The following is a 57,671-nucleotide window of genomic DNA, read 5'->3' on the forward strand; positions in this document are numbered from 1 at the left end:
ACTGCCGCAGGCGATACCTTGACGTTCTGGCCAATCACGATGGTGCCGGTGCGCGAATTGATGATCACCTTGGCCACCGCCTGCCCTACGTCGACATCGAGGTTCTCGAGGATCGACAGGTAGTCCACGCGCTGGCTGGGGTCGACCGGAGCAGTGACGCGCACCGAGCCCCCGTCAATAGCCTGTGCAACTCCCGGGCCAAGAAGCTCGTTGATCTTGTCGACGATGTGCTTGGCGGTCGTGAAGTCCGAGCGGTTGAGGTTCAGCGTCAGGCTGTTGCCCTGATTGAAGCCACTGGGCACGGCACGCTCGACGCTGGCACCGCCAGGAATCCGTCCTGCCGACGGCACATTGACGGTGATTTTCGACCCGTCGCGGCCTTCGGCGTCAAAACCACCGACGACCAGGTTGCCTTGGGCGATGGCATAGACGTTGCCATCGATACCCTTGAGCGGGGTCATCAACAGGCTGCCACCGCGCAGGCTTTTCGAGTTGCCGATGGACGACACGGTGATATCGACCACCTGTCCCGGCTTGGCGAACGCCGGCAGGTCGGCATGGATCGACACGGCGGCGACGTTCTTGAGCTGCACGTTGCCCGAGCCCGGCGGCACCTTGATGCCGAACTGGGAGAGCATGTTGTTGAAGGTCTGCAGGGTGAATGGCGTCTGCGTGGTCTGGTCGCCGGTGCCATTGAGGCCCACGACCAGGCCATAGCCGATCAGCTGGTTGGTGCGCACGCCGGAAATGCTGGCGATGTCCTTGAGGCGCTCGGCCTGAACGCCGAACGCGGCGGACAACAGCAGGGCAGCGGCGATCAGGTGTTTGAAGTTGAGCATGGACGGGCGCACTCAGAAAGGAAACAGTGGACTGGCAAAGAACCGGTCGAACCAACCCGGCTGACTGGCCTCGGCAAACGAACCGGTGCCCGAATAGGTGATGCGCGCATCGGCTACCCGCGTCGAGGACACGGTGTTGTCGGTGGCAATGTCATCGGCGCGGACCAGACCGGAAATGCGCACCAGCTCTTCGCCGGTATTGAGCGTCATCCACTTCTCGCCGCGAACCGAGATGATGCCGTTGGGCAGCACGTCGGCCACCGTGACCGTGACCGAACCGGTCAGGCTGTTGTTCTGCGCTGCCGCCGCGGTGCCGTTGGTGGCGCGAGTGCCGCTGTAGCCTGCATTGAGGCTCAGGTCGCCACTGCCCAGCGGGTTGTTGGTGTTCACACCCGCTCCGAACAGCGAGGTCAGGCCCAGGCTGTTGTTGCTGTCCTTGCCGACCTTGGAGTTGGCGCTTTTGCTGGCACTGGTCCGCTCGTTGAGGGTGATGGTGATGATATCGCCCACGCGGAACGCCTTGCGGTCGCTGTACAGGTTCTGCTCGAAGCCGGCCTGGTAGATCGAGCCGTTGTTGGCGGCGGCAGGCATCGGAGTGCGCGGCAGCACCGGGGCGTAGTACGGGTCGTTGGGCTTGGCCGGCGGCGCGACGCAACCGGTCAGCAAGGCCATTCCACTCAGGGCAAGAACAATCGAGACACGACGCATGACACAGACCTCACGGTGTAGCCGGCGCACGTGGCGCCCAGGTAGCTTGGGGATTACGGATGGACCCGAATTACAGGTTCTGGGTCAGGTTCTGCAGCATCTGGTCGGCAGTGGAGATGACCTTGGAGTTCATCTCGTAGGCACGCTGGGTGGTGATCATGTTGACCAACTCTTCCACAGTGCTCACGTTGGAGTTTTCCAGAGTGTTCTGCAGTACCGTACCGGCGCCGTTCAGGCCGGGCGTTGCCACCTGCGGCGCGCCGCTGGAGGCGGTTTCCAGGAACAGGTTGCCACCGATGGCCTGCAGGCCGGCCGGGTTGATGAAGTCGGCGGTCTGCAGGTTGCCGATCACCTGCGAAGCGGCGTTGCCGGCGGTAGTGATGGACACGGTGCCGTCGGTGCCTACGGTGAAAGTCTGCGCTTCGTTGGGAACGACGATCGCAGGTTCCAGCGCCAGGCCCTGGGCGGTGACGATCTGGCCGTCGGAGTTCAGGTGGAAGGTACCGTCACGCGTGTAGGAAACGGTGCCGTCAGGCTGCATCACCTGAAAGAAGCCGCGACCGTTGATGGCCATGTCGAGCGGCTGGTCGGTGGTCTGCAGGCTGCCGGCGGTGAAGTTCTTCTGGGTGCCGACAATGCGCACACCGGTACCGACCTGCAGGCCCGACGGCAGTTCGCTGTCCTGGGTCGACTGGGCACCGGGCTGACGTTTGATCTGGTAGAGCAGGTCCTGGAATTCGGCGCGATCGCGCTTGAAACCCGTGGTCGACACGTTCGCCAGGTTGTTGGAAATCGTGGTCAGGTTGGTGTCCTGAGCCTGGAGGCCGGTCTTGCTGACCCATAGTGCTGGAAGCATGTGTCTTCTCCTGGAGCGCCTGGTTTACGGCGCGATCGCTACGCTGGAATTAGATTTGCAAGACCCGGGCCATGGCCTCGTCGCCTTCTTTGGCGGTGCTCATCATCTTGATGTGCAGTTCGAACTGCTTGGAGAGCGCCAGCACGGAGGTCATTTCCTCGACCGCATTGACGTTGCTCGCTTCCAGGAAGCCGGACTCGACGCGGACCGCAGCGTCGGCAGGTGCCGGTTGGCCGCTGGAGGTGTGGATCAGACCGTCCAGGCCCTTGGTCAGGGTTTTCACGTCCGGATTGACCAGCTTGATGCGGTCGACCTGGGCCATGACGTTGGGAGCCTGTCCCAGACCACGAATACTGATGGTGCCGTCCATGCCGATTTCGATTTTCTCGTCGGGCGGCACGGCGATCGGGCCGCCGTTGCCCATGACCGGCAAACCATTGCCGGCGCGCAGCACACCGAGCGCGTCGACGTTCATGCTGGCGGTGCGGACGTAGGCTTCGCCGCCGTCGGGTGTCTGTACGGCGATGAAGCCGTTGCCGCCCACCGCGACGTCCAGGTCCCGGCCGGTTTCCTGCAGCGCGCCGCCACTGAAATCGGTGGCCGGACGTTCGGTCAGGGCATAGGCCCGCGAAGGAAAGGTATCGCCGAACACCGGCATGGAACGCGCCTGTTCCAGGTCACGCTTGAAGCCGGTGGTGGAAATGTTGGCCAGGTTGTTGGCATGCGCCTTCTGCGCCAGCGCGTTCTGGCTGGCACCGGTCATTGCCACATAGAGCATCTTGTCCACAGTTGTCTCCCTCGACGGGCGAATGCCGTCTACTGCTGTACTGAGAGAGGTAGAGCAATATGCGGGCCAACTTTACCAATACGGCTACAGCCCCTCTAGGACGGGGGTTGCAGCGGTGCGGCCGAAGCGGACTGAAAGCTTGACGCCGAAAAGTCGGCGCCGGATTGCCGCTAGCGGCAACGGGAGAATGGATTTACGTCGCGACATCAGGGCGAGGCTCGACGGCGCCGTGTTCAACGACGGCAGCCGGCGTTGCTGAACGGCCCGGCGAAGCGACGGTAATGCGGGCCAGGGTCGACCTGACTGCACAGGTAGCGGCCGCTCGCCAGGCTCTGGTAGGTGTACCAGGGCGCGGGCGCCGCCACGGCCATCGCGCAGGTTGCGGCGATGGCCAGGGCTGCACACAGACACCGGATCACTGCCCTGCCCTCATCAGGTCATCTGGATGATGGTCTGCATCACGGTGCTTTCGGTGGAAATGGTCTTGGCGTTCGCCTGGTAGTTGCTTTGCGCCTTGATCAGGTTCACCAGCTCGGCCGTCAGGTCGACGTTGGAGTCTTCCAGCGCCTGGGACTGCAGGTTGCCCATGACACCGGTATCGGGCGTACCGATCACGGCGGTACCGGAAGCGAACGACTCCTTCCAGTTGGTGCCGCCATTGGGCGCCAGGCCTTGCATGTTGGCGAAGCTGGCCATGGCCACCTGACCGATGACCTTGTTCTGGCCGTTGGTGAAGTTGGCGAACATGTTGCCCGTGCCGTCCACCGACAGACCGGTCAGCTCACCCGTGGCGTAGCCGTCCTGGGTCTTGGCCGAGGTGGCCGATGCCGAGTTGTATTGCGTGGTCGCCAGCATGTCCAACGCCACGCCACCGGCATTGGCAGTCGCGCCGTTGGGTGTCCAGGTTCCATCGGCGCCACGGGTGGAAGGCACCCAGCCGGCGAGGTTGAAGCTCTTGTCGGCGTTGATGCCCAGGCCACCAGGCACGTTACCCTGAGCGGGCACGATGAGGCTGCCGTCGGACTTGAAGCTCAAGGTATTGACCAACGGCGTGGTGGCCGTCGGATCGGACGGATTGCGACCGTCGATGGTGGTGTGCATGGTCCAGCTGTTGGCCGTGGCATCCTTGACGAAGTACTGGTTCATCTGGTGGGCGTTGCCCAGGCTGTCGTACACATCGGTGTTGAAGGTGTAGTTGTAGCTTTTGACGTTGCTCGGGTCGAACGGGGTAATGGTCGCCTGCGGCGCGCTGGAGTTGAGGTTGACCGTTTCGGCGATTTTCGAGGTCGCCTTGGGCTGCAGGTTCGCGGAGTCTATTTTCAGGTTGGTCAAGACGCCCGTCTGCACTACGCCGTCCTGGGCGTTGTAGCCCTGCAGGTTGTTGCCGCTCACGTCGACGACGTTGCCGTCCTTGTCGCTGTAGAAGGCACCGGCACGGGTGTAGAGCTTCTGGCCACCATCGTTGAGCACGAAGAAGCCGTTGCCGTTGATCGCCAGGTCGAGGCTCTGCCCGGTCGAGGCGATGTTGCCCTGGGTGAACTGCTGCGACACGGCAGCGGTGGTCACACCGCTGCCCACGCTGGTCTTGCCGGCCGTGGCGCGAATGGACGCGGCGTACTGGTCGGCGAATTCCGCGCGCGAGGATTTGAAGCCGGTGGTCGCGACGTTGGCAATGTTGTTGCCGGTGACGTTGAGCGCCTTGTTAGCTGCCGAAAGACCGCTGAGGCCGATATTGAAAGTCATGCTGTACTCCTGCGCCGGACGAAGCGGCTCAAATTCCGATGGTTTGGACTTTCGACAGCGCAACGCTACCCAGTCCAGCGAGGTTGAGGGTCAATTCACCGCCGTTGGTGCCCATGGTGACGCTGTTCACCGTGGCTGGAAGGTAGGTGCTCATGGCCGTGGCGGTACCGTCGACGGTGGCTGCAGCCTTGAAGGTGTAGGTGCCGGCAGCGGCAACCGCGCCGTTGCTGTCCTTGCCATCCCAGGTGAAGGCGGCGTTGCCGGCGGACTGGCTACCCAGATCGATATTGCGCACAAGGTCACCTTTGGCGTCGTAGACGCCGACCGTGGTGTTGCTGCTCGACGAGGTCAGCGCCACCGAGCCGGTGAGGCCCTTGGTGGGGTCGACCACGGCGGTATCGGTCTGGGCGATGACCGAGCGGCCGACCAGCGACGAGGCCTGCAGCGCCTGGGACGATTGGTAGTTGTTGACGATGGTGCCCACCGACGCATTCAGGCTCTGCATGCTTTCCAGGCTGCTGAACTGCGCCAGCTGAGCGACGAACTCGCCATTGTCCTGGGGATCGAGGGGGTTCTGGTTCTGCATCTGGGTCACCAGCAGCTGCAGGAACGCGTCCTTGCCCAACGCACTGCCGGCGGTGCCGGTCGAGCTGTCGGTGCTGCTGGTGGTCTTCTGCAATGAGTCCAGGACCGAGGCGCTCACGCCATTGTTAATGCTGGTAGTCGTCATCTGCGCTCGCCTCTATCACTGACCCAGGGTCAGCACCTTCTGCATCATGGTCTTTGCGGTATTCATCAGTTCGGCGTTGGTCTGGAAGGAACGACTGGCCGAGATCATGTCGGCCATTTCCTCGACCACGTTGACGTTCGGGTAGTAGACGTAGCCATCCTTGTTCGCCGCCGGGTGATTGGGCTCGTAGCGCGCCTCCAGATCGCTCTGGTCCTCGACCACGCCGGTGACCTGCACACCCTGCCCCGCCGAATCCTGGTCCTGGAACAGCGAACCGCTGTCGCCGGCCTGCTGGCCCTGAAGCATGGTGGCGAACACCGGATGCCGTGCGCGGTAGGTCTGGTCGATGCTGGACGACACGGTTTCGGCGTTGGCGATGTTGCTCGCCACGGTGTTCAGGCGCGTGGTCTGCGCACTCATGCCGCTACCGGCAATGTTGAAGACGCTGGCAAGGGACATGGCTTAATCTCCGCGAAGGGCCGATACCAGCCCTTTGAACTTGCTGTTGAGCAGGGTGAAACTGGCCTGGAAGTTGACCGAGTTCTCGGCGTAGTTCGACTGCTCGATCTGCGCATCGACGGTGTTCTGGTCCAGCGAAGGCTGCGTGGAAATGCGGTACTGCAAGGTCTCGTCGCCCGAGCTGAAGCCCTGGGCGGCGATGTGCTTGCTGCTGGTGGTCTGCAGGCCGAAGGCACCTTTGCCGTTCTGCTCGTTCTGCGCTGCCAGCACCGAGGCGAAGTCCAGGTCCCGAGCTTTGTAGTTGGGCGTGTCGGCGTTGGCGATGTTGTTGGCCAGCACTTCGGCGCGCTTGGCGCGAAAGCCCAAGGCCTGCTCGTGAATGCCCAGCGCTTTGTCGAAACTGATGCTCATGTTGGTACCTATGCGGCAGACCAGATGGTTCGTGCAGGATAGATAGCAATCAGTGTGCCAAGTCTCAAAAAGCCCGTCCCATGCGGGTTGCGGGCCTATCAGGCGTTGGGTGATGCCAGAAAAGCGGCAAGAAATTTCCGCCGGAGGGGAAAAGCGGCAACGCTGGCGCCAGAAAAATTGCCGCCCGTGCGCCTTGGTCGCACGCCTGGGTGAAGGAAGCGCGCCAGGCGCAAGATCACTTGGCCTGGTAGATGATGCCGGGGCTGCACTGCACCATCTGATACAGCTCAGGCAAGCCGTTCAAGGCTTCGGATGCACCCAGGAACAGATACCCGCCCGGCTTGAGGGTGCCGTGGATACGGGTGAGGATGTCTTTCTTGACCTGTGCGGAAAAGTAGATCAGCACGTTGCGGCAGAACACGATGTCGAACTTGCCCAACGCCGCATAGCTGTCGAGCAGGTTGAACGCACGAAACTCGACGCGACTGCGGATAGGCGCCTTGACCGCCCAGCGCCCTGGCGTCTTGGGATCAAAATAGCGCTGCAGCCGCTCCTGGGAGAGGCCGCGGCCGATCGCCAGGCTGTCGTACTCACCACTCTTGCAGTTGGTCAGCATGCTGCCGGACAGGTCGGTGGCAACGATCTGCACGCCCGATTTCAGCTGTCCCAGGTTGCTGCGCTCGAACTCGTCGATGGTCATCGACAGCGAATAGGGTTCCTGGCCGGACGAGCACGCCGCCGACCAGATACGCAGGCGTGCGCCGGGGCTGGCCTTGATGCTTTCGGGCAAAACCTTGTTCTTCATCACTTCGAAGGGATAGGTGTCGCGAAACCACAGGGTTTCGTTGGTGGTCATGGCGTCCACCACCTGCTCGCGCAGACCGCTGCGCGGCTGGGTCTGGATACGCTGCACCAGTTCGCCCAGGGACTTGATGCCCTGCTGCTCCATCAGCTTGTTCAGGCGGCTGGCAACGAGGTACTGCTTGTTCTCGCCCAAGAGAATGCCACAGGCTTTTTCCAGGAAGACCCGGAACTGATCAAAATCCAAATTACCCGTAGACACGGTGCCGCCTCTTGCTGGTTCGGTAGGCCGGGCGCTGGCGCCCGGCATTCATACTGCTGCCTTGATGCGATCGACGACCCGTGCCGCCAGGTCGTCGGGGCGGAACTTGGCAAGGAAATCGTCGGCGCCGACCTTCTTGACCATGGCCTGGTTGAACACCCCTGACAACGACGTATGCAGAATGATGTGCAGCTTCTGCATGCGTGGGTCGCTGCGGATCTCGGCGGTCAGCGTGTAGCCGTCCATCTCCGGCATCTCGATGTCGGAGATCAGCATGAGGAATTCCTCCTCCGGACGCTTGCCCTCGTCGACCATCTTGCGCAGATACTCCAGCGCCTGACGGCCGTCGTTCAAGGCCACCACTTCTACCCCCACGGTCTGCAGGCAACGGGTCACCTGCTTGCGTGCCACCGATGAATCGTCGACGGTCAACACGCGCAGGGAAACGGCCTTGCTGTGCGTCTCCTCGTCGACCACGCCAACCGAGATCGCTTCGGAGGTCGGCGCTACTTCGGCGAGGATTTTCTCGACGTCGATGATCTCCACCAACTGGTTATCCACGCGGGTGACGGCCGTCAGGTAGTGATCGCGGCCGGTGCCCCTGGGTGGCGGATGAATCTCTTCCCAGTTCATGTTGACGATACGTTCCACCGAATGCACCAGAAAGCCCTGAATCTTGGTGTTGTACTCGGTGATGATGACGAAGGTATCGGTCGATGCCACAAGGCCCGCAGCACCCGTGGCCATGTCCAGATCGAGGATCGGGATGGTCGCGCCACGGATGTTGGCCACGCCGCGAACCACCGGGTTGGACTTCGGCAATACCGTCAGTTTGGGGCATTGCAGCACCTCTCTGACCTTGAAGACGTTGATCCCGTAGAGCTGCTTGCCATTGAGGCGAAACAACAACAGCTCCAGGCGATTCTGCCCAACCAGCTGCGTGCGCTGGTTCACCGAATCCATTACACCCGCCATGCCCAAACTCCTCTTGCGACCCGCTCGATATCGGCACGGGCCTTGCTATTAGCACTGCATGAACGCAAAAACGACAGTTTCTCGACACATCGCCGCGTATTTATTCTGGGCCGTTGCCACGGTGGGTGGCGCGGTGCTCGGCAGTGCGGCGCGCGCCGACAATGTCACATTGCCCGAACAGCTTATCGGTGTCACCCAGGGTTTTCTTGAGTTCACTGTTGAAGATTATCTGGCGACCTCGCAAATCCAGGGCCGCTACGAGATCGAAGTGAACAATCTCGACCCGCGTCTGCGCATGCCCGGTTGCGACCGGCAACTGTCGGCCAGCCTGGAAAGCCCGGCGCAACCCATGGGCCGGGTGACCGTGCGAGTGCGCTGCGAAGGCGCTGCGCCGTGGACGGTATTCGTTCCAGCGCAGGTCCGGCTTTTTCGCGAGGTGGTGACCACCACTCGGCCGTTGAAGCGCGACAGCGTGTTGACGGAGGCCGACGTGGCGTTGCGCGAACGCGACGTCGGCGCCATGGGTCAAGGCTTCCTGGTTTCGATGGACGAGGCCGTGGGCATGAAGCTGATCCGACCGACGGTGGTCGACCAGGTGCTGACGCCGGTATTCCTCGAGCAACAGGCGCTGGTGCTCAAGGGTGATCAAGTGGTGATCATTGCCCGCAGCGGCACCCTGGCGGTCCGCATGCCGGGCGAAGCGCTGGCCCAGGGTGGCATGAGCGAGCAGATACGTGTGCGCAACCTGAACTCCAAACGAGTAGTCAAGGCGCGCGTCACCGGGCCTGGACAAGTGGAAGTGGCGATGTAAAAGCTGGCCGGCGAACCGGAGTTTTCCTACACTAGGGGCCTACACGGGCCCGTAGCCGCGGCATCGGGCATTTGCGAAACAGCGCCTAAAGTTAATCGGGATTTGGCCGAAAACAAGGCAAGCGTCCAAATACCCAGAGGTTCAGAACAATGGTTATCGACTTCAACCGAGTGGGCAACTCGCCGTCAGTGCAGGGTACCTCGCGTACCAGCCCTGCCAAGGAAGTGGCCGCCGACACGGCCGTGCCAAGCACGCCCGCCGTGAAGAGCGGGGAACCGGTCACCTTGAGCGATCAGGCCCAGCAAATGCAGAAAATTACCGACAAGCTGAGCGATCAGCCCACTGTCAACAGCGCCCGCGTCGCCGAGCTCAAGCAGGCTATCGCCGAGGGCAGCTATAAAGTCGACAGCGAGCGCGTTGCCAGCAAAATGCTCAATTTCGAAGCCCAGCGCTAGCCCAGTCTAGGCGCCGGGGCTTCTGGACGTGTCAACGCCAGGGCTCACCATGCACGATCAAACGCTGTTGCAGCTGATTGAAGAAGACCTCCCGTACGCAGGGCAGCTGCTCGAGCTGCTGCGCGACGAGTCGCTGGCGTTGCAAAGCCGCGACATGGAGCTTCTGGAAACGATTCTGGCGCAGAAGCAGTCGTTGATCGTGTTGCTCGAGCAGAACGGACGCCGGCGCAGCCACCTGCTCATGCAGCTCGGCCTGTCCGCCGATCGCGACGGCCTGCAGGCGCTGGCGCGCCAGTCGCACCTGGGCGATGCGTTGCTGGCCCGGGGCGATGCGTTGAGTCAGTTGCTCGCACAGTGCCAGGCCATCAATGCACAGGTGGGCCAAGGCATCGTGCGCCAGCAGGTGGCGACCGCCAACCAGATCCGCATACTTACTGGCGCCGAGCCACCGTCGCTCTACAACAGCCGTGGCTCGACCGCGCGAATGGCCACCTACCGCGCCCTCAGCCAGGCCTGACCTGTGTGTTCCCCGGAGTAGACCAGAACGTGTCAAACGCATCGAACGTGGAAGACGCACCGCAACCGCCCAAGGTGCTTGCCACACCCCTGGAAGTCGCCGCCAACCTGCGCATGCTCCAGGAAAGCCACGACCCCCTGATCATCACTTTTCACGAGCGCACCCTGCGCTGCCAGAGCTTTCTGGTGGAAGTGGACCGGGACAACCTGCGCATCGTCCTTGATGAAATGATTCCCCGCGAAGGCGAGAAATACCTGGAAGCAGGTGAAGGGTTCAAGGTCGAAGGCTTTCATGACGGCGTGCGCGTTGCCTGGGAAAGCCATGGCCACTGGACCATCACCCAGAAGCAGGGCAGCCGCTGCTATGTCGGCGCGCTGCCTGGCCAGGTGGTCTACCACCAGCGCCGCAATGCCTTTCGTGCCGCACTCAAGCTGTCGCAACTGGTCGATGTGGAAATCGCCGGCAGTCGGCTGAAGAGCACCCTGGTGGGCAAGCTGCTCGACATCTCGGCCCATGGCTGCAAGCTGCGCTTCGAGGGCGACATCGCCGAGCGGTTGCAACTGGGGCAGATCTACGAGCGCTTCAGCGCCGGCCTTCCCTTCGGCGCCATGAATACGGCGGTCGAGCTGCGCCATCTGCATTTCGAGGAGCGCATCGACACCACTTTCGTGGGCGTGCGCTTCCACAATATCCCGGGGCTGATACAGCGGCAGCTCGAGCGCTTCGTGCATCAGTTGCAACGCGACGCACAGCGCTTCGACCGGGACGATTTCTAAACCCGGGCCGCGCCTCGAGTGCGGCCCGGCGGCACCCTAGCCAGCCTTGACCGGCTCTTCTTCGGCAGGTTCGGTGTTCTGCATCTGTTCCTGCACCATGTGCTCATCCACCCGCGGGTCCAACGCTGCGGCCAACGGCGAGTTGGCGGCCGGCATGGCCACGTGATGCAACGGTGCGTCGTCCACGACGTGCAGGTTGGTCACTGCCTTCGGCCTGATCCGCCATACCAGCACCACGGCGAAAAAGCTGAAAAAGGCATACAGCATCTGGCTGCCGAACTGCTTCATCAGCACCCCTGCCACCAACGGCCCGATACAGGCGCCGACACCGTAGGTCACCAACAGCATGGCGGTCAGCGAAACACGCCGATCGGCCTCCACATGGTCGTTGGAAAACGCCACGGCCAACGGGTACAGCGAGAACTGCAGCAGCGACACCAGGAAGCCGGCGGCGAACAGCACCTCCAGCGGCACGGCCGGAATCAGCGCCAGCGGCAGCGCGGCAATGGCGATACCGACTGCCACGCAGCGGATCAGCAGCGCACGGTCGTAACGGTCCGACAGCCAGCCCAACGGCCACTGCACCAGCAACCCGGCGAAAATGCACGAACCCATGAACAAGCCGACCTGCTCGGTGCTCAAGCCCTGCGCCGAGGCATACAGTGGCGCCAGACCGTAGAACGAGCCGACGATCAGGCCTGAGCCCAGCACGGTGCTCAGTGACTGCGGCACACGACTGATGAAGAAGCGTGGCTCCATCGGTGCCGGGTGCATGGGCGCCGGGTGAATGCGCCGCGTCAGAGCCACCGGCACCAGGCACAGGGCGAAGCACAGCGCGACCAGCATGAGCAGTTCCAGCCCCAGTTGCGGATGCACCACCAGAATCAACTGGCCCAGCACCAGGCCCAGGTAGGAAGCGATCATGTAGCCGCTGAACACCGCTCCGCGCTGCTTGCTGTCGGCCTGCTCGTTGAGCCAGCTTTCGATCACCATGTACTGGCACATCATGCCCAGACCGACGATGACCCGCAGGAACAGCCAGGCTGGCAGGTAGTTCACCAGGCCATGGCCCAGCACGGCGGCGCCGACGATACCGGCGCAGGTGGCATAGGCACGGATATGGCCAACACGGGCGATCAACCTGTGGCCGATCTTGCCGCCCAGGGCCAGGCCGAAATAGTTGGCGGCCATCAGCGCACCCACCCACAGGCTGTCGACCTGCTCGGCCGACAGGCGCAGGGCCAGGTAGGTACTCAACAAGCCAGAGCCGATCAGCATCATCAGTGAGGCGAAGTACAGGGCTCGAAAGTTTTTCCAGATTTGGCGCATTGCAGGTCCGCGGTAAAGGGTGTCGGAACGATCGGTTCACAGGCAACGCCCTTTTCCGCCACCTCGGCTGAGCGCGGCGGGGAAAATCGTCACCTGCATACAAGCTGTTGCAGGATCAAGCCTGGGCCGCCAGCACCCGGCGTTCCCAAGGAGTGATTTCGTCGAAGAAACTCGCCAGCTCCAGGGTCTTGGTCGCAATGTAGCCTTCGATGAACACATTGCCGAACAGTTCCCTGGCCAACGGGCTGCGCTTGAGACGCTCCAGGGCCGCATGCAAGGTACATGGCAACGACAATTCTTCGGGCACGGCAAGGTCGCCCTGCATGGGCTGCGAGGGCTCGAGCCGGTGCTCGATGCCGTGCAGGCCGGCGGCGAGGCTGGCGGCGATGGCCAGGTAGGGATTGGCATCGGCGCCGGGCAGACGGTTCTCGACCCTGCGGGCGCAGGCAGCGCTGGCCGGTATGCGCAACCCGGCGGCGCGGTTGTCATGGGACCAGCAGGCATTGTTGGGCGACGCATAGGGCTGACACAGGCGCTGGTAGGAATTCACGTTGGGCGCCAGCAGCGCCGTGAAATCGGCCATGGCCGCCTGTTGCCCACCGATGAAGTGACGGAAGGTGTCGGTGGGCTGGTCATGGGCATCGTTGAACACGTTCAGGCCAGTGTCCAGTGCCACCACGCTCTGGTGGATGTGCATCGAACTGCCAGCCACCCGTGCCAGCGGCTTGGCCATGCATACCACGCTCAACCCATGCTTGAGCCCGACTTCCTTGAGCAGGTGCTTGAACAGGAAAGTCTGGTCGGCGAGCAGCAGCGGATCACCATGCAGCAGGTTGATCTCGAACTGGCTGACGCCCATTTCGTGCATCACCGTGTCGCGCGGCAGTCCCAGCGCTGCCATGCTGCGATAGACCTCGCTGAAAAACGGCCGCAAGCCGTTGTTGGAGCCTACGCTGAACGCACTGCTGCCATCCTCGCGTCGGCCATCCAGGCCGATCGGCGCCTGGAACGGCAGTAACGGGTCGGGATTGGCGGCGAAGACGAAGAATTCCAGCTCGGTCGCTACCACCGGGGCCAAGCCCAGGCGCGCATAGCGTGCAACCACTGTCTTGAGCAGACCGCGGGTCGACAGCGGGGATGACCCGCCGGTCAACTCCTCGGCATCGCAGACCACCCAGGCACGGGGCGGCTCGCTCCAGGGCAGGCGCTGCAACCGAGTCAGGTCGGCCACCAGTGCGACGTCGCCGTCGTCGGCGCCGTAGTAGCGGCTGGGCGGATAACCGCCCATGATGCATTGCAGCAGCACGCCGCTGGCCAGTTGCAGACGACGACCCTCCAGGAACCCTTCCGCCGTCATGACCTTGCCTCGCGGTACGCCATTGAGATCAGGTGTGACGCATTCGATTTCATCGACACCGCTCAAACGCTCGGCGACCGTACGCAGTCCTTCGCTACTCATTTCTCTGCCCTTGACGCTCAATGCCGTACTCGGCGATGTACACAAAATACGCAACGCAGCGGGCGGGTGACAAGCCACCTGCGGGAAGCGTTGCGAACAAGTCGCTTGCCGATAGCGTAGCGCCAGTACACAGTGTAGTGACTTGGATCCAAGCAGCTCGATGCTGCGCCTTGTTCGTCGGCTCGGCGAACAGCAGGAATGATACACATGGACGTTTTGGCTGCACTGTTTTACCCGCTTGAACCGCGTCTTCTCATGCTTTGCAGCGATACCTCACGGAGCGACTCGCTCGAGCGCTGCCTTCACCACCTTTCCCTGCCCGTCGAGGGCCTGCAGCCGGACTTGCAGCCGACATTCGACTACGAAAAGAGCCGGCACAAGGCCATTCTCGTCGAGCCTGCCCGTGGCGAACGACAACAGGGCGTCCGCTGGGTCGACGACATCCGTCGAGGCAACAGCTGGGCGTCGGTGCTGGTCGCCCTGACCGGCGCCGACCCCGCCATTCGCCAAGCCTACCAACACGCAGGGGCCGACCACGTGCTGCGATTGCCGGGCCCGGAGCAGGAGCGCGAAGCATTCTATCTCGCGCTGTTCCAGAACCCCGACTACTGGAATCTGGCCCCACCGGTGCTGGATCCCGTACGTCTGTGCCTGGAAGACGCGACGCGACGCCTGGACCTGACCTTTGTGCAGGTTCAGGTGGTCCTGGCGCTGCTCTACGCCCCTCATCACCAGCTGAGCTTCGACGATCTGGCGCAACTGCTGGGGCTTAATATGCGCACCTACGACGTGCGGGTGGTGGAGAAATTCGTCAGTCGCCTGCGCAGCAGCATTCGCCGAGCCTTCGGCACCCATGTCATCCAGAGCGTACGCGGCACCGGCTACCGCCTGATTCGCGGCTGCATCTCGCCCCCGCCCATCGCCTTTCGCTGAAAAGCGTTTTTCGACTGACCGATGGCCATTGGCGATTTTTTCAAAGCGTACTAGCCTTGAATTGATAGAGAAATTGGATCCAGCACCACGTTTTGAAGGAACGACCCCATGCCTACGGACCTTGGCAACAAATATTCTTCCGTCTATACGCAGCTCTATACGGCCCATCAAACAGCGGATGATGCGCAGCTCGCACACGGCCGCTGGTGGTTCAACGACATCGACCGAACCCTGACCCAGAATGGCATCAGCGTGGCCTTGACGCGCACCGAGTGCTCGCTGCTGAGCCTGCTCGCCTTCAGCAGCGAGCGGGTGGTCAGCAAGGAAGCGCTGATTGCCGGACTGGGCAAGAACCCCAGTCAGTACAACGGTCTGGAAATGTCCCTGAGCCGCCTGCAAAGCAAGTTTGGCCAATGCAGCGGTGGCGAACGCCTGATCCGCTCGGTACGCAACCGCGGCTATTGCCTGGCCCAGGTGGTGCGTTCGGCGTATTGCCCAAGCTGGAAATCGCCGGGGGGCCAGGCTGCCGAGCCCCCCTGCTCTTCCTAGCGTTCGCGCAGGGCTTCCTTGGCCCTGTTCAGCGGCTTTATCAAATAATCCAGCACTGTCTTGTGGCCTGTGGTGATGTCGACCGTGGCGATCATGCCGGGGACGATGGCGAATTTCTTCCCGGCCTTGTTCTCCAGCGAGTCGGAATCGGTGCGGATGAACACTCGGTAATAGAACACCTCGGGTTTCACTTCATCCTGGATGGTATCGGGCGAGATGGTCACCACCCGGCCGTCGAGCCCGCCGTAGATCGAATAGTCATAGGCGGTGATCTTTACCTTGGCTTGCTGATCGGGATGAATGAAAGCGATGTCGCGGGGTGAAATTCTCGCTTCGATCAGCAGGCGCTCGTCCAGCGGCACGATCTGCATCAATTGGCCATTGGGCGGCACCACGCCGCCGATGGTGGTGACTTCGATGTCCTTGACGATGCCACGCACGGGCGAGCGCAGGGTCAGGCGCGACACCGAATCGGAGCGGCCCTTGAGCACCGCGGTCAGTGTTTCCACATCGGCATTGGCCTTGGCCAGCTCCTCGCGGGCCCGCACCATGTAATCGGAACGGGCTTCGGTGAGCTTGAGCTCGAGTTCAGAGCGCTGCCGATTCAGCCGCAGTACTTCCACCCGGCTGGCAGCACCGGTTCTGGCCAGGTTTTCGGTGATCTGCAATTCGCTGCGCACCAGCCGCAGGGATTCGTTGATGCCGGCCAGCGAGTCGTCCAGACCACGACGGCGGACGTTGTACAGCTCGGTTTCGGCCTTGAGCAAGGCCGGATAGGCGTCGAGCTCGGCCGGGAACTTCAGGGGCTTGAGCCCGACTTCGGCCTGCAGGCGGGCAACACTGGCCAAGGTCGCGCGGTATTTCGCCGCGCTCTCGCCGAAGTTGGATTCGGTCTTGGTCGGGTCCAGCTGGGCCAGCACCTGACCGCGTTCGACGATCGCCCCTTCGGTCACGTTCATCTCGGCCACGATGCCACCTTCGAGCGACTGGATCAGCTGTTCCCGAGAGCTGGGAATGACTTTGCCGGTGCCGGTGGAGACTTCCACGACCTCGAAGAAGAATGCCCAGACGAAGAACGCCAGCAGCATCGCCACCGCGACCCACACCACGCGGGTCGCGCGCACCACGGTGGAGTCGTCGACACCGTCCTGATAATACGACTGGCCCGGCGCACCGTCTTCGCTGAGCAGCGGGATGCGCTTGAATTCACCGGAGCCCAGCACCTTGAAAGACTTGCCTGTATCCATTGCCCTGCCCTCCTTCATTGAGCCGCGCCCTTGGGACGCGACAGTCTGGCGATGGCGTTTTCCTTGGTGTCGTCGATCACCACCTGACCGTTGTCGACCACGATGATCCGGTCGACCAGGGCCAGCACGCTGGTGCGATGGGTGGCAACGATGATCGTGCGGCCCTGGCCCCAGGTCGCCAGGTTCTGGATCAGCCGGCGTTCGGTGGTTTCGTCCAGCGACGCGGTGGGCTCGTCGAGCAGCAGGATGTGCGGCTGGCGGATCAGCAGACGCGACAGCAGCAGCGATTGGCGCTGACCACCCGACAGGCCGAGGCCGCCTTCGAGAATCAAGTGATCCATGCCGGTCGGGCACTGGCGCACGAAATCCAGCGCGCCGGTGATTTCCAGTGCAGCGATGATCTCCTGGTCCGATGCCTGCCCGGCACCCATGATCAGGTTCTCGCGCAGGCTGCCGTGGAACAGCCGCGAGTTCTGCGTGAGCAGGCCGATGTCGCGGCGCACGTCGGCAGGGTCGATATGGCCCAGGGCAACGCCGTCGAGGCTGATGCTGCCGCCGCTCAGGTCCACGCCACCGGCCAGGGCCTGGAGCAAGGTCGACTTGCCGGCACCGTTGCGGCCAAGCACGGCGATGCGCTCGCCCGGCGCGATGCTCAACTCGTTGACGGTCAGTGCCGGAGTGCGCGACTCCTCGCTGTACTTGAAGCTGGCGCGCTTGAGCTCGTAGCGCCCGCCGATCACCGGCAGGTGCACGCGCTGGGCGCCTTCGGGGTGATCGACCGGCAGCAGCATCAAGCGGTTGAGGCCTTCGAGGGCAACCTTGGCCTGCTGCCAGCGGGTCAGCACATGGGTCAGCTGCGAGACCGGCGCCATCATCCGCGAGGCCAGAATCGAGGCGGCCACCAGGCTACCGGTGGTGAGGTCGCCGGCGATCACCATGGGCGCGCCGAACACGATGACGATGGCGAACACCGCGCTCTGCACGTTCTGCGTCCAGGCCACCAGGCCGTTGGTCAAGGTGCGCAGGCGCAGGCTGCTGTCTGCCGCCACGGCGTTGTAGTGGTTCCATTGCTGCTGGAAGCGCTGCTCGGCCTGCAGGCTCTTGATGTCGTCCATGCCCTGCACGGTTTCTACCAGCATGGCGTTGCGCAGCGCTGATTCGCGCATGGATTCGTTGGCCAATCGCGCCAGCTTGCGCTGGGCCATCAGCCCAGGCACCACCATCGCCACCAGTGCGCACAGGGGAATCAGCACCAGTGGCCCGCCGATCAGGTAGAACACAACCAGGAAGATCAGGAAGAACGGCAGGTCAGCCAGGGCCGTGGCAGTGCTGGAGGTGATCAGGTCACGCAGCGATTCGAGTTCGCGCAGCTGCGAGATGAACGAACCGGTGGACTTGGGCCGCGCCGAGTTGCGCAGGCGCATCGCGTGGCCGAAGACCAGGTCGCTGACGCGCAGGTCGGCGCGCTTGCCCAGCAGGTCGGTGATCTTCATGCGCATGATGCGCATGATGAAGTCGAAGGTGATCGCCAGCAGCACGCCGCCGAACAGCACGTACAGGGTGGGCAGCGATTCGGCCGGGATCACCCGGTCGTAAACCTGCATGGAGAACAGCACTCCGCCCAGGCCGAGGATGTTGGCCACCAGCGAGGCCAGCATGACGTGCCCGTAGGGCCTGAGGTCGCGCAGCACGATCTTGCGGAACCAGTGCTCGTCGTAGGGCTTGATATAGTCGTTGGTGCGCACGTCGCTGACCGGCCGGGCCGGACGCAGGATCACCGTGCGCAGGGCATTGTCGAGCAGGGTCTGGCGGTCGATGCTGCTCTGCAGCCCTTGGTCGCCGCTATAGGCGATGCCGATCTGCTCGTCATCGCCGAGCACCTGGATGATGCCGACCTGGCCGTCCTTGAGCTGCACCACCAGCGGCGTGCGCCACTGGGTCAGGGTGGTGGGGTCGTAGCGGGCGAACTTGATCGTCAGGCCGGCCTGCCGGGCCATCTGCCGCAGGACGTCCTCGACGCTGGAATCGTCGGCACGCAGCGATGCGATACGCACGTTTTCCGCCGAGCACTCCAGGCGGTAGTGACGCGCCACACCGAGGATCGCGTCGAGCCAGACCCGGTAGTCCTGGCGCGAGAAGGTTTGCGCGGGTTGTACCGATTCCGCGTCCAGGGGCAGGTTCACGGCATCGTTCATGGCAGTATCTCCACGCCTTGGATGGTGCTTTGATCGATCCGGTAGGCACTGCGCAGGGCACCAGTGCTGTACAGGCAGTCCACCTGCAGGCGGCGCAGGTCAGCTTCGGTATTGGCCAGGTCGAAGCGCGACTGGTGGATCTCCTGCTCGGCGTTGAGCAGGTCGAGCAGTGGCCGCGTGCCCAACTCCAGGTATTGCTGGCCGTACAGCTCGCGGGCTTCGGAAATGCTGCCCTGGCGCGACTGCAGCGAGCCGAGCCGGCGGTCCAGGCTGGCGGTTTGCGCCTGCGCTTCGAACAAGCCCTGACGGGCCTGCAGGCGGGCGGCATCTTCGGCCGAGTCGGCGGCAGTCAGGGCATAGGTGGCTGCGGCGGTACGCGCGGTGGTGGCACCGCCCTGGTAGAACGGCACGTCGAGGTTGATGAAGATGCCTGCCTGGGTACGGTCGATATTGGAATTGTTGCTGTTGTAGTTGCTGTCCAGGTAGTGGTTCAGAGTGGGGTCGACCGACAGCGTCGGCAGCCCATCGGCACGGGCCTGGCGAATGGCCGCCTGGGCCTCGACCCGTTGCGCGTTGGCTACCAGGATGCCGGGCAAGGCGTTCATGTCCGGTTCTGCAGCGTTGCAGGAGGCCAGCAGCGACGGCGGAAAATCGTCGTTGACGTCGAACGGCGCGGCGCGTCCTACCAGGTTGATGAGGTTGGCTCGCCAGCGGTTGTACAGCGCCTGATACTGCAGCAGGGTGGCACGCGCGCCGTCTTCTCGGGACCTGGCCTGGACCACGTCCGAACGCGTGGCGGCGCCCATGTCGCTGCGCTGACGTGCCAGCTCGGCAATGCCGGCGATGCCCTTGATCTGCTCGCGAGCGACCTGCAGCAGGCGTTGATAGCGCTGCACCTCGATGTAGGCCTGGGAGGTGTCGCGCGCCACCTGATCGATGCTCAGCAGTACTTGGGCCTGACTGCGCGCGACGCGGGCCTTGGCAACGTCGACCGCACTGTCGACCTTGCCGAAGTCGTAGAGCATCTGCTTGAGCGAAATGTTCACCGCCTGGCTGGTGCCACTGCCACCGTAGGAACTGTCGAGACCACCACGCAGCCCGCCGGTGATGCGTGGATAGTAGCCGGCACGCGCCACGTTGATGCCTTCACCTTGCTGGTACAGGGTGCCGATCGCCTCGCCGATGCTCGGATGCCATTCCACCGCCAGGCGGACGGCCTGGACCAGGCCCAGCTGGGTGCCGGAGGCCGGTGCGGCCAGATCGGAATCGTCGAGCCTCGCCCCCGCCGCCGTTGCACCGGACGCAATCGCAGGCCTGGCGACATTGCGTGGACGCGGCCGAGCGGTCTGCTCGGGGCGGGTTTCCAAGCGGCTCGGGCTGATGACCTTGAGCCCGGGTTCGAGGGTGTCTGCGGCATGTGCCGGCAGGCTGTAGAGCGGTGTGATGCCCAGTGCCAGAACGGCCACTGAAATATGTGTCGCCAAAGAGGTGCACTTCAAGCCAATCCCCCACTTCCTGTTCTTGATGGCACGCCCGATTCAGGCGGCGTGCGACTTCCTGCCGCGACGCCGGGCCCGCAGGCCCGACGCTGGTAGCGGGTATCAGACGACACTGATACCGCTCTGGACCCACAGATGGTGCGAGGGGTCCTCCTGGGGAGTGTAGACGTTGTACTGCACGCCGTTGTCCGTCTGTGTGGCGCCCGGCGCCCAGGTTGCGCCGGTCATGTGCACGGTGTCGTGGCTGTCGCCCAGGATCAGTAGCTTGTCGGTGCTGGCGTCGGTGACCGACAGCAGGTCGCTCAAGCTCAAGGTCAGATTGACCTTGCTGGACTGGTTCAGGTCGATGACCTCGATGTTGTTGATGCGTGCTGCCAGGTTGCTCAGGTCGATGTCGGCATCGCCACCGCTCCACTTCAGCGTATCGGTCCCGGCACCGCCGTCGACCGAGGCGAACGTCTGGTCGTAGATGACGATGGTGTCGTTACCGTCGTGACCGTGCAAGGTCAGCGCCCCGCCCTGGGCGCCATCGAGCAGATCATCGCCTGAAGTGCCTTGCGGGTCGTGCCGGTCACTGCCGGCAACGGCAGCGTGATCGGCGCTGGTGTCGTCACTGGCGAACGACGCCAGGCGCGCGAAAGTGGCCGGCGCGGCAGCGTTGTTGAGGTTGATGGTCAGGGTGGCGGTATCACTGGCTCCGGTGGGGTGGTTGAGTTGATAGGTGAACACGTCGGTCTGGCCAATCACGGCGCTGCCCTGGTTCAAGGTCGGTGTATAGGCATAGCTGCCATCGGCATTGACCAGCAGCGCGCCATGGGCACCGGCAATGGTCACGCCATTGACTCCGGGCAGAACGAACGCCCCGGCACTCAGCACGCTGAGCGAGGTGTACGAGGAACCCAGTACATCGGCGCCCGCCCCGGTCAGCAGGTTGCCCACCGCCGTGGTGGCGCTGCCGACCACGAAGGTGCTGGTGGACGTCGCCTCCTGACGTACCGCTGCGGTGTAGCTCGATGCCACTCCCAGGCCACCGTTGGTGACGACCAGGCGGTAGGTGCCGGCAGTCTGGTCCTCGACGCGCACACCCAGGCCGGCGCTGCCGATCGCGATCAGGTTGGCACCCGAATAGGACCCTACCTGAACATAGGTGCCGTTGGCCTGCAGCTTGGACAGCACGAAGTTGACCGGCGACAGCAGCGACAGGCCGCTGCCGGTGACCGACAAGGTCAGGTCGCTCAAGGTGTTCGGCGCCACGGTGAACGTGAACTCGCCGCGACCGCCGAGCAAGCTGCTGTCATAGCGACCGATCGTGGCCGTGGTGTCGGTGAACTGGCCGACCAGGCTCAAGGCACTCGCTGCGGTGTCATTGATGGCATCCACCAGCGTGGCGTTGGCGGCCAGGTTGTTGGGGTTCCACACCTCGTTGACGTTGGCGCTGTCGATGCGCACGTACAGATGGGCCGTCGAGCTCAAGCCATTGGGGTGCACCAACTGGTACTGGAAGTCTTCGACCTTGCCCACGCTGGCGACCGCCCCGCTCGGGTTGTAGGTGTACTTGCCGGTACTGTCGATGGTCAGTTGGCCGTACAGGCCCTGCACCATGGTGCCCGCCCCGGCCGTCACGTAGGTGCCGTTCTTGAGTACCTGCAGCACCGCACCGTTGTCCGGCCCGGTGCGGTCAGCCAGGCCGTTCACACCTGGATCGGTGATGACGTTGCCGTCCAATGGCGCCGGGGTTCCGGTGAACTGGGTCAGGCTGGTGGTCACGAACTGGATCTGCGTGGTCAGGCTGTCGAGCAGCGAAACCAGACTGCTGGCGACCGTCAGGCGATAGTTGCCGGCCTGGAGCAAGCCGATGTCGGCCTGCACCTGGTTGGTCCCCAGCCCGATCAGATTGAGCAACTGCGGATTGGTCGTGCTGTTGGCCAGGGTTACCCAGTTACCGGCGGCGTTCTGCACCTCCAGAGCGAAGGCCGACGCTGGCAGCACACCGAGCAAGGCGTTGTTGGTCACCGTGATCAACGGATCGGTCACGGTACCGGCAGCCACCGTGAAACCGAACGCCTTCACCTGGCCCAGCAGCAGGCTGACGCTGGTGTTGGTGTACTCGCTGGCCACCGTGACCGGCGTGATGTTGACCGTAGCGGTTGCCAGGTTGTTGGAGGCGATCACTGGCTCGTTGACGTCGATGTCCGGTGCCACCACAGCCGCGCCGGCGCTGACGTTGCCGCGCCCGTCGGTGAGCGTGACACTCAGGCGCTCGCCGTTGATCTGCGCGGCGTTCAAGGCCACGGTGAAGGTGCCATCAGCCCCCACAGTGACCGGCGCCACGTTGAGCACGACGCCGTTGGCCGCCTTGACGCTGACCGTGGCGCCCGGCTCGCCGGCCCCGCGCAGGGTCAGACCATCGCCCGCCACTACCAGCCCGGTGGCCAGGTTCGGCGGGGTCAGGTCCGGCGCGGTGGTGGTGGCCGTTGGCGAAACGTTGGCGGCGGCATCGGCCTGGCTGACGGTCAGCACCTGGCTGTTGATCTGCGCGGCATTGAGGGTAACGCTGTAGGTGCCGTTGGCGGCGACCAGCGCCGTGCCCAGCACGCTGGCGCCACTGCGCACGGTGACCGTGGCCCCCGCCTCGCCGGTGCCCGACACCACGGTGCCGCTGGCACTGATAGTGGCGGTTGGCGCAGCCGGTGGCGTGGTGTCGGCCACACCCAGTTGGCCCGCTGCGGACACGTTGCCGGCCGCATCGGTGAGGGTCACGCGCAGCGCGCCTCCGTTGAGCTGCGGCGCAGCCAGTGTCACCGTGAACAGACCCAGCGCGTTCACCGGCCCCTCGGCCAGCAGAGCGTTGTTGGCCCCGTAGACCTTGACGGTGCTGTTGGCTTCGCCGACGCCGCTCAGGCTCACGCCGCCGACCAGCAACAGTGCGGTCGGTGCGTTCGGCGCGGTGGCATCACGGGCCGTGAGTGTGGTGATCGGCGACGTCAGCCCGGCGGCATCGGTCTGCACCACGGTCAGTTGCTGACCATTGAGCTGCGCGGCGCTGAGGCCGACGCTGAAGTTGCCGCTGGCATCGACCACGGCATTGCCCAATGCCACGCCGCCAACGCTGACGGTTACCCGCGCGCCGGCCTCACCCTGCCCGCTCACGCTGCTGCCATTGGTGGCCAGCGCGACGTTGACCAACGCCGTCGGTGGGGTGGTGTCGAGCGCCAGGAACGGCGTGCCCACCGACACATTGCCGGCGGCATCGGCCAGCTTGACGCTGAGCAATTGGCCATTGAGTTGCGGGCTGCTCAAGGTCACCGCAAAGGTGCCATTGGGCAGGACGGTGGCCGTGCCGATGGCAACCCCTGCAGCGTTGTAGACGGTCGCGATGGCACCGGCTTCACCGGTGCCGCTGAGGGTCTGCCCGGCATTGCTCAGGCCGGTGATCACCGGTGCCACGGGTGCGACGATATCGGGTGCGGCGATGCTGACCGCCGTGGACACGTTCTGCGCGGCATCCACCTGCACCGCCGTCAGGGTACCGCCATTGGCCTGGGCCACTGGCAGCACCACGGCAAAGCTGCCGTTCAAACCGACCACACCAGTGCCTACCACCACGCCGGCGGCATTGGTGACCCGCACAGTGGCGCCCGCCTCGCCTCGGCCGGTAACGAGCGTACCGGTACCGTTGACGTCCAGTGCGGTGATGGGCACTGGCGCGGTGCTGTCGACCGAGGTGTAGAAGGTCGCGATCGACGTGAGCGCGCCTTTGGTGGCGTGCAGTTCGAGCACCTGGCCGTTGGCCTGGGGTGGATTGAGGGTCACGGTAAAGGTGGTACCGGTGGTGACACCGGTGCCGAGCACGGTCCCGGCGGCGTTGCGCACCACCACGGTGGTGCCCGCCTCGGTGGTGCCGGTCAGGGTCACGCCGTTGCTGGTGATGGTGCTGACCTGCGGCGCGGCCGGTGGCAGCTCCACAGGAATGTTCAACGAGGCGATAGCCGAAGGATTGCCCGCCGCATCGGTCTGGATCACGGTCAACAGCTGACCGCCGAGGGCAGCCGGCAGCAGCGGCACCTGGAAGTTGCCATTGACGTCGACCACCGCCGTGCCGAGCACCACAGGGGTCTGTCCGACCAGCAACCCGACACTGACGGTCGCCCCGGCCTCACCCTTGCCGGTGAGCACGGTGCCCGCGGCATTCACCACCAGTTGCGTGGCCAGGCTCGGTGGAGTGATATCGGGAACGGTCAAACGTGCCAGCGCGGATTTGTTGCCGGCGGCATCCTGGGCGTACACCTCCAGCGTCCCGCCATTGAGTTGTGCCAGGCTCAGCGGCACGCTGAAGGTGCCATTGGCACCGACCAGAACGTTGCCCAGCGCAGCGCCCTGAGCGTTGCTCACGAACACCCTCGCGCCCGCCTCCGCCGTGCCGTTGAACAGCAGACCGTTGGCGCTCAGGCCCAGCCCCGCCGGCAGCGCCGGTGGAGTCAGGTCAGGGGCGTTGACGGTAACCCCGGCGGACGTGTTCCCCGCAGCGTCACGCTGGACCAGCAGCAAGGCTTCGAAGTTGGTCTGCGGGGTGCTCAGGGTCACGTTGAACGTACCGTCCGCTGCAACGACAGCCGTGCCCAGTGTCGCGTTCAGCGGACCGGTGACGGTCACCGTCGCGCCGGCTTCGCCACGCCCGGTGACGATACGACCGTCGGCGCTGACCGCCGTCAGGGTCAATGCCAGTGGCGCGGTGACATCCGGTACCGCAAAGTTGAACGGCAGCGAGACGTTGCCAGCCACGTCGGCCTGGGTCACGACAAGCACCTGGCCGTTGAGCTGAGCAGTGGCCAGGTTGACGGTGAAATTACCGTCGACATCAGCAGTCGCCGCGCCAATCTGCACACCCAGCACGTTCTTGACCACGATGCGCGCGAGCGCTTCGCCGCTGCCGGTCAGTTGCAGGCCGCTGGTCGATACCGCCAGGTTGACCAGTGCGGTCGGAGCCTGGAGATCGCTGGCAGTAATGGTGACCGCAGCGGAGGCGTTGCCGGCGGCATCGACCTGGCGGACGCTGAGCACTTCACCGTTGATCTGCGCCACGCCGAGCGTGACGCTGTAGGTGCCATCGGCGTTGACCGTGCCGGTGCCCACCGACACATTGAGGTTGTTGCGGATGATCAACTGCGCGCCGGGCTCGCCGGTACCGGTGAGCAGCGTGCCGGTCGCGTTCAGCGCCAGAATGGTCGGCGCCGCCGGCGGCGTGGTGTCGCCGGCCAGCAGGCTGCCGGGGCCCGAGACATTGCCAGCCGCGTCGGTCAGCGTCACCACCAGCGACTGACCGTTGAGCTGCGCCGGCAACGTCACCTGGAAGGTACCATCGGCCGCTACGGTGGTCGCCGTGCCCAGGGTCACGCCTGCCGCGTTCTTCACCAGCACCGTGGCATTGGCTTCGCCCACGCCACTGAGCACGGTACCGCTGGCATTGAGCAGCAGTTGCGTCGGCGCAGCCGGTGGGGTCAGGTCCGGCGCGAAGATCGGGGTGCTCGCACCCACGTTGCCGGACGCATCCGTCTGGGCCACGGTCAGCGGCTGGTTGTTGATCTGCGCCGGCGACAGGGTCACGACGAAGCTGTTGTCGGCTGCCACCTGGGCGCTGCCCAGGACTACCCCGGCGGCGTCGCGCACGGTCGCCGTGGCGCCAGGCTCTCCCCGGCCGGTGACAGTGGCCCCGGTGGTGAGGTTGATTGCAACCTGGGTCAGCAATTCGGGTGCAGTGGTGTCCGGCGAATTGATCGTCGCGATTGGCGAGACATTGCCTGCGGTATCGGTCTGCACCAGGTTCAGAAGCTCGCCGGTGATCACCGCTGGCGTCAGAGTGACGCTGAAATTGCCCGCCGCCGAGACCGCGCCGCTGCCCAGTACGGTACCGTCCAGCCGGGTCACGCTGACCACGGCACCGGGCTCGCCCTTGCCGGTCAAGAGGCTGGTCAATGCGCCGTCATTGCTGATGGCGATATTGGTCAAAGGCACCGGTGCGGTGGTGTCGCCCGCCAGAACGGCGCCCGGCACCGACACGTTGCCCGCGGCATCGGTCAGGGTCACGCCCAAGGCTTGGCCGTTGACCTGCGCCTGGCTCAACACCACCTGGAAGCTGCCATCGAGCAGGACGGTGGCGGTGCCCAGGACGACGTTCTGGGCATTGGTGACCGTGGCCAGCGCACCGGGCTCACCCGTGCCGGTCAGCACCAGGCCCTGGTTGATGACCGCCAGATCGGCCGGCGCTGCGGGTGGCGTACGGTCGCCGGCGAGCGTGACGAGGGCCTGCGAAGCGTTGCCGGCCAGGTCGGTCTGCACCACGCTCAAGGCCTGGCCATTGAGTTGTGGCGTGGCCAGGTTGGCAATGAACACCCCTGTCACCGCGACCACGGCAGTGCCCAGCACCACGTTGCCAGGGCCAGTGATCACCACGGTTGCACCGGCTTCGCCGCGCCCGGTCAGCACCGTGCCGTCGAGGCTGACCGACAGTGCGCCAAGGTTGCTGGGAGCGGTCACATCCGGCGCCGTCAGTTGCGCCGGCAGCGAGGTCAGCGCGCCGTCGGCGGCCGTGACCTGGAGGATTTCGCCATTGAGCTGGGCAGCAGAAAGCTGCACCTGGAAGACGCCGCTGCCATCGACGGTCGCGGTACCCAGGACGGTCCCTTGCAGGTTGCGCACGGTGATCAGGTTGCCGACATCACCCTGGCCCACCAACTGCAGCCCGTCGGTGCTGAGCAGCAGTGCGGTCGGTACATCCGGGCCATTGGTGTCCGGCGTGGTGACGGTGGCGACGGTCGAAACGTTGCCGGCCGGGTCGGCCTGAGTGACGCTGAGCAAGGTGCGGTCGCCGGAGATCGGATCGAGCGTCACGGTGAAATTGCCGTTTCCATCGACCGTGGCCGTGCCGACCGAAATACCACCCACGCCGAGTACGGTGACCTGTGCGCCGATTTCGCCCTTGCCGGTCAACAGCGCACCGTCGGCGCTGACCACAAGGTCGGTGACCGGGTTCGGCACCGTGGTGTCGGGCGCGACCACCAGAGTGGTCGACGAGACGTTGCCCGCCGCATCGGTGGAGGTGACCAGCAAGGTCTGGCCATTGGTCTGCGCCGCCCCCAGAACCACTTCGTAGCTGCCGTTGGGGGCGACCGTGGCGGTCCCCAGCACATTGCCCTGAGCATCGCTGACGATCACCGTGACCACGGTGCCCGGTTCCGCAACACCCACCACTGCCCCACCGCTGAGGTCGACGGCGGCGGTAGGTGCCACGGGCGGTGTGCTGTCCACCGCAGGCACCAAGGCCGTCGGCGAAAGGTTGCCGGCCGCGTCGGTCTGCGATACGGCGAGATTGCCGCCGCCCAGCTGCGCGACCGCGAACGGTACGGTGAAGGTGCCGGTAACGCCGATGACGACGCTGCCCAGCGCAGTACCGTCGGGCGCGAGCACGGTAACGGTGGCGCCCACTTCGCCGCGACCGGTCAGCTGAGTGCCATCGGCACTGGCCACCAGATCGGTCACTGCGCCCGGCGCGGTCAGGTCGAGGGCCTGCACTTGCGCAGGCACCGAGACCAGCGCACCGAGGTTGGCAACCACTTCCAGCTGTTCGCCGTTGAGCTGCGGGCTCGACAACGCGACCGTGAAAGCACCGTTGCCATCGGCCACTGCGGTGCCCAGCACCACGCCGGTGGCACTGCGTACGGTCACGGTATTGCCAGCATCGGCCAGACCGCTCAGCTGCAGGCCGTTGCCGCTGAGCAGCAGCGCGCTGGGTTGGTCCGGGCCGGTGCCATCGGGTACGGTTACGTCCACGTCGTCCGACGCGTTACCCACGGCATCTTCCTGTACGACGGTGAGCACGTCCCCTGGGGCGACGGGGGCAGTGAGGGTGATGAGGAAGCTGCCCGTGGCACCGACCACGCCGATACCGATGACGGTGCCGCCCGCGTCGCGCACGGTCACCTCGGCAGCCGGCTCGCCGCGGCCAGCCAGCAAATCGCCGTTCGGGCTGATCACCAGCGCGGTGACCGGCGCAGGTGGGGTGGTGTCCAGCGCGAACAGCGTGGTGCTGGCGGACACGTTGCCGGCGGCATCGGTGGTGGTTACCAGCAAGGTCTGGCCGTTGGCCTGCGCGGTGCCCAGGTCGACCTCGTAGCTGCCATCGGCTGCCACCGTGGTAGTGCCCAGCACATTGCCTTGAGCATCGCTGACGATGACAGTGACCCGCGTGCCGGGTTCGGCGGTGCCGGTCACCAGGGTGCCGGCAGGATTGAGCACCGCTGCGGGAGCGTCGGGCAGCGTGCTGTCGCGAGCAACCACGGTCACAGCTGTGGATGGGTTGTTGCCGCCGTCCACCTGCACGGCACTGAGCACCTGACCATTGGTCTGCGCGACGTTCAGCGACACGGTAAAGGCGCCGGTGACGCCGACCGTCGCCGTGCCCAGCACGGCGTTGTCGGGGCCGCGAATGGTGACGATCGAGCCGGCCTCGCCGCGCCCCGTGACTTGGGTGCCGTCGAGGCTGACCAGCAGGTTGCTGATCAGGCCGGGCGGCGTGGTGTCGGCTACCGTGATCAGCGCAGGCAGCGATACCAGTGCGCCGCTGGTGGCAATGACTTCGAGCGTTTCGCCATTGGTCTGGGCTACGTTCAGTGCGACCTGGAAATTGCCCGTGGCGTCCACCACTGCCGTGCCCAGTACCACGCCCGTCACGCTGCGCACGGTAATGGTGTTGCCGACATCGCCCTGCCCGCTGAGGGTCAGGCCATTGCCGCCCAGCAGCAGCGCAGTGGGTTGATCGGGACCGTTGACATCGGGGGCGACCACGACGGTTGCCGTCGACACGTTGCGGGCCGCATCGGTCAAGGTGACGTTGAGCACCTCGTTTTCGGTGGCGGCGCGCAGCAGCACGACGGTGAAAATGCCGTTCGGACCGACCGCTGCGGCGCCGAGCACGTCGCCGTTGACGGCGCGCACGGTGGCAGTGCTGCCGATTTCGCCCTGGCCGACCACGGTCAGACCATCGAGGCTGACACCCAGAGCAGTGGGCGCATCCGGCGCGGTGAGGTCGGCTGCGATCACGGTGATGCTGGTCGAGGTGTTGCCGGCGGCATCGGTCGACGTGACCAGCAGCGTCTGGCCGTTGGTTTGCGGGAACGCCAGGTCGACCTGGAAGGTGCCGTTCGCCGCCACCGTGGCCGTGCCCAGCACATTGCCCTGGGCATCGCTGACCACCACCGAGACCACGCTGCCGGGTTCTGCCTTGCCGATCACCGCCCCGCCCTGCGGCGTGAGCACCACATCGGTCGGGGCTGCCGGCGCCTGCAGGTCCGGTGCGTTCAGCGTGACGTTGGCGGAGAAGTTGCCGGCGGCATCGACCTGGCTGACGGTGAGCTGCTGCAGGTTCACCTGAGGATTGTTCAGCGTGATGGTGAACTGCCCGCTGGCGTTGACGTCGGCGCGGCCCAGCTCGGTGTTGCCGAGCAATACGCGAACCGAAGCACCGGCCTCGCCGCGACCGCTGACCACCAGGCCATCGGCGCTGATGAGCACTTCGCTGAGCGCGGTGGGCGGGGTAATGTCCGGCGCCTGCAGCGCAACCGGCACCGAGGCGTTGCCGGCCGCGTCGGTCTGCAGCACGTCCAGAAGCTGGCCGTTGGCCTGGGGAGGATCGAGCACCAGACTGAACGTGCCATTGGCGGCAACCACGGCCGAGCCGAGCACGCTGCCGGCAAGGCTGGTGACGGTGACGGTCGCACCGGCTTCGCCGCGCCCGGTGATCAGGCTACCGTCGGCGTTGATGACAGGCGCCACCACCGCCAACGGTGCAAGGGAGTCGCGGCCAACCACAGTGCCCACCAGGGACAGGTTGCCCGCGCTGTCGCCGAGGGTGACCCTCAGGGTACCGCCGTCGATCTGCGGCGCGTCCAGGGTGATCTGGAACGTACCGTTGGCGTTCACGGTGCCGGCACCGACCTGGACGCCCAGGGCGTTGCGCACCACCACGTTGGCACCCGCCTCGCCGGCGCCGGTCAACACTGTGCCGACATCGTTGAGCACCAGCGCCACCGGCGCCTCGGGCGCGGTCAGGTCAGGCGCGATCAGGGTCACACCCAGCGACAGGTTGCCGGCCGCATCGGCCTGGGTCACGGTGAGCACCTGAAGGTTGGTCTGGGCCGGCACCAGGTTGACCGTGAAGGTGCCGTCCGTGGCCACCGTGGCGGTGCCGACAGACTGGTTCAGCGCGTTGCGCACGGTGACTTGCGCGCCTGCCTCGCCGCTGCCGGTAACCAGCGCGCCGTTGGCGCTGAGCTGGACGTTGGCAAGCAGGTCGGGCGCGGTGGTGTCTCCGGCAGTCAGCGACACCGGAATCGAGACACGACCAATCGCGTCACTGGCCTGCACGCTCAGCACTTCGCCGTTGCGTTGCGGGGCATCGAGCAGGATGCTGAACGTGCCCAACGCATTGACCGTACCGCTGCCCAGCAGCACACCCGTGATACTGGTGACACGAATGAGCGCCCCCGCCGAACCGGTGCCGGTCAGGATCGCGCCTTCCAGGGTCAGCAGCAGATTGGCCGGAGCGATCGGCGCACCGCCGTCCGGGCCGTTGACCTGCGCCGGCAGCGAGGGGTTGCCGGCGGCATCGGTTTCGATCACGGTCAGCACGTCGCTGAGGATGGCAGGCCGGTTCAAGGTAATCAGGAAAGTACCGTTCGCGTTCACCGTGCCGGTGCCGAGCAGATCGCCGTTGGCGGCGGTGATGCGCACGGTGGCATTGGCCTCGCCCGAGCCGCTGAGCAAGGTGCCGTCGGCGCTGACCACCAGATTGCTGACCGCTACCGGTGGGGTGATGTCGGCTGCCAGCAGGGTGGCCGGCGCCGAGGTATTGCCTGCGGCATCGGTGGCCGTGACGCGCAGGGCCTGGCCATTGGCCTGGGCAGACGCCAGGGTAATGGCGAAGGTGCCATCGCTGCCGGCAACGCCGCTGCCGATGACCTGGCCCTGGGCTCCGGTGATGCTGACGGAAGCACCTGCCTCGGTGACACCCGAAAGCAGCGTACCCGCCAGGCTCAGCGACAGCCCAGTCGGCACTGCCGGAGCGGTGATGTCGGCTGCCTGCAGGCTGAAGGTGGGCGAGACGTTGCTGGCGGCGTCGACCTGCACCAGCGACAACGTCTGACCATTGAGTTGCGGACTGCTCAAGATGACAGTGAAACTGCCGTCCGCGGCCACCACAGTGCTGCCCAACGACACACCGGCGGCACTGCGCACGGTCACATTGGCTCCCGCCTCACCCGTACCGCTGACCAGCCGTCCGTCGTTGCTGAGCACGACGTTGAGCAGCGCGGTCGGCGCGGTGGTGTCCGGGGCGCTCAGCGGTGTGGCTGGCGAGGTGTTGCCCGCCGCATCGCTCTGCGTGACGGCCAACAGTTGCCCGGCTACCTGCGGCGTGTCCAGGCTGATCTGGAAGCGGCCATTGGCGCCTACCACGCCACTGCCGATGAGGTCGCCGTTGGCATTTCTGATCTGAACGGTTGCACCGATCTCGCCGGTACCACTGAGCGACGACCCGGTGCTGTCGAGTACCAGCGCAGCGGGCGCCAACGGAGCCAGGGTATCGCCTGCCTGCACGCTGACCACTGCCGACTCGTTGCCGGCCGGGTCGCGTTGCGACAGGGTAAGGGTCTGGCCATTGTTCTGGGCTTGATTCAGGTTGACGCTGAACAGACCATTTGCATCGACCACGCCGGTGCCCAGCACCACGCCATTGCTGGCGAACACGGTGACCGTGGCACCTGCTTCGCCACGCCCGCTGACCACCAGGCCATCGGCGCTTACCAGCGGCTGCAGCACGCTGCCGGGCAGGGTCAGGTCAGGTGCGGTCACAGTGGCCGGCACCGAACTGTTGCCCGCCCCGTCGACCTGGTTGACCTGCAAGCGTTGCGCATCTATCTGCGGCGGCGTCAGCGTCACACTGAACTGCCCGCTGATACCGACGATGGCCGTGGCAATCGTCACGCCGGCCGGGTTGAGTACGGTGACCGTGGCGCCTGCTTCGCCGCGCCCGGTGATCAGGCTGCCGTCATTGCTGATGGCGACATTGGTCAGCGCCGGAGCTGTGCTGTCGATGGCGGTAAGCTGGCCGGGCAGCGAATTGAAGCCACCGCTGCTGGCCACGACATCCAGTTGTTCGCCATTGGTCTGCGCCGCGCTCAAGGTCAGCTGGAACGTGCCATCGGCATTGACCGTGGTGGTGCCCAGCACGCCAGTGGGGCCGCGCACGGTGATGGTATTGCCCGCGTCGGCTATACCGCTCAGGCGCAGGCCGTCGGCGCTGAGCACCAGCGCGGTGGGTTGATCGGGCCCGTTGGCGTCGGGCACCGTCACGCTGGCGGGCAGCGAAACATTGTCGAAACGGTCGGTGAGCGTCACGCTCAGCACGGCGTTCTGTGCGACGGGTGTCAGGGTGACGAGGAAGCTGCCGGTGGGGCCGACGGTGCCGGTACCGATCTGCGTGCCTTGGGCATCGAACACGGTAACCGTGGCACCGACTTCGCCTTTGCCGGCCAGCAGGGTACCCGCGGGATTGACCGCAAGATCGGTGGCCTGGTTGGGCGCAGTCAAGTCGGCAGCAATGACGGTGATCGAGGTGGACACGTTGCCGGCGGCATCGGTGGAGGTCACCAGCAGCGTCTGGCCATTGGTCTGCGGCGTGTTCAGGTTGACCTGGAAAGTGCCGTTGGCGGCGACGGTCGCAGTGCCCAGCACATTGCCCTGGGCGTCACTGACCACCACCGACACCACCGTGCCGGGCTCGGCCTGGCCCGTGACGGCCGAGCCTTGCGCGGTCAGCACGACGTTGGTGGGCGCGCTCGGCGCCTGCAGGTCAGGCGCAGTCAGGTTGACGTTGGCCGACAGGTTGCCGGCGGCATCGGCCTGGGTCACGGTGAGCGACTGCAGATTGATCTGCGGCGTACTCAGGGTGACCGAGAAGCGCCCATCGGCGCCGACCGTCGCAGTGCCCAGTTCGCCACCGGCACTGGTCAATACCCGCACGGTCGCCCCCGCTTCACCCACACCGGTGACGACCGCGCCGTTGGCGCTGATGGCAACAGTGCTCAAAGCGATGGGCGCGGTCACGTCGGCGGCGACCAGCGCCACCGGCAGCGACAGGTTGCCCGCAGCGTCTACCTGCTGCACATCGAGCACCTCGCCATTGGCTTGCGCAGGTACCAGATTGACAACGAAGCTGCCGGTTGCACCGACGACGGCGCTGCCAAGCACCGCGCCATTGGCTGCGGTCACGCTGACCGTCGCGCCCACTTCACCCTTGCCGGTCAGCAGCGTGCCCGCCACATTGAGCTGCAGGCCGGTCACCACGCCCGGTGCGGTAACGTCGGCGACAGGCAGCGCCGCCGAGGGCGAAACGTTGCCTGCCGCGTCCGTCAATGTCACTTGCAAAGTGGTGCCGGTCAGCTGCGCCGTGGTCAGGGTGATCTGGAACGTGCCGTTGGCGGCCACGCTACCGTTGCCGATGATCACGCCTGCCGCATCGCGCACGGCGACTGTGGTGCCCGCCTCGCCGACACCGTTGAGCACCGTGCCCAAAGCGTTCAGGCTCAAGCCCGACGCAGCCAGCGGAGCGGTGAAGTCCGGAGCAGTCACGCTGACCGCGGCCGAGACATTGCCACCCGGATCGGTCTGGGTGGCGGTCAGTACCTGACGGTCGATCAGTGCCGGAGTGAAAGCGATGCTGAAGGTGCCATCGCTGCCGACCGTGCCGGTGCCGAGCAATTGGCCCTGGGCGCCGCGCACGTTGACCGTGGCACCCACCTCACCCGTACCGCTCAAGGTGCTGCCGTTGGCGCTGAGCTGGACGTTGTCGAGGGCATCGGGTGGCGTGGTGTCCAGCGCCGTGAGCAGGGTTGGCACCGACACGCGTACGCCGTCGCTGGCCTGCACGCTGAGCAGCTCGCCGTTGTTCTGCGCCGGCGACAGGGTCAGGCTGAACTGGCCGGAGGCATTGACCACGGCCGAGCCGAGTACTGCGCCTTGCGCATCGACGACGGTCACGGTGTTGCCGGCCAGAGCAGTACCGGTGAGCGTCACGCCATCGAGGCTGATCACCAGGTTGCCGGGGGCCGCCGGCTCGTTGCCGTCCGGCCCGTTGACGGTGACGGGTGGCGACGCATTGCCGGCCGCATCGGTCTCGATCACGTTGAGGACGTCGCTCTGCAGCGCCGCACGATTCAGTGCAATGACGAAAATACCATTGGCACCCACGGTGCCGGTGCCGATCAGGTCGCCGTTGGCGGCCCGCACGGCGACACTGGCGCCCACTTCACCGGTGCCCGACAGCGTCAGGCCATTTGGGCTGATCGCCAGGTTGCCGACCGCAATCGGCGCGGTGGTGTCGGCGGCGACCAGGGTGCTGGCCGCCGAGCTGTTGCTGGCCGCATCGGTGGCCACGGCCTTGAGGCTCTGGCCATTGGTCTGGGCCGCGCTCAAGGTAATGCTGAAGGTGCCATTGGCTGCCACTGTGCCGGTGCCCAGCAGCGTGCCTTGTGCATTGGTGATGCGCACGGTGGCGCCCGCCTCGCCGGTACCGGTCAGCACCAGCCCGCTGGCGTCCAGCGCCAGGGCCGCCGGGGCGCCGGGCGCAGTCACATCGGCAGCGGTGACGAAGGTGGTCGGCGAGACGTTGCCGCTTGGGTCGGTCTGGGCGGCGCCCAGGCGTTCGCCGTTGACCTGAGCGCTGGCCAGGCCAACGCTGAAGGTGCCATCACTGCCCACCACGGCGCTGCCAAGGACGGCGCCGTTGGCCGCGCGAACGGTGACCGTGGCCCCGCTCTCACCCGTACCGGTCACGCTCAGTCCATCACGGCTCAGGAGCACATTGGCCAAGGCACCGGGAGCGGTGCTGTCGGCGGCGGTGATCGCTACCGGCACCGAAGTCTGGCCGGCGCCGTCGGTCTGGGTGACCTCGAGCAACTGACCGTTGGCTTGGGCCGGCGCGAGGCTTACCTGGAAAGTACCGTTGGCCGCGACCACGGCATTGCCCAGCTCGACGCCGTTGGCACCGACCACGCGCACCGTGGCACCGGCCTCGCCCAAGCCGGTCAATACGGTTCCGCTGCCGTTGAGCTGCAAGGCACCGGGTGCGGCAGGCGCTTCGGTGTCGGGTGCTTGCGCAAGGGTGATGGGCGAGCGGTTGCCGGCAGCGTCGCTCTGGCTGACGCTGAGGTTCTGGCCGTTGGTCTGGGCAGCGTTGAGCGTAACGCTGAACAAGCCGTCGCTGCCCACCGTTGCCGTGCCCAGCGCGACGCCGTTCGGCGCGAGCACCGTCACGGTGGCGCCGACTTCGCCGCGTCCGGTCAGGGTCAGGCCGTCGTTGCTCACGGCCAATTGCGAGAGCGCGGCCGGTGCGGTCAGGTCGGGCGCGGTCAGGTCGACGGCGGTGGCGCTGTTGCCCGATGCATCGGTCTGGCTGACCTGAAGCTGCTGGGCATTCAGTTGCGGTGGGTTCAAGGCGACGCTGAAGGTACCGTCGGTGGCGACGGTGCCGGTACCTATCACCGCACCGTTGGCGCCACGCACGATGACGCTGGCACCTGCTTCACCGCTACCGGTCACGGTAGCGCCGTTGGCGCTGATGGCAACGCCGCTCACCGGGTCAGGCGCGGTCGAATCGAGGGCGGTGATTTCGACCGGCACCGAGGCTTCGCCCAGCGCATCGGTGGCGACCACCGACAGCACTTCACCGTTGGTCTGGGGTTGGGTCAGGGTAATGACGAACGTGCCGTTGGCAGCTACGGTGGCCGTGCCCAGCAGGTTGCCCTGCGGGCCGAAGACGTTGACGGTGTTGCCGGCGCTGCCGGTGCCGGTCAGCTGCAGGCCGTCGCTGCTCAATGCCAGATTGCCAGGCGTGCCCGGGCCAATCGCGTCGGGTGCGGTGATGAAGACCGGAGTCGAAACGTTTGCGGAGGCATCGGCTTGCACCGCGCTCAGCAGGTCGCCTTCGACGGCGGCCGGTGCCAGCGCAGTGCTGAAATTGCCATTGGCACCGACCGTGGCAGTGCCGATCACCGCGCCTGCAGCATTGCTGATGGTCACCGTGGCACCCGGCTCGCCACGCCCGGTCAGGGTCAGGCCGTCGGCGCTGATCAACAGGTTGGTGACCGCATTCGGCGCGGTGGTGTCCGGCGCGGTGAAGGGAACCGATGGCGAGCTGTTGCCGGCCGCATCCACGGCGCTCAACGTCAGTGCCTGGCCATTGGCCTGAGCGCTCGACAGGGTGACCTGGAAGGTGCCGTCGGCCGCGACCAGGGCGGTGCCCAGCACCGTGCCGGCCGCGTTTTTCACCGACACCGTGGTGCCGGCCTCGCCCACGCCCGAGAGCACGGTACCGCCGGCATTCAGGGCCAGGTTGCTCGGCGCCACCGGTGCTTCCAGATCAGGTGCGGTCAGGCCGACATTGGCCGAGGCATTGCCGGCGGCGTCCTGTTGACCGACGAGCAGCGCCTGGCCATTGGTCTGTGGCGCAGCCAGGGAAAGGTTGAAGGTGCCATCGGCCGCGACCACGCCGGTGGCCAGCACTGCCCCGTTCGCTGCCGTGACGGTGACGGTATCGCCCGGCTGGCCACGACCGCTCACCAGGCTGCCGTCAGCACTGATAGCCACTTCGCTGAGGTCCACGCCGGCGGTGATGTCCGGCGCCGTCGCCGGTACCGCAACCGAAGGATTGCCGGCCGCATCGGTCTGGGTGACGCTGAGCACTTGCCCATCGGCCTGGGCCGGGGAGAGGCTGACAACGAAATTGCCGGCGGCATTGACCGTAGCAGTGCCTACCACGTTGCCCTGGGCATTGCGCACGGTCACGGTGGCGCCAGGCTCGCCGATGCCGGTCAGGGTCGTGCCATCGGCATTGAAACCAAGGTTGCCGACGGCGGCTGGCGCTGTGCTGTCGGGCGCAACGAAGGGCACCGGCACCGAGGCTTCGTTATCGAAGTCGGTGGCGATGAGCGTCAGCGTCTCGCCATTGGTCTGGGCCTGGCCAAGGGTAATCGAGAAGCTGCCATCGACGTTGACGATGGCGCTGCCCAGCAACACGCCCTGGCTGGTAAAGACACGCACGGTATCGCCGGCATTGCCGGTACCTGTCAGGGTCAGCCCGTCCTGGCTCAGGTTGAGGTTGTCCGGGGTGCCGGGGCCGATGTCATCAGGCACCAACATGCTGAACGTGGAGGTGACGTTACCGTTCTCGTCGGTCTGCGTGGCAGTGATCGGTTCATTGGGGGTGAGGCGCAGTGCAAAACGGATGAAAAAGCGGCCGAACGCATTCACCACCGCGCTGCCGATGGCGTCGCCAGCGGCGTTGGTGATGGTCACGGTGTCGCCCGCCTGGCCGCGGCCGCCGCAAGAGAAACCATCGGCGCTGACGACGAAATCGGTGATCGGTTCGGACACGCTGAGGTCCGGCACCTGCAATTGGCCAGGCAGCGACGCATTGCCCGCCGCGTCGGTGGCCACCACGCTGAGGGTTTCGCCGTCGATCTGAGCAGCGCTCAAGGTGATCTGGAAGATGCCGCTGGCGTTGGCCGTACCGGTGCCGAGCAGGTTACCGGCGGCGTCGCGCACCGCCACGGTAGCGCCTGCCTCGGCGCGCCCGCTGAGCACCAGACCGCTGCCGTCAATGCTCAAATTGCTCGGCGCAGACGGGGCCTCGATGTCCGGGGCCAGCACGTTGGCGGGCAACGAAACATTGCCTGAGGCGTCGGTCAGGGTAACGCCCAGGCCCTGCCCGTTGGCCTGTGCTGGACTGAGATCGACGCGGAAATTGCCGCTGGCATCCACGGTTCCGGTGGCAATCAGGTTACCGGCCGCATCGGTGACATTGACCAGCGTGCCGGCCTCACCGCGACCGGTCAGCACGCTGCCATTGGCACTGATGGCCAGGCCGGTCGGCGCGTTTGGAGCGGTGGTGTCGGGGGTTGGGTCAGGCGTTGGGTCAGGAGTAGGGCCAGGGGTCAGGTCAGGCGCAATCAGGCCTGCGGCGGGCGATTGGTTGCCCGCTGCATCGGTTTGCGTGGCGCTCAAGGCTTCGCCGTTGATCTGCGGCGGGGTCAGGGTCAGGTTGAACGTGCCGTCGGCCGCTACCACGGCCGAGCCCAGGACCACGCCGGTGGCCGTGGTCACGGTGACGGTAGCGCCGGGCTCGCCGGTACCGGTCAAGGTGCTGCCATCGGGACTGAGCGCCAGTGCACCGGGCGCTGCGGGCGCAGTGATATCGGGTGCGGTGATGACCACCGGGTCCGAACTGTTGCCCGAGCCGTCGGTGATGATCACTTCCAGCGATTCACCATTGGCCTGAGGCGTGGGGAACGCCACCTGGAAATTGCCATCGGCACCCACGGTTCCGCTGCCGACCACGTTGCCTTGGGCATCGCGAATGATCACCGAGGCATTGCTTTCGGCGCTGCCCGAAACGCTGCTGCCATCGGCGGCGAAACTGAGCCCGGTCGGGGCGCCCGGTGCCGTCGTATCAACGGGCGGTACCGGTTCCACGGGCGGTACGGGCGCGCCGCCGCCACCACCGCCGCCACCGCCTCCGCCGCCCACTGCAGCCGTGGTGGCGCCTACGCCTACCAGGCCGAACGCAGCGAGCAACCAGCCAGGCGTGGCACCGCTGGCGGCCGCACCGGCCAGCAGCAATTCGTCCACGGTCGAGGCTTCGGAGAAGGTAAAGCCGGTGAAGGGTTCACCGTAGTTGGCCTGCCAGAGAAAACCGTCCTGGCCTTCGAAGACCAATTCACTCTGCTGCCCGGCCGCATCGACCTTGAAGAAGTCTCCGAGCGTTATCTGCTCGCCGGATTTGAGGGTGATGGTCAGATTGTTGCCGGAACGCGTGGCCGAAGCGACATCGCTGGGATCCACTGGCAGTTTGACCAGGCTGGTATCCAACAGCTTTATATTGCCCCAGGCGATTTCCGAGGTGCTTTGCGCCGACTTCGCAGCAACAACGATACTGTCCATACCTACTCCTAGCAGATTTTTGCAGTGCACTACGGGGCACTGCACAAACAACTTCACGCGTACTCGGCGCTAACCGAGGCCAGTGATTCAAGGTCTCTTCTAATGTTTGCCCCGGACGGGGCACTGCACACTGGGTCGGTTCACCCGTAACAGCCCGGCTGAACGATAAACAATTGACATCTTTCCATGACGAGCCCACCTTAAACTTATAACTGCTTGTTTTAGATTGACTTTTAAAATCCATTCAACTTGACTGAGGCTTTATGGCGCTGCGCCATCTATGGGTTAGGCTAGTACGTGATGGCACTCAAGAGCTGACGATTTATAACAATTTTCGAATATCACATTGCTATCATTGAACAAGAGATGGACAAAATCCGTGGTGCGATATTAGTTTGCGCAACAACTAAGCATAGATAATCGATTCATCACTCATCAACGCATTGAGGCGACGCGGACATGGCGGGTGCGCAAGTGAAGTCTTCGTCATGAACCTTGCCCGAGCTGATGAAACCAACGACAGAAGTCAGCGCGCTAGTTGCGAAGTGGCCCAGCGCTCGGTGTACAGTGGGCGGTACAAGAACTCACCCACAGGACCCTACCGTGACCCGCCCAGCCCCGCTGATCAGCGCCGACTTCGATAGCGGCAACATCGAAGCGATCGACCTACGCGACCCTCTCGACATCCAACTGGCGATTCGCCCGGACCGGCAGAGCCCACACTTTCAGTGGTTTCACTTCAAGGCTGCCGAGCTGCAGGTCGGGCAACGCTACGAGTTCACGCTGCAGAACGCTGCGCAGTCTTCCTATAACAATGCCTGGCACGGCTACCACGCGGTGGCGTCCTGCGACCAACAGACCTGGTTCCGCGTGCCCAGTACGTTCGATGGCCAGGCACTGCGGTTCGGTCTGGACGCTCAGGGCAGCGAGATGTGGTTTGCCTATTTCGAGCCCTACAGCCGGCAGCGGCACGACGCCCTGATCAATCGCGCGATCACCCAGGCGGGCCTGCAACTGCTGGCTGTCGGGCAAAGCTGCGAGGGGCGGGAAATACCGTTGCTGCGCAAGGGCGACGGTGCGCCCGGCAAGCGTCGGCTGTGGCTGATCGCCCAGCAACACCCTGGCGAACACATGGCGCAGTGGTTCATGGAGGGCGTGATTGATCGTCTGCAGGCGAATGATCCGCAGATTCAGGCCCTGCTGGCGGTGGCCGATCTGTACCTGGTGCCGAACATGAATCCCGACGGCGCCTTCCACGGCCACCTGCGCACCAACGCCCGCGGTCGCGACCTCAACCGTGCCTGGCAAGACTCCAGCGCCGAATACACCCCCGAGGTGTTCTTCGTGCAGCAGCAGATGGACAAGCACGGTGTCGACCTGTTCATCGACGCCCATGGCGATGAGGAAATCCCGTATGTGTTCACCGCGGCCTGCGAGGGAAATCCCGGCTATACACCGCGCATCGCCCAGCTGGAGCAGACCTTTCGCGACCTGCTGTGTGATCATACGGCGGATTTCCAGGCGGTACACGGCTACACCCGCGACAAGCCGGGCGAGGCCAACATGACTCTCGCCTGCAACAGCGTCGGCGAGCGATTCGACTGCCTGTCGCTGACCCTGGAAATGCCGTTCAAGGATCACGATGCGGCTCCCGATGCGCTTACCGGCTGGAACGGCCAGCGCTCGGCGCGACTGGGCGGCGATGTGCTGAGCGTGCTGGCGCAGATGGCGCCTAACTTGCGTTGACCCCCACGTTGCTCAAGGAGCGCCCTGATTGACCGCACCGCCGTCGCTGCTCGCCTTGTACAGGCGTCTGTTCAAACCTGAATGCAACGCCCAGCCCTGCGCCAACACTGGCCACGCCGGTGGCGCACTGCGCGCCTGGTTCGACGAGCGCGCCCGGCAGGCGGGCTATACGCTGGGCGCCGATCAGGCGCGGGTCATCGACAGCATGGCCGAGCGCATGCCCGCGTTGCTGCAGGGCACGCCGGCGAGGGGTCTGTACCTGTATGGGGCCGTGGGGCGCGGCAAGAGCTGGCTGCTCGACGGCCTGTTCCGCGCCGCCCCTGTGGATGAGAAACGCCGCCTGCATTTCCATGATTTCTTCGCCAAGCTGCATCAGGGCATGTTCCATCACGGCCAGGCCGATGATCCGCTGGCCAGCACCCTGGACGAACTGCTCGATAACTGCCGCCTGCTGTGTTTCGACGAATTCCACGTGCACGACATCGGCGACGCCATGCTGATCACGCGCTTGTTCAAGGCGATGTTCGACCGCGGCATCCTCCTGGTAGTGACCTCCAATTACCCGCCGGAAGGCCTGCTGCCCAATCCGCTCTATCACGAGCGCTTTTTGCCCGTCATCGAACTGATCAATGCGCGCATGCAGGTGCTCGAAGTCGGCGGCGCCACCGACTACCGCAGCCTGGCCCAGTCAGGTGCACAGCAGTGTTTCACCCGCGGTCACTACGTATGGCCGGGCACGCCGGCACAGCGTGCGCTGCTGCAATTGCCGCCCGCCGACCTGGCACCGCTGGCGTTCACCGTCGGCCACCGCGAGCTGCGTGCCCGCCTGATCACGGGCGAGCGTATTCATTTCAACTTCGCCGACCTGTGCGAGGAGCCGACCGCTGTCATTGATTACCTGGCTCTGTGCAGGCGCTTCCAGCACTGGAGCATCGACCATCTGCCGATGCTGGACGAGTGTTCGACCGCGGTTCAGCAGCGCTTCATCAACCTCATCGACGTGCTGTACGACCAGGACAAGACGCTGACACTGGTCAGCGAGCGGCCCCTGGCAGAGAGCCTGGCAGGGTCGGTCATCGACCTGATGCGCACACGCAGTCGATTGGGGCAACTGATCATGCTGGGCGAGCCACCGCGCCGGTAGCTCGTCCTCACCTAGCGCGCAGCGAGCACCTGGGCGATTTCCTCCAGTATCGCCGGGTCATCGATGGTGGAAGGTGCGACGAACACCTCCTGCGCAGCGATCTTGCGCAGCACCGCCCGCAGGATCTTCCCCGAACGCGTCTTGGGCAGGCGCTTGACCACCAGCACCCGCTGCAGGCATGCCAGCGCCCCGATGGATTCGCGTACCTGCGCGACCAACTGTGCCTGCAGCACGGACGGACTCACCGCGCTGCCGTCCTTGAGCACCACCAGCGCCAGCGGCACCTCGCCCTTGATCTCATCGCTGACGCCGATGACGGCGCATTCCGCCACGTCGGCATGCCGGGCCACCAGGTCTTCCATTTCACCGGTCGACAGCCGATGGCCCGAGACGTTGATGACATCGTCGGTGCGCCCCATGATGTGGACATAGCCGTCGGCATCCAGATAGCCACCGTCGCCGGTGTGGTAATAGCCGGGGTAGCGCTCCAGGTAGCTTTGCAGGTAGCGCGGGTGATCGCCCCACAAGGTCTGGCTGCAACCGGGAGGCAACGGCAGCGCGATGACGATGGCGCCTTGCTCGTCGGGCGCCATCAGCTCGCCTTGCTCATCCAGTACCTGAACGTGATAGCCCGGCACCGCTCGGTTGCTCGAGCCCACCCGCACGGCCGAGCCTTCCAGGCCCATGCACGGTGCGGTCACAGGCCACCCCGTCTCGGTCTGCCACCAGTGATCGTGAACCGGCTTGCCGGTTTGCGCTTCGAGCCAGCGATGGGTGCTGGAGTCGAGCTTCTCGCCGGCCAGGAACAGCTGCCGCAGCGAACTCAGGTCGTAACCGCGCAGCAGCAACCCCTCGGGGTCTTCCTTGCGGATGGCACGCATTGCAGTGGGCGCGCAGAACAGCGCGTTGACGCCATACTGCTCGACCACGCGCCAATAGCTGCCGGCATCCGGCGTACGAATGGGCTTGCCCTCGTAGAGCACGCTGGTACAGCCGCACATCAGCGGCCCGTAGACGATCAGCGAGTGGCCAACCACCCAACCGACATCGGAAATTCCCCACCAGACATCGCCTGCGCGCATGCCGTAGATGGCGCCCATGGCGAAGGTCAGGGCCACCGCGTTACCACCGGTTTCGCGCACGATGCCCTTGGGTTTGCCGGTGGTGCCGGAGGTGTACATCACGTACAGCGGATCGCCGCTGGCCATGTCCACGGCCGCCGCGGGCGCAGCGTCGGCCAACTGTGCCTGCCAGTCCAGGTCGCGGCCCTCCTGCAGTGTCGCCAAAGCCTGCGGACGTTGCAGCACCAGCACCTGTTCGGGAGCATGGCGAGCCAGGCCCATGGCCTTGTCCACCAGCGGCTTGTAGGCAATCACCCGGTCGAATTCCACACCGCACGAGGCGGTGAGCAGCAATTTGGGCCGGCAGTCGTCGATGCGCAGCGCCAGTTCATTGGCAGCGAAGCCGCCGAACACCACCGAGTGCACTGCGCCGATCCGCGCGCAGGCCAGCATCGCCATGGCGGCCTCGGGCACCATCGGCATGTAGATCACTACGCCATCGCCCTTGGCCACCCCCAGGCCGGTGAGCACGCCTGCCAGCCGCGCCACCTGGTCGAGCAGCTGCTGATAGGTGAAGCGTTGCTGTACGCCGGTCACCGGCGAGTCGTAGATCAGCGCAGTCTGTGCGCCGCGACCCAGCGCCACTTGCCGGTCCAGGCACAGATAGCTGGTGTTGAGACGGCCATCGGCAAACCAGCGATGGGTGCCGTCGGGCTGTACGTCGAGCACCTGCTGCGGCGGGTGCGACCAGGCGACTGCGCGGGCCTGTTCTGCCCAGAAACCGGCAGGGTCGGAAATGGAGCGTTCGTACGCTTGCTCATAGTTCATCGGTAGCCAACCCTGGATTGTTGTTATTGAAGGGCGAGCGTTGAGTATGGCTGGGGTTGGCCGGGCTGCCAGCCGATCAAGGTCGAACGTCGAACGTGGCGTGGCGCGCACGAACCGCTATGATGGCCACCGCGATTTCCTTGATGACGGTTGTCCCATGAATACCCTCGAGCTGCTCGAAGCCGGCCATTTGGCTGGCGCCACCCGCCTGGACCTGGCCTGCGGCCTGACCGAATTTCCCCAGGCCATCTTCACCCTGGCCGACAGCCTGGAGGTGCTCAACCTCAGCGGCAACGCCCTGACCCGGCTGCCCGATGACCTGCACCGGCTGCACAAGCTCAAGGTGCTGTTCTGCTCGGACAATCCATTCACCGAGTTGCCTGCCTGCATCGGCCGCTGCCCGCAGTTGAGCATGGTCGGCTTCAAGGCCAACCGCATCGAACACGTACCTGCGCAGGCGTTGCCGCCACAGCTGCGCTGGCTGATTCTCACCGACAACCGCATCGAGCGTTTGCCCGACGCGCTGGGTGACTGCCTGCACCTGCAGAAACTGATGCTCTCGGGCAACCGTCTGCAAGCCTTGCCCGAGCGCCTGGCACGGCTGGAAAACCTCGAGCTGCTGCGCCTGTCGGCAAACCGCCTGCCGGCCCTGCCCGACTGGCTGCTGCGCCTGCCACGGCTGGCCTGGCTGGCGTATGCCGGGAACCCCATGAGCGAAGCCTTCACCACACCCCACAGCGAGGGCACACGCGGGCACATCGCCTGGAGCGACCTGCGCCTGGACGAGCGTCTGGGCGAAGGGGCTTCGGGCATCATCTATCGTGCACACCTGGAAAGCGGGCAGCCGGTGGCGGTAAAGCTGTACAAGGGCGCGATGACCAGCGATGGCTCGCCGGTCAACGAGATGAACGCCTGCATGGCTGCGGGCGAACATCCGCAGTTGATCGAGGTGCTGGGACGCTTGAGCGGGCATCCCGACGGTACTGCGGGGCTGGTCATGGCGCTGATCGATCAGTCGTTCGCCAACCTGGCGGGTCCGCCCAGCCTGGCTTCTTGCACGCGCGACATCTACTCGGCCGATTTCGCCATTGATCGCGATGCCCTGTTGCGCTTGCTGTGGGGTATGGCCGAAGTCGGCGCCCATCTGCATGCGCGCGGGATCAACCATGGGGACTTCTACGCCCACAACGTGCTGTGGCAGGAAAATGGCGAGTGCCTGTTCGGCGATTTCGGCGGCGCCTCGTTCTACCCCGGCGACGATAGCGAGGTATCGCAAGCGCTGGAGCGGATCGAGGTTCGCGCCTTCGGTTTGCTGCTCGAGGAGCTGCTGACGCGCTGCACTGAAACCGACGACGGCTTGTGGGCCTTGCAACGCGAGTGCGTCCAGCCCCAGGTGCTGGCCCGCCCCAGCTTCGCGCAAGTCACCCAGCGCCTGGGTACCTGACGATCAGACGCCAGATCCCCTGTAGCAGCGGCGCAAGCCGCGTCAACGGCCGCCGTAATCTACCTGACGCACCGCGTTGAACCCGGACGCGGCTCGCGCCGCTGCTACAGGGGTGGTGTCGGCCGCGTCCTTGCGATCTGCCTGGCCTATAGCGGTAAAGACGGTTACCGATCAGCCGGCGAGGCCGACGTAGACGTTTTGCACGTCGTCGTTGCCGTCGATGGCGTCGAGGAAGTCTTCCACTTCGGCCAGCTGTGCCGCGTCATCCAGAGTCACCGGGTTTTTCGGCACGTAGCCGATCTTCGCCGACACAACGGTGAAACCCTGCCCCGGCAGCGCCTTGCACACCGCGTCCAGATCGGTGGTTTCGGTCAGGAACAGGAACGCGCCCTCGTCGCCCTCCTCGACCTCCTGCGCACCGGCCTCGATGGCCGCTTCCTCGGCATCGACGTCGGCCGAATCAGGCGTTGCTTCGATCATGCCGTAGTGATGGAAATCCCAAGAGACCGAACCCTCGGCGCCCAGGGTGCCCTTGCGAAACAGCACGCGAATCTGCGAAACGGTGCGGTTGACGTTGTCGGTCAGGCACTCGACGATGACCGGCACCTGGTGCGGGGCAAAGCCTTCGTACTTGACCAATGTGTAGTTGACCGCGTCGTCGCCTACGCCTGCGCCCTTCTTGATGGCACGCTCCAGCGTCTCGCGGGTCATCGAGGCCTTCTTGGCCTGTTCGATCACCAACCGCAGGCGGGCGTTGGTGTCCGGATCGGTACCGGAACGCGCCGCGATCGAAATTTCCTTGGACAGCTTGCCGAAGATCCGCCCCTTGGCGTTGGCTGCTGCTTCGCGATGTTTAGCTTTCCACTGTGCGCCCATTTACCCGCTCTCTTGTTCGCTCGACCCATGCGCAGGCGACTGCAGCCCGCGCGTTGCGGCGCAGTTTACCTGCCCATCGCAAGCGCATCGACCAAAATTCTCCGGGCGCAACATCAACCCACGCGGGCCACCCACTTGCCGAAGCCGTCGATGAAACCCTGCAGGAACGGCCGGCTCTTCTCCACCACCTGACCGTTCTCGTCGAACAGCCCACCTGCGTGACCCAGGTACGCTTCGGGCTGCTGCATCATTGCCACGTCGAGGAAGACCATGCACTGGCGCAGATGCTGGTTGGCGCCAAAGCCGCCTACCGCACCGGGCGAGACGCTGATGACCGCGCCCGGCTTGCCAGTGAAGTGGCTTTGGCCGTAAGGGCGCGAGCCCACGTCGATCGCGTTTTTCAACGGTGCGGGCACCGAGCGGTTGTACTCGGGGGTGACGAACAGCACCGCATCGGCTTCGCCCAACGCCTGGCGAAAGGTGGTATAAGCAGCGGGTGGGGTGACATCGATGTCTTCGTTGTAGAGCGGCAAATCGCCGATTTCCACGATTTTCAACGTCAGGTTGTCAGGTGCCATGGCCTGCAGCGCCAGAGCCACCTTGCGGTTGATCGACTCTTTTCTGAGGCTGCCGACCAGTACCGCAACCGGATAGACCTTGCTCATGCCTGTACCCCTGTGATGAATGAACCGAGGGCTAGTTATAGATGACTTGGCCCGGTTTGTCCGCCATCGGTCAGGCGCTCGCACTATTTTTTCTCGCTGGCAAAACTACCTGAATAAACAGGGGTCTACAGTGCCAGCGAGATACACGCAAAATTCTTCAGAGGTTGGAACTAAAATGGCGGTAGTCCTGGTTGGGCAATTTCATGCACGCGATGCGGAAGGTCGTATCTATCCGGTGCATGAGTTTCAGGAGTCGACCCCGGCGGTCGAAGGCAGTGCGCCGACCCGTACCTACAAGCTGGCCATCGGCGATCGAGTCAACCACTTGGGCGACGACCGTTTCCAACTGGTACAGAGCGGCGTGGAAATCATCCGAATCCCTTGACAGTCCGTGCACCCATTCACGCTGACACGCCCCCCGCGTTGTTAGCCGGCAGGGAACGCGCATGAGACTGCGCCATATCGAAATCATCCAGGCGCTCTGCCAGACCGGCGAACTCAAGAGCGCTGCGCAAATGCTCGACCTTCCCGTGCAGACCCTCGAACAGAACTTGCAGGACGCCGAGCGAAAGCTGGGCTTCCTGCTGTTTGCGCGGGCCCGTGGGAGGTTCCAGCCGACCCCGGAAACCCTGCGCATGCAGGCTGCCATCGCCAACGTGCAAACTCAGGCGGACCGCCTGCAACGCCTGGCCGACAGCCTGCGCGAGCATCAGGATCCCGGACTGCACGTGGTGTGCACAGCGTCCCTGGCCCACCAGTTGCTGCCGCAGAGCATCGCTGCCCTGCGCCGACGCTTTCGTGAAACCCCGTGCACGCTGGGTGTGCAGAATACCGATGCCATGGTGCGCAGCCTGTTGCTGCAGCAGACCGACGTCGGCCTGAGCCTGCACAGTCCCAAGCACGCGTCCATTACCAGCCAGGTGCTGGCCGAAGGCAAACTGCAGTTGCTCGCCCCTCAAGGCTGGCTCTCCCCCAAGCATCGCTACATCGCACTGCATGAACTGGCGGGACAGGCGATGATCGGTCTGGAGGGGGAAGACCCGCTGAGCCTGGTGCTGGAACACAAGCTTCAAGCGCTGAATCCGCCCCCGCGTATCCAGACTCGCGTGCAGACCTACCAGATGATGCGCAGCATGGTCGAGGCCGGCGAAGGGCTGGCCATCGTCGATCCTTTTACCGCAGCGGGTGCGCGTGCCCAGGGGCTGGATACGTGCCCGCTGTCGCCTGCCGTGCCGGTCACCCTCTACGCCCTCACGCGCAGTGAGGCATCGGTTTGCGCGGCGGCAAAGACCCTGCTCGAAATCATTGCGCACAACGCGCAGGCGTTGCTCTCACCCGTCCGCGAATAACGTGTACCAGAACAGCGCCGTTTCGTGGCTGGCCGCATCGATGGCCTGGTAGCGCAAGTAGTCGATCCCACCCAGCCTGAAACCACAGCGTTCGTACAGCCGGCACGCTGGCAGGTTGTTGTTCTGGGTTTCCAGCATGATGCCTGGCAAACCCTGCTTGATTGCCCAGAAACGCACCACATCGAGCAGCGCCTTGGCCACGCCCTGCCCGCGCGCCAACGCATCGACGGCCAGCTCGTCGACATAGGCGAGGTTGTTCCAGTGCCGGCTGACCACCACATGACCGACTGCCCGCTCGCCGAGCCACGCCACGAAGATGGCACCGCCGGCATTGGGTTGGCGATAGCGGGCGAACTCGGCAGGGTCTATGCCGTAGTCCTTGTGATAGACACGCACCGTCCTGAGCGGCCATTGGGCGACTGGCTGGTTGAACACGGGGGACACATAGCCACAGACCTGGGCACTGAAATCGGCGCCCAGCACGTAGTCGTCGAAACGCTCATCGGCCAGGCGAATGCACGGCTGGCTATCGGTCAAACCACTGGCCGGGCCGTTCGCAGGCGACACAGCGGGCTACGCGCCCAACTGCGTCCAGAGCGCATCGGCCCCGGCAGCTTTGGCGATGACCTGCAGGCGTGCCAGGTGCTCGTCGAGCTCGGCCTGGCTGGCGCGGATGATCGCCGTGGGCCGGCGATCCGCCGGCAGTCGGCGGATCTCGCTGCCCTGCTTGCCGCCGCCATCGCCATCGCTGGCGTTGCCTGCCAGCGAGAGGCTGGTCTGGCCACCGGTCATGGCCAGGTAGACGTCCGCAAGAATCTCGGAGTCGAGCAACGCGCCGTGCAGCTCACGCCCGGAGTTGTCGATGCCATAGCGCTTGCACAGCGCATCGAGGCTGTTGCGTTGCCCCGGATGGCGCTCGCGGGCCATCGCCAGGCTGTCGATCACCGTGCAGTACTCGGCAATGTTTGCCCGCTCGGGCATGCCGGCGATCTTGAATTCGTTGTTCAGGAAGCCCACGTCGAAGGTCGCGTTGTGCGCGATGATCTGCGCGCCCTGGATGAACTCGTAGAGTTCGTCGGCGACCTCGGCGAAACGCGGCTTGCCCACCAGAAACTCGTCGGTGATGCCGTGGACACCAATGGCGCCCTCGTCACTGGGCCGGTCCGGCTGTACATAGACGTGAAAATTGCGCCCGGTCAAACGCCGCCCCATCAGTTCGACGCAGCCGATCTCGATCACCCTATGGCCATCGGTGACCGGCATACCGGTGGTTTCGGTGTCGAATACTACGGAACGAACGGCCATGGGCAGAAAACTCTCGAGCAGGGTGAGCGAAGATCAAGGTGGAGCGATGGGCTGCAGGCCCGAAGGGCATGAACGGCAACCGGTGAAACTCTAGCACAGCGCAGCAGGGGCTCCTATCCGGTTGCCTGACGACCGGGCCGCCTACGCCTGACGCATGCCACGCACTTCATCGACCCCACGGTTGGCCAGGTCGTCGGCGCGCTCGTTGCCCGCATGGCCGTTGTGGCCGCGTACCCACTGCCATTTGACCTGATGGCGATTGACCTGCTCGTCGAGCTGCTGCCAGAGGTCGGCATTCTTCACCGGCTGCTTGGCGGCGGTTTTCCAGCCGCGCTTTTTCCAGTTGACCATCCACTCGTTGATGCCTTTCATCACGTACTCGGAGTCGGTCACCAGCAGCACGTCGCAGCCGCGCTTGAGTTCCTGCAGCCCGCGAATGGCTGCGGTCAGCTCCATGCGGTTGTTGGTGGTGGTGCTTTCGCCGCCCCACAACTCCTTCTCCACGCCCTTGCACACCAGCAATGCCCCCCAGCCGCCGGGGCCAGGATTGCCCTTGCAGGCGCCGTCGGTGAAGATTTCCACAGTGTCACTCATCAGGCTTTTCCATCGATGTTCGAATTGTCTCGGTTGACCTTGGCCATCGGCAGCGGCAGCAACTTGCCCATTGGCTCGCGGCGTTGCTGCACCAATGGCCGCAGACCTACCACCATCTTGCGCGCAACCAATATATAGAAGCCCCCACCGCCACTCTGCCACTTGCCGGCGACGCGTTCGAGGCCGGCCAGGCGCGCCTGCCAGCGGGGCGAGGCAAGCGGCGGACGATAACACCCGAACCGGCGTTTCTCCAGCCCGAAGCCCAGCAGGTTCAGCCAGTCGGCCACCCGCGAAGCGGAGAAGCAGCGCGCCTTGTGCAGCCCGTCCTTGGCGAACACCCGGCGCGCGCCCCAGGCGCTCCACGGGTTGATGCCGACGATCAGCAGGTGCCCACCCGGCCGCACCGCGCTGGCCGCTTCGCGCAGCAGGCCGTGGGGCGAGAGGCTGAAATCCAGCCCGTGCTGCAGCACCACGACGTCCGCGGCATGTTCGCCCAGCGGCCAGGCCTGCTCTTCGCACACGATCTCGACGCCTGGAAAGGGCGCACCCATGCGCACGTTGCGGTGGATTTGCCCGGCCACCGGTGGTGGCTCGGCGCTGGGGCCGTAATGCACCAGATAGCCGCCGAAGAAGCGCGCCAGCTCTTCTTCGAGCAAGCGCTGTTCTTCGCGCAGCAGCAACTGGCCGTGCGGCCCGGCGAACCATTCGCGGGCCTGGCCGATCAGGGCCAGCCACTGTGGGTCGGCCTGGGCAAAGGCGGTATCGGTCATGACGATCTCCCACACTGAGGTTCACCTAATGCCGACGGGGCACTAAGATGGACCATTAATCGAAATCAAGCGAACCGAGCCATGATACAGATTCACGCGCTGAACGCTTTCTCCGACAACTACATCTGGTTGTTACAAGACACTGCGGCGCGCCAGTGCGCGGTCGTCGATCCGGGCGACGCCGAGCCGGTCGAGCGGTGGCTCGACGCCCATCCCGACATGCGCCTGACCGATATCCTCGTCACCCATCATCACAACGATCACGTCGGCGGCGTTCAGGCGCTCAAGCGGCGCACCGGCGCGCAGGTCAGCGGGCCGGCACAGGAATCGATCCCGGCGCGCGACCGCGCCCTGGGCGAGGGTGACAGCCTGGACGTACTCGGCCTGCACCTGCAGGTCCATGACGTGCCGGGGCATACCGCGGGGCACATCGCCTTCTACCACCTGAGCGACACGCAGCCGCTGCTGTTCCCCGGCGATACCCTGTTCGCCGCCGGATGCGGGCGGTTGTTCGAAGGCACTGCGCAGCAGATGCACGCGTCGCTGTCGCGCCTGGCCGGGCTGCCCGATGACACCCTGGTCTACAGCGCCCATGAATACACCCTGAGCAACCTGAAATTCGCCAGCGCGGTAGAACCTGGCAATCCGGACATCGCCGAGCGTCTGGAAGAGGTCACTGCGCTGCGCCAGCGCAATGCGATCACCCTGCCCACCTCGATCGGCCTGGAAAAGCGCACGAACCCGTTTCTGCGGGCTGCTGAAACATCCGTTAAACAAAAAGCAGACGAACGGGCCGGAACCTCTCACAGCACGGCGCAGGCGGTGTTCGCAACCTTGCGTAGTTGGAAAGATAAGTTCTGAAGGGCACTGATTTGTGTCGGAAATTTCTCAAAGGTTGACCGACCTTCGGTCACTTTCTAGAATCGCCCGACATTTTCGCGCGGAACTATCCTCCAGCCAATGTCGTCATCCATACGTAAAACCATCAAGTCCGACGCATTGACGCGACTGGCCCAGGCGATCGCGGTCACGCTGTGCGCCGGCCTGGCCGGCTGCCAGAGCACCGCCAGCGTGTCCTCGGGCGCCGCCCCGGACGCCCGCCCTCACGCCCTGACCGCACACGTGCGGCCCAAGCCGATTTTCGTCAACCAGAGCCAGCCGAAGAAAGCCCCACAGGACGTGTGGGAGCGTATTCGCGACGGTTTCCAGCTGCAGGACAGCATTGCCATGAACCCGCGCGTCGAGCAGCAGCGCCTGTGGTTCGTCAGCAACCCATCGTTCCTGGAAAGTGCCAGCGGTCGTGGCAGCCTGTACATGCACTACATCGTCGAGCGCCTGGAAGAACGCGACATGCCCCTCGAGCTGGCGCTGCTGCCGGTCATCGAAAGCGCCTTCAACCCGATGGCCTATTCGCGCTCCGATGCCTCCGGGCTGTGGCAGTTCATCCCGTCCACCGGTCGCTACTTCAACCTGCGCCAGACCAACTTCTACGACGGTCGTCGCGATGTCACCGCCTCCACGGGTGCGGCGCTGGACTACCTGAGCAAGCTGCACGAGATGTTCAACGGCGACTGGCTGCTGGCCCTGGCGGCCTACAACGCCGGCGAAGGCACGGTCAGCCGCGCCATGGAGCGCAACGAAAAGCTCGGCCTGCCTACTGACTACTGGAACCTGCCATTGCCGCAGGAGACCCGTGACTACGTGCCCAAGCTGCTCGCCCTGGCCGAACTGGTGCAATCGCCCCAAGCCTACGGCGTAAATCTGAACCCGATCGCCAACCAACCGTACTTCGACGTGGTGGAGGTCAACCAGCGCGTCGACCTGTCCCGCGTCGCGGCGCTGGCCGGCATCGACGAAGACGAGATGTTCCAGCTCAATCCGGCATTCAAGAAGCGCGTCACCATGGAGCCGACCCAGCACCTGCTGGTGCCCACGGCCAAGGCGCAGTTGCTGACCGCCAGCCTGTCGAACATGAAGCCCGAAGAACTGCTGACCCTGGCACCTGCCCAGCGCGTCTTCGACGAAGTGGCGGTGGTGCAGCCCAGCCGGCCCAAGTCGTACACCGTGCGCCGCGGCGACAACCTGGCGTCCATCGCCAAGGCCAACAAGGTCGATACCCGCGACCTGCAGCGCTGGAACCGCCTGACCGGCAAGAACCTCAAGGCCGGCCAGACCCTGGTCATGCAGGCCGAAACCCCGGCCAAGGGCCGCCTGGCGGCCAGGGCTGGCTCGGCTGCCAGCGATGCGCAGAAGACCACCACCTACAAGGTGCGCAAGGGCGACTCGCTGTACCTGGTCGCCAAGCGCTTCAACGTCGAGATGCAGCATCTCAAGCGCTGGAATCCGCGCAGCGGCCACGCGCTCAAGCCTGGCCAGACCCTTACGGTCTACCTCAACCGCCGCTGAGTGCGCGCTGACCTGGAACGCTCCCCCTGAGGAGCGTTGCAGCGCCAGCTTAACGCCATCACCACTCTTCTTCCTGCTGAGACAAACTGTTACTGTAAGCGCAACAAAGTCATTGCCGACCGGTTCGGATTCATGAATTGATGCGTCTCCTTCCCTTCCGCCTGCTGGCCTGCCTGCTGGGCCTTGCGTTGAGCGCCTGCGCCAACGCGACGATCATCCAAAGCCACGGCTATGCGCAATTCGGAACGCTCAAATACCCGGCACGCTTCAGCCACTTCGATTGGGTCAACGGCGATGCGCCCAAGGGTGGCACGTTGCGGACGATGGCCTTCGGTACGTTCGACACGCTCAACCCCTATACCTTCAAGGGCACCAGCCCGGTCCAGACCGCGAACTTCCTGCAGTACGGCATCAACGAGCTGAACGAGCCGTTGATGGTAGGTACCGGCCAGTACGCGCCTTCGGGGGATGAGCCCAGCTCCAGTTATGGTCTCATCGCCCAGTCGGTGGAATACAACGAAAGCCGTAGCTGGGTGGTGTTCAATCTCAGGCCGCAGGCGCGGTTCAACGACGGCCACCCGATCACCAGCGCCGATGTGGCGTTCTCATACCGTACCTTGCTGACCCAGGGCCATCCGATGTACCGCACCAACCTGCAGGAAGTGCTGCGGGTCGATGTGCTGAGCCCGACTCGCATCCGCTTCGTGTTCAAGCGCTCGGGCAATCCGCTGCTGATCCTGCGCCTGGGCGAACTGCCGATCCTGCCCAAGCATTACTGGCAAGGTCGGGACTTCCAGGCGACCACTTTCGAGGCGCCGGTGACCAGCGGCCCCTATCGCATCAAGCAGGTGGTACCGGGCAGAAGGCTGGTGCTGGAACGGGATCGGAACTGGTGGGGCAAGGATCTGCCGGTGAATCGCGGCAAGTACAATTTCGATCGCATGGAGGTCGAGTTCTACCGCGACAGCGACGTGGCCTTCGAAGCGTTCAAGGCCGGCGAGTTCGACATCTACATCGAGCACCAGGCGAAGAACTGGACCAACGGCTATGACTTTCCCGCGGTGCGTCGCGGCGATGTGATCAAGGCGCAGATTCCCCACAAGATCCCGACGCAGACCCAGGGCCTGTTCTTCAATACTCGCCGCCCGGCCTACAGCGACCCCCGCGTGCGCCAAGCACTGGGGCTGTTGCTGGATTTCGAATGGACCAACCGCGCGCTGTTCAGCGGCGCCTATCGGCGCTCCGAGAGCTATTACCCCAACAGCGAATTCGCCGCCACTGGCCTGCCCAGCGGCAAGGAACGCCTGCTGCTGTCGGCGTACAAAAACGCACTGAGCCCGGCCCTCTTTCTGGAAGCGCCGAGCATGCCCGGTACCGACGGCAACGGCATTCCTCGAGCCACCTTGCGCCAGGCCCTGAAGCTGCTTGGGGATGCCGGCTGGACGCTGCAGGGCGACCGTCTGCGCAATGCCGCAGGCCAGCCGTTGCGCCTGGAAATCCTGCTGGTCAATTCCAATCTGGAGCGCATCCTGGGGCCCTATGTCGCCAACCTGGCCAGTATCGGCGTGCAGGCCAACCTGCGCAGCGTCGATCGCGCGCAATACAAACAACGCCTGGACCAGTTCGATTTCGACATGATCTCGCTGACCCTGCCGCAGACCCTGAGCCCGGGCCTGGAGCAATGGCAGTACTTTCACTCCAGCCAAGCCACCGTGCGCGGCAGCAAGAACTATGCGGGCATTGCCAACCCGGTGGTCGATCGCCTGCTGGAGCAACTGCTCGGCGCCCAGAACCGTGACGACCAGGTAGCCGCCGCCAGGGCACTGGACCGCGTGCTGCTGTCGCAGCACTACATGGTGGCCAACTGGTACCTGGACTACCACCGCCTGGCGTACCGCAGCCGGTTGGCATTCGTCACTACACCGCCGTACACCCTGGGCCTGAGCGCCTGGTGGGTCAAGCCTACGGAGAAGAGTCAATGATGCCATTACCTGCTTTGGCCAGAGCCCTCGGCGCATGCGCGCTGAGCCTTGCGGCCAGCCTGGCACAGGCCGCGCCCCAACATGCCCTCACCCTGTACGACGAAGCACCGAAATACCCGGCCGGCTTCCAGCACTACGACTACGTCAACCCCGACGCGCCAAAGGGCGGCACCTTTCGCCAGAAAGGCGTGGGTAGCTTCGACAGCCTCAATCCCTTCATCAGCAAGGGCGTGCCTGCCGACGACATGGACCTTAACTACGATACCCTGGCGCGGCAAAGCCTGGACGAGCCGTTTACCGAGTATGGCCTGGTCGCCGGGCGCATCGAGAAAGCCCCGGACAACAGTTGGGTGCGCTTCTACCTGCGCCCCGAAGCGCGTTTCCACGATGGCCGGCCGATGCACGCCGAAGACGTCGTGTTCAGTTTCCAGACCCTGATCCAGAGCGGCTCGCCGCTGTATCGCAGCTACTACGCCGACGTCGCCGAAGTGGTCGCCGAAGACCCGCAACGGGTGCTGTTCAAGTTCAAGCACAGCAACAATCGCGAGCTGCCACTGATCCTCGGTCAACTACCGGTACTGCCCAAGCACTTCTGGGAAGGCCGCGATTTCACCAAGGGCAGCCTGGACATTCCGCTGGGCAGCGGGCCCTACAGGGTGGCAGAGGTCAAGGCCGGTCGCTCGATACGTTACGAGCGGGTCAAGGACTATTGGGCACGCGACCTGCCGATGAACCGCGGCATGTTCAACTTCGACGTGCTCGACATCCAGTACTACCGCGACAGCACCGTGGCCCTGGAAGCCATGAAGGCCGGACAGTTCGACTACTGGCTCGAAAGCAGCGCGAAGAACTGGGCGACCGCCTACGACATTCCTGCAGTCCGCGAAAAGCGCCTGATCCGCGAAGAAATACCCAACGGCAACCCGACCGGCATGCAGGGCTTCGTGTTCAACCTGCGCAAGCCGCTGTTCCAGGACGTGCGCGTGCGCGAAGCCCTGGCCCTGGTGTTCGATTTCGAGTGGACCAACAAGCAGCTGTTCAACGGCGCCTACACGCGCACCGACAGCTTTTTCGAGAACTCCGACATGGCGGCCTCGGGCCTGCCAAGCCCCGCCGAACTGAAGATTCTCGAACCGCTGCGCGGGCAGATTCCCGAACAAGTCTTCGATACACCGTTCAACAACCCGGTCACCGACGCCAGCGGCATGCTGCGCGAGCAGCAGCGTCGCGCCTACAAACTGCTGCAGGAAGCGGGTTGGCGCATCGTCGACGACAAGATGGTCGATGCCCGGGGCACACCGGTGAAGATCGAGTTCCTGCTGACCCAGGCCGATTTCGACCGGGTGCTGCTGCCGTACAAGCGCAACCTCGCCGACCTGGGTATCGAACTGGTGATCCGACGGGTCGACGTCTCCCAGTACATCACCCGCATTCGTTCGCGCGACTTCGACATGATGGTCGGCAGTTTCTCCCAGTCCACCTCGCCCGGCAACGAGCAGCGCGAGTTCTGGGCCAGCTCCAGCGCCGACAAGCCTGGCAGCCGCAACTACATCGGGCTCAGGGACCCGGCCATCGACAGCCTGGTGGAGAGCCTGATCAATGCCACCTCGCGCCAGGACCTGGTCGATCACGCCCGAGCGCTGGACCGCGTCCTGCTCTGGGGCCACTACGTGGTCCCCAACTGGCACATCAAGACCTGGCGCGTGGCGTACTGGAACCACATCGGCCACCCGGCCATCACGCCACGCTACGACGTGGGCCTGCAGACCTGGTGGAGCAAGCCCCACGCCACGCCGGCGGTTACCCCCACGCCTTCCGAGACGCCCTGACATGCTGGCCTATACCCTGCGCCGACTGCTGCTCATCATTCCTACCCTGCTGGGCATCCTGATCATCAACTTCGCCATCATCCAGGCCGCGCCTGGCGGGCCGGTGGAACAGATGATCGCCAAGCTCGAAGGCTTCGACGGCGCCACCAGCCGCATCGCCGGCGGTGGTGCCGAAGTGGCGGTCGCCGGTTCCAGCTACCGCGGCGCGCAGGGCCTGGACCCGGCGCTGGTGAAGGAAATCGAGAAGATGTACGGCTTCGACAAGCCAGCCCCCGAGCGCC

The 57,671-nt window shown here is 64.8% G+C and carries 40 protein-coding genes (2 of these 40 cut by a window edge); 16 read left to right on the top strand and 24 right to left on the bottom strand.

Annotated elements, in window-relative coordinates:
• From IFU31_RS03455 to IFU31_RS03505, 11 genes are all read right to left on the bottom strand, one after another.
• A protein-coding gene (locus IFU31_RS03455) for a flagellar basal body P-ring protein FlgI (RefSeq protein WP_122475937.1) crosses the window boundary here: on the bottom strand, positions 1–839 show its 5' portion. Its footprint begins 271 nt before the window's first position; only the first 839 of its 1,110 coding nucleotides appear in the window; the start codon lies at positions 837–839; its stop codon lies off the left edge, out of view.
• 12 nt (positions 840–851) lie between these two features.
• Positions 852–1,547: a flagellar basal body L-ring protein FlgH gene (gene flgH, locus IFU31_RS03460; protein WP_043186005.1), complete on the bottom strand. Its 696-nt coding sequence runs from the start codon at positions 1,545–1,547 to the stop codon at positions 852–854.
• A 70-nt stretch (positions 1,548–1,617) separates the two neighbouring features.
• On the bottom strand, positions 1,618–2,403 hold the full coding sequence (flgG, locus tag IFU31_RS03465) for a flagellar basal-body rod protein FlgG (RefSeq protein ID WP_043186004.1): 786 nt from the start codon (positions 2,401–2,403) through the stop codon (positions 1,618–1,620).
• A 49-nt stretch (positions 2,404–2,452) separates the two neighbouring features.
• Entirely contained in the window at positions 2,453–3,190 is a 738-nt protein-coding gene (locus tag IFU31_RS03470; protein ID WP_122475939.1) for a flagellar basal body rod protein FlgF, read from the bottom strand.
• Between the two features lie 233 nt (positions 3,191–3,423).
• The gene (locus tag IFU31_RS03475) at positions 3,424–3,609 is read right to left on the bottom strand and encodes a hypothetical protein (protein WP_122475940.1); all 186 of its coding nucleotides are present in this window, start codon (positions 3,607–3,609) and stop codon (positions 3,424–3,426) included.
• A gap of 13 nt (positions 3,610–3,622) precedes the next feature.
• Complete coding sequence (gene flgE, locus IFU31_RS03480) at positions 3,623–4,933, bottom strand: flagellar hook protein FlgE (protein ID WP_122475942.1); 1,311 nt, start codon at positions 4,931–4,933, stop codon at positions 3,623–3,625.
• A gap of 28 nt (positions 4,934–4,961) precedes the next feature.
• Positions 4,962–5,663 (bottom strand): flagellar hook assembly protein FlgD, encoded by a 702-nt coding sequence (gene flgD / locus IFU31_RS03485; RefSeq protein ID WP_122475944.1) that lies wholly within the window; start codon positions 5,661–5,663, stop codon positions 4,962–4,964.
• A gap of 15 nt (positions 5,664–5,678) precedes the next feature.
• Entirely contained in the window at positions 5,679–6,122 is a 444-nt protein-coding gene (flgC, locus tag IFU31_RS03490) for a flagellar basal body rod protein FlgC (protein ID WP_122713719.1), read from the bottom strand.
• 3 nt (positions 6,123–6,125) lie between these two features.
• Positions 6,126–6,533: a flagellar basal body rod protein FlgB gene (gene flgB, locus IFU31_RS03495; RefSeq protein ID WP_122475947.1), complete on the bottom strand. Its 408-nt coding sequence runs from the start codon at positions 6,531–6,533 to the stop codon at positions 6,126–6,128.
• Positions 6,534–6,768: 235 nt separating this feature from the next.
• Positions 6,769–7,596: a protein-glutamate O-methyltransferase CheR gene (gene cheR, locus IFU31_RS03500; RefSeq protein ID WP_122476757.1), complete on the bottom strand. Its 828-nt coding sequence runs from the start codon at positions 7,594–7,596 to the stop codon at positions 6,769–6,771.
• Positions 7,597–7,644: 48 nt separating this feature from the next.
• Positions 7,645–8,571, bottom strand: a complete 927-nt coding sequence (locus tag IFU31_RS03505; RefSeq protein WP_122475949.1) for a chemotaxis protein CheV — start codon at positions 8,569–8,571, stop codon at positions 7,645–7,647.
• Between the two features lie 58 nt (positions 8,572–8,629).
• Here IFU31_RS03505 and flgA point away from each other — a divergent pair, with 58 nt between their 5' ends.
• The 4 genes from flgA to IFU31_RS03525 all read left to right on the top strand — a co-directional run bounded on the left by flgA (position 8,630) and on the right by IFU31_RS03525 (position 11,130).
• Complete coding sequence (gene flgA / locus IFU31_RS03510; protein WP_192058174.1) at positions 8,630–9,382, top strand: flagellar basal body P-ring formation chaperone FlgA; 753 nt, start codon at positions 8,630–8,632, stop codon at positions 9,380–9,382.
• Between the two features lie 149 nt (positions 9,383–9,531).
• Positions 9,532–9,837, top strand: a complete 306-nt coding sequence (gene flgM, locus IFU31_RS03515) for a flagellar biosynthesis anti-sigma factor FlgM (RefSeq protein WP_122475953.1) — start codon at positions 9,532–9,534, stop codon at positions 9,835–9,837.
• 49 nt (positions 9,838–9,886) lie between these two features.
• The gene (locus IFU31_RS03520) at positions 9,887–10,354 is read left to right on the top strand and encodes a flagella synthesis protein FlgN (RefSeq protein ID WP_122475954.1); all 468 of its coding nucleotides are present in this window, start codon (positions 9,887–9,889) and stop codon (positions 10,352–10,354) included.
• 29 nt (positions 10,355–10,383) lie between these two features.
• Positions 10,384–11,130, top strand: coding sequence for a flagellar brake protein (locus IFU31_RS03525; protein WP_192102310.1), 747 nt, complete (start codon positions 10,384–10,386; stop codon positions 11,128–11,130).
• A 36-nt stretch (positions 11,131–11,166) separates the two neighbouring features.
• On the opposite strand, the gene IFU31_RS03530 is transcribed toward IFU31_RS03525, so the two are convergent.
• Together IFU31_RS03530 and IFU31_RS03535 are read right to left on the bottom strand one after the other, a co-directional pair.
• Positions 11,167–12,459, bottom strand: a complete 1,293-nt coding sequence (locus tag IFU31_RS03530; RefSeq protein ID WP_185794497.1) for an MFS transporter — start codon at positions 12,457–12,459, stop codon at positions 11,167–11,169.
• Between the two features lie 115 nt (positions 12,460–12,574).
• A complete protein-coding gene (locus IFU31_RS03535; RefSeq protein WP_192102548.1) occupies positions 12,575–13,816 on the bottom strand; it encodes a glutamine synthetase family protein in 1,242 nt (413 codons plus the stop codon).
• 309 nt (positions 13,817–14,125) lie between these two features.
• Between IFU31_RS03535 and IFU31_RS03540 the strand changes: the two genes are divergently transcribed.
• Positions 14,126–14,851, top strand: coding sequence for a helix-turn-helix domain-containing protein (locus IFU31_RS03540; RefSeq protein ID WP_192102311.1), 726 nt, complete (start codon positions 14,126–14,128; stop codon positions 14,849–14,851).
• Between the two features lie 108 nt (positions 14,852–14,959).
• Positions 14,960–15,400 (top strand): winged helix-turn-helix domain-containing protein, encoded by a 441-nt coding sequence (locus IFU31_RS03545; protein ID WP_185794495.1) that lies wholly within the window; start codon positions 14,960–14,962, stop codon positions 15,398–15,400.
• Here IFU31_RS03545 and IFU31_RS03550 read toward each other — a convergent pair.
• The 4 genes from IFU31_RS03550 to IFU31_RS03565 all read right to left on the bottom strand — a co-directional run bounded on the left by IFU31_RS03550 (position 15,397) and on the right by IFU31_RS03565 (position 39,391).
• On the bottom strand, positions 15,397–16,647 hold the full coding sequence (locus IFU31_RS03550) for an HlyD family type I secretion periplasmic adaptor subunit (RefSeq protein ID WP_122713729.1): 1,251 nt from the start codon (positions 16,645–16,647) through the stop codon (positions 15,397–15,399). The genes IFU31_RS03545 and IFU31_RS03550 overlap by 4 nt on opposite strands.
• A 14-nt stretch (positions 16,648–16,661) precedes the next feature.
• Positions 16,662–18,842, bottom strand: coding sequence for a type I secretion system permease/ATPase (locus tag IFU31_RS03555; RefSeq protein WP_192102312.1), 2,181 nt, complete (start codon positions 18,840–18,842; stop codon positions 16,662–16,664).
• Complete coding sequence (locus tag IFU31_RS03560; RefSeq protein ID WP_446731016.1) at positions 18,839–20,326, bottom strand: TolC family outer membrane protein; 1,488 nt, start codon at positions 20,324–20,326, stop codon at positions 18,839–18,841. The genes IFU31_RS03555 and IFU31_RS03560 overlap by 4 nt, the downstream gene beginning before the upstream one ends.
• 117 nt (positions 20,327–20,443) lie before the next feature.
• The gene (locus IFU31_RS03565) at positions 20,444–39,391 is read right to left on the bottom strand and encodes a BapA/Bap/LapF family large adhesin (protein WP_192102314.1); all 18,948 of its coding nucleotides are present in this window, start codon (positions 39,389–39,391) and stop codon (positions 20,444–20,446) included.
• A gap of 603 nt (positions 39,392–39,994) precedes the next feature.
• Between IFU31_RS03565 and IFU31_RS03570 the strand changes: the two genes are divergently transcribed.
• Together IFU31_RS03570 and zapE are read left to right on the top strand one after the other, a co-directional pair.
• Positions 39,995–41,137, top strand: a complete 1,143-nt coding sequence (locus tag IFU31_RS03570) for a M14 family metallopeptidase (protein ID WP_342214347.1) — start codon at positions 39,995–39,997, stop codon at positions 41,135–41,137.
• 46 nt (positions 41,138–41,183) lie between these two features.
• Complete coding sequence (gene zapE / locus IFU31_RS03575; protein WP_446731018.1) at positions 41,184–42,281, top strand: cell division protein ZapE; 1,098 nt, start codon at positions 41,184–41,186, stop codon at positions 42,279–42,281.
• Between the two features lie 11 nt (positions 42,282–42,292).
• On the opposite strand, the gene IFU31_RS03580 is transcribed toward zapE, so the two are convergent.
• A complete protein-coding gene (locus IFU31_RS03580; protein WP_192058165.1) occupies positions 42,293–44,170 on the bottom strand; it encodes a propionyl-CoA synthetase in 1,878 nt (625 codons plus the stop codon).
• Positions 44,171–44,327: 157 nt separating this feature from the next.
• On the opposite strand from IFU31_RS03580, the gene IFU31_RS03585 reads away from it, so the two are divergent.
• Positions 44,328–45,614, top strand: a complete 1,287-nt coding sequence (locus IFU31_RS03585; RefSeq protein WP_192102315.1) for a leucine-rich repeat-containing protein kinase family protein — start codon at positions 44,328–44,330, stop codon at positions 45,612–45,614.
• Between the two features lie 171 nt (positions 45,615–45,785).
• Here the strand turns inward: IFU31_RS03585 and IFU31_RS03590 are convergent, their stop codons facing one another.
• Positions 45,786–46,490, bottom strand: a complete 705-nt coding sequence (locus IFU31_RS03590) for a YebC/PmpR family DNA-binding transcriptional regulator (protein WP_122475984.1) — start codon at positions 46,488–46,490, stop codon at positions 45,786–45,788.
• Between the two features lie 113 nt (positions 46,491–46,603).
• Positions 46,604–47,155 (bottom strand): NADPH-dependent FMN reductase, encoded by a 552-nt coding sequence (locus IFU31_RS03595; protein ID WP_192102316.1) that lies wholly within the window; start codon positions 47,153–47,155, stop codon positions 46,604–46,606.
• A gap of 175 nt (positions 47,156–47,330) precedes the next feature.
• Between IFU31_RS03595 and IFU31_RS03600 the strand changes: the two genes are divergently transcribed.
• A complete protein-coding gene (locus IFU31_RS03600; RefSeq protein WP_122713739.1) occupies positions 47,331–47,540 on the top strand; it encodes a hypothetical protein in 210 nt (69 codons plus the stop codon).
• A 61-nt stretch (positions 47,541–47,601) separates the two neighbouring features.
• Positions 47,602–48,504, top strand: coding sequence for a LysR family transcriptional regulator (locus IFU31_RS03605; RefSeq protein WP_192102317.1), 903 nt, complete (start codon positions 47,602–47,604; stop codon positions 48,502–48,504).
• Here IFU31_RS03605 and IFU31_RS03610 read toward each other — a convergent pair.
• The 4 genes from IFU31_RS03610 to IFU31_RS03625 form a co-directional block, all read right to left on the bottom strand.
• Entirely contained in the window at positions 48,487–49,071 is a 585-nt protein-coding gene (locus tag IFU31_RS03610) for a GNAT family N-acetyltransferase (protein WP_342345280.1), read from the bottom strand. The two genes, IFU31_RS03605 and IFU31_RS03610, sit on opposite strands and share 18 nt — an antisense overlap.
• A gap of 6 nt (positions 49,072–49,077) precedes the next feature.
• Positions 49,078–49,809, bottom strand: a complete 732-nt coding sequence (dnaQ, locus tag IFU31_RS03615; RefSeq protein ID WP_122713741.1) for a DNA polymerase III subunit epsilon — start codon at positions 49,807–49,809, stop codon at positions 49,078–49,080.
• 141 nt (positions 49,810–49,950) lie between these two features.
• On the bottom strand, positions 49,951–50,403 hold the full coding sequence (rnhA, locus tag IFU31_RS03620) for a ribonuclease HI (protein WP_122713742.1): 453 nt from the start codon (positions 50,401–50,403) through the stop codon (positions 49,951–49,953).
• A complete protein-coding gene (locus IFU31_RS03625) occupies positions 50,403–51,173 on the bottom strand; it encodes a class I SAM-dependent methyltransferase (protein ID WP_122475993.1) in 771 nt (256 codons plus the stop codon). Before IFU31_RS03625 ends, rnhA begins: the two co-directional genes overlap by 1 nt.
• 81 nt (positions 51,174–51,254) lie before the next feature.
• Here IFU31_RS03625 and gloB point away from each other — a divergent pair, with 81 nt between their 5' ends.
• From gloB to IFU31_RS03650, 5 genes are all read left to right on the top strand, one after another.
• Positions 51,255–52,034 (top strand): hydroxyacylglutathione hydrolase, encoded by a 780-nt coding sequence (gene gloB, locus IFU31_RS03630; RefSeq protein WP_192102318.1) that lies wholly within the window; start codon positions 51,255–51,257, stop codon positions 52,032–52,034.
• A 99-nt stretch (positions 52,035–52,133) separates the two neighbouring features.
• Positions 52,134–53,579: a lytic transglycosylase domain-containing protein gene (locus tag IFU31_RS03635; RefSeq protein WP_192102319.1), complete on the top strand. Its 1,446-nt coding sequence runs from the start codon at positions 52,134–52,136 to the stop codon at positions 53,577–53,579.
• Positions 53,580–53,719: 140 nt separating this feature from the next.
• Positions 53,720–55,561 (top strand): extracellular solute-binding protein, encoded by a 1,842-nt coding sequence (locus IFU31_RS03640; RefSeq protein ID WP_192102320.1) that lies wholly within the window; start codon positions 53,720–53,722, stop codon positions 55,559–55,561.
• Entirely contained in the window at positions 55,558–57,390 is a 1,833-nt protein-coding gene (locus IFU31_RS03645) for an extracellular solute-binding protein (RefSeq protein ID WP_192102321.1), read from the top strand. The genes IFU31_RS03640 and IFU31_RS03645 overlap by 4 nt, the downstream gene beginning before the upstream one ends.
• Position 57,391: 1 nt before the next feature.
• Positions 57,392–57,671: the 5' end (the start) of a microcin C ABC transporter permease YejB gene (locus IFU31_RS03650; RefSeq protein WP_122476002.1), read on the top strand. It continues 794 nt past the right edge of the window; 280 of the gene's 1,074 nt are visible here — the first part of the coding sequence; it begins with the start codon at positions 57,392–57,394; its stop codon lies off the right edge, out of view.

The sequence above is a fragment of the Pseudomonas sp. CFBP 13602 genome, assembly GCF_014842725.1.
Taxonomy (GTDB): Bacteria; Pseudomonadota; Gammaproteobacteria; order Pseudomonadales; family Pseudomonadaceae; genus Aquipseudomonas; species Aquipseudomonas baltica.

Bases quoted from the DNA above. Each gene is read 5' to 3' on its own strand.
- flgH (WP_043186005.1), bottom strand. From the start codon at position 1,547: ATGCGTCGTGTCTCGATTGTTCTTGCCCTGAGTGGAATGGCCTTGCTG.
- flgG (WP_043186004.1), bottom strand. From the start codon at position 2,403: ATGCTTCCAGCACTATGGGTCAGCAAGACCGGCCTCCAGGCTCAGGAC.
- flgE (WP_122475942.1), bottom strand. From the start codon at position 4,933: ATGACTTTCAATATCGGCCTCAGCGGTCTTTCGGCAGCTAACAAGGCG.
- flgD (WP_122475944.1), bottom strand. From the start codon at position 5,663: ATGACGACTACCAGCATTAACAATGGCGTGAGCGCCTCGGTCCTGGAC.
- flgC (WP_122713719.1), bottom strand. From the start codon at position 6,122: ATGTCCCTTGCCAGCGTCTTCAACATTGCCGGTAGCGGCATGAGTGCG.
- flgB (WP_122475947.1), bottom strand. From the start codon at position 6,533: ATGAGCATCAGTTTCGACAAAGCGCTGGGCATTCACGAGCAGGCCTTG.
- IFU31_RS03505 (WP_122475949.1), bottom strand. From the start codon at position 8,571: ATGGCGGGTGTAATGGATTCGGTGAACCAGCGCACGCAGCTGGTTGGG.
- flgA (WP_192058174.1), top strand. From the start codon at position 8,630: ATGAACGCAAAAACGACAGTTTCTCGACACATCGCCGCGTATTTATTC.
- flgM (WP_122475953.1), top strand. From the start codon at position 9,532: ATGGTTATCGACTTCAACCGAGTGGGCAACTCGCCGTCAGTGCAGGGT.
- IFU31_RS03520 (WP_122475954.1), top strand. From the start codon at position 9,887: ATGCACGATCAAACGCTGTTGCAGCTGATTGAAGAAGACCTCCCGTAC.
- IFU31_RS03530 (WP_185794497.1), bottom strand. From the start codon at position 12,459: ATGCGCCAAATCTGGAAAAACTTTCGAGCCCTGTACTTCGCCTCACTG.
- IFU31_RS03535 (WP_192102548.1), bottom strand. From the start codon at position 13,816: ATGACGGCGGAAGGGTTCCTGGAGGGTCGTCGTCTGCAACTGGCCAGC.
- IFU31_RS03540 (WP_192102311.1), top strand. From the start codon at position 14,126: ATGGACGTTTTGGCTGCACTGTTTTACCCGCTTGAACCGCGTCTTCTC.
- IFU31_RS03545 (WP_185794495.1), top strand. From the start codon at position 14,960: ATGCCTACGGACCTTGGCAACAAATATTCTTCCGTCTATACGCAGCTC.
- IFU31_RS03550 (WP_122713729.1), bottom strand. From the start codon at position 16,647: ATGGATACAGGCAAGTCTTTCAAGGTGCTGGGCTCCGGTGAATTCAAG.
- IFU31_RS03555 (WP_192102312.1), bottom strand. From the start codon at position 18,842: ATGAACGATGCCGTGAACCTGCCCCTGGACGCGGAATCGGTACAACCC.
- IFU31_RS03565 (WP_192102314.1), bottom strand. From the start codon at position 39,391: ATGGACAGTATCGTTGTTGCTGCGAAGTCGGCGCAAAGCACCTCGGAA.
- IFU31_RS03580 (WP_192058165.1), bottom strand. From the start codon at position 44,170: ATGAACTATGAGCAAGCGTACGAACGCTCCATTTCCGACCCTGCCGGT.
- IFU31_RS03585 (WP_192102315.1), top strand. From the start codon at position 44,328: ATGAATACCCTCGAGCTGCTCGAAGCCGGCCATTTGGCTGGCGCCACC.
- IFU31_RS03590 (WP_122475984.1), bottom strand. From the start codon at position 46,490: ATGGGCGCACAGTGGAAAGCTAAACATCGCGAAGCAGCAGCCAACGCC.
- IFU31_RS03595 (WP_192102316.1), bottom strand. From the start codon at position 47,155: ATGAGCAAGGTCTATCCGGTTGCGGTACTGGTCGGCAGCCTCAGAAAA.
- IFU31_RS03600 (WP_122713739.1), top strand. From the start codon at position 47,331: ATGGCGGTAGTCCTGGTTGGGCAATTTCATGCACGCGATGCGGAAGGT.
- IFU31_RS03605 (WP_192102317.1), top strand. From the start codon at position 47,602: ATGAGACTGCGCCATATCGAAATCATCCAGGCGCTCTGCCAGACCGGC.
- dnaQ (WP_122713741.1), bottom strand. From the start codon at position 49,809: ATGGCCGTTCGTTCCGTAGTATTCGACACCGAAACCACCGGTATGCCG.
- rnhA (WP_122713742.1), bottom strand. From the start codon at position 50,403: ATGAGTGACACTGTGGAAATCTTCACCGACGGCGCCTGCAAGGGCAAT.
- IFU31_RS03625 (WP_122475993.1), bottom strand. From the start codon at position 51,173: ATGACCGATACCGCCTTTGCCCAGGCCGACCCACAGTGGCTGGCCCTG.
- gloB (WP_192102318.1), top strand. From the start codon at position 51,255: ATGATACAGATTCACGCGCTGAACGCTTTCTCCGACAACTACATCTGG.
- IFU31_RS03635 (WP_192102319.1), top strand. From the start codon at position 52,134: ATGTCGTCATCCATACGTAAAACCATCAAGTCCGACGCATTGACGCGA.
- IFU31_RS03640 (WP_192102320.1), top strand. From the start codon at position 53,720: ATGCGTCTCCTTCCCTTCCGCCTGCTGGCCTGCCTGCTGGGCCTTGCG.
- IFU31_RS03645 (WP_192102321.1), top strand. From the start codon at position 55,558: ATGATGCCATTACCTGCTTTGGCCAGAGCCCTCGGCGCATGCGCGCTG.